Raw genomic sequence first — 46,298 nt, 5'->3', positions numbered from 1 at the left:
GCCCCCACCCGCTCCCCGCGATCTTGCACTTGCGGCCCCGCCGATGTCGGAAATGCCCCGTCTGACCGGGCAGAAAGCGCATGATCACCGCCGCCGACCGGCCCCCCGCCCCACCCGCCCCTCTCCGACGCGTCAGGCCTCCCCACACCCTGAGCGGCCGTGGATCTTGGTGCGAGCGCGCCCTCATGAGGGCGGCTCCGTACCAAGATCCACGTAGCTCGGCCTCCTGACGCCGGTGATCAAGGAGTTTGTGTCCTCGCCGGGGCGGTTTCGGGCCGCAAACTCCTTGATCATCCGGGGGAGAGACGGGAGAAGGGGAGAGGGGCCGGGCTACAGGCGGCGGCCCTGGGCGGTGCGGGCGGTGATGCCGTCCAGGGGGGTTCCCGGGGTGAGGGTCGTCGGGTCGAACCAGAAGATCACCACATCGGGGTCCTCGCTCCAGCGGACCAGCCTCGCCTCGACCTGCCGGCCGTCGACGGTCCCGACGATGCGGGCCGCCGGACCGACGAAGTAGCCGAACGTGGGGATCGACGCGTCGGTGGGCACCCGCTGCTGGTCGTACCCGATCTCGTGGAACCCCGGCCGGCGGTCGCTGCCGGACACGTCGTTGACCAGGAAGTCCGACGTCAGGCGGCCGTCCGGCGCGCGGCGGCCGGCGACCAGGCCGATCGTCACGCGCGGCAGTTGCGGCACGTCGACCGGGACCATGAAGAACACGCGCTCGTCGGCGCCGTACCGGATGCCGCTGTCCACGACCGTCCCGAGCGGTCGCGGTGGCGCCTCGGTCGGAGCCGGCGCGGCGGTCGGCGTGGGCGGGGGAGTGTCGGCGGACGCGGTGGCGACCGGCTCCCCGGCCGGGAGGTCCGGCGGGCCGGGCCGCGTCGCCACGGCGCCGACCCCGACGGCCACCGCGACCGTCGCCACCGCCGCCGCGACCCCCGCGCCGATCCGCCGGCGGCGGCGCAGCCGGCGTCCCCGGCGCATGATGTCCGCGATGTCCAGGCCGTCGGCCCGCTCCGTCGCCCGCATCACCCGGCGCAGCTCGTCCATCTCGGTCACCGGCACGTCTCCTGCGGTCGCGGCGCGGACAGACCGGCGGTACGCAGCTTCTCCAGCGCCCGCGACGAGGTGCTCTTGACGGTGCCGACGGACACGTCGAGTTCGCGGGCCACCTGGGCCTCCGGCAGGTCGAAGTAGTGGCGCAGGACGACGACGGCGCGTTCACGGGCGGTGAGCGTGCCGAGCGCGGTGACCAGCCACCGCCGGGTCGCCACCTCCTCGGCCATGTCGCCGCCGCGCCGTTCCGGCAGGTCGTCGCTCGGGTACTCGCGGATCGGCCGCCGCCAGGTGTCGACGAGGTGGTTCACCAGCACCGACCGGGCGTAGCCGTACGGGTCGCCGTTGCGGATCCGGGACCAGGACGCGTACGTACGCACCAGCGCGGTCTGGGCGGCGTCCTCGGCGTGGTGGTGGTTGCCGGTCATGAGGAACGCGGCATGCGTCAGCCGCGCCGAGGACGCCCGCGCGAACTCGACGAACTCCGCGTCACCCCGGGCCATGCCGGTCCTCTGCACCTCTCACCCCGGTAGGGACGTGCGGGACGCGGAAAAGGTTGAGTCCCCGCCGGACCAACTTCCGCGACGGGTCACCCGTCCTCATCCCCGTGCCCCCGACCGGGTGCCGAGGGGAGACGAGATGACCAGGACCGTGGACCGGACACGCGGCGGCGCCGCCGTGATCGCGCTGGCGGTGTCGCTGGCCGGCTGCACACCGGCCGTGGCCGATCAGCCCGCAGTCGCGCCGTCCGGACCGGCCGGGCCGTCCGCCGCCGTGCCGTCCGCGTCGGCGGCGGCGCCCGTCCGGTCCCGTCCGGCGCGGATCGGCTATCCCGCCGACGGCGGCGACGAGTGGCGGTTCGCCGCCGCCGAGCCGGCCACCCACGGGGGTACGGGCCGGCTGCTGCGCTACCGGGTGGCGGTGGAGCGCGACATCACCGGTCTGCCACCGGCCGATTTCGCGGCGCAGGTCACCGGCATCCTCACCGGCCCGGGTGGCTGGACGACCGACGGACGGATCGCCCTGCGCCGCGTCGGCGCCCGCGGGCCCGCCGACTTCACCCTCTACCTCGCCACTCCCGGTACGCGCGACGACCTGTGCGGGGACGGGCCGGACCGGTACACGTCCTGCCGTAGCGGGGACCGGGTGGTGGTCAACGTGGCCCGCTGGGTGCGCGGCGCGCCCGCCTACGGCAGCGACCTCGCGGCGTACCGCCGGTACGTGGTCAACCACGAGGTCGGCCACCGTCTGGGTCACGGGCACGAGCGCTGCCCGGGGCGGGGACGTCCGGCGCCGGTGATGCAGCAGCAGACGCTCGGCCTGCACGGCTGCACCCCGAACCCGCTGCCGTTCCTGCGCGGGGAGCGGTACGCGGGACGGTCCGGCGCGTACGACGACCGCCTGCCCCCGCCCGAGGGCGGCCGGGAAGGGTGAGCGGGCTGGCGGTGATCCCACCCGGCGCTCAGAACAGCGTGGCCGGGCCGACCGGCTCCGGCTCGGGCAGCGGCGCGAGCCCGGGCACCCGCTCGCGGACCTGGTCGTGGAAGCGGCGGGCCAGCTCGGGCGCGTCGGCGTTGTCTGGCGTGTGCACGAACACGGTCGGCGAGCGGCCCTCCCGCAGCCAGCCGGTCACCACGTCCAGCCACGGCTGCCAGCCCTCGACCGTGCGGGCCGGGTCGTCGCGGCCCAGGTAGCGCACGATCGGCCGGTCGGTCAGCGCCCGGGTACGCAGCGGCAGGCGCGGCTTGCGCGTCCACGCCTCCCGCTCGGCGTCGCTCGTCGGCGGCGTCCGGAAGAACGCTGTGGTGTCGAACGGGATCCACTCCGCGCCGGCCCGGTGCAGCGTCGCCTCCAGCGCACGTACCGCACCGGGCTCGGTGAAGAAGGCGGGGTGGCGGACCTCGACGGCGTACCTGTGGGTGGTGGGCAGCGTGCGCAGGAACCGGTCGAGGTCGGGCACGTCGCCGGGGCCGAACGAGCCGGGCAGCTGGATCCAGAGCGCGTCGGCCCGGGGGCCGAGCGGCTCCATCGCGTGCAGGAACGCCCGCAGTTCGGCCTCGCCGCCGGTGAGCCGGCGCTCGTGGGTGACCACCTTCGGCAGCTTCGGCAGGAAACGGAAGCCCGGCTCGGTCTGGTCGGCCCAGGACGCCACCGTCTCCCGGGCCGGGGTGGCGTAGAACGTGGTGTTGCCCTCCACGGCGTCGCACCACCCGGCGTACGCGCGCAGCCGCTCGTGTGCGGGCAGCGGGTGCGGCAGGAAGCGGCCGGACCAGGACTTGTGCGTCCACATGGCACAGCCCACGTGCAGGCGCATCCCGGTCACCGGCAGGGCCAGCTCGTCGAGGCGCCACGCAGCGCCGCGGCCGCGAACGGACCCGTCTGGGTCAGCAGAGCGAGGCCGAGGAACCCGGCCAGCAGGAACCCGCCCGAGCCGACGAGGATCCACATCGCGACCACGGCGCGGAAGCGCTGCACGAGCGGGTTCACCGGACGCGGTCCATGTCGCGGGCGCCGTCGGTGACCTGCCCGGGGTCGGCGGAGTACGCGCTGTAGTGGCCGCTCCTTCTCCGCCGCATCAGTCCTCCTCGCGCGCCGTACGCCGGCGAGCCGGGCTGCCCGTCCGCCGCGCCCACGGTAGCCGGGGCCCTCACGCGCGGCGGACCGGGCCGTGTCAGGGACGTTCCACCCGTACCGGGTCACCGCGCACGAGCTCGTCGTGGACCCGCCAGCGGGCGTCGACGCCCGCGCGCCGGGCCGCCTCGTCGTCGGCGGCGATCCGCTGCCGCAGCAGCTCGACCGCGATCCGGCGGTTGAGGTGCAGGTGCCGTTCGGTGTCCACCACCACGGTCCGGCCGGACGGGCGGTGCGTGGCCCGGACGGCGGTGCTCGCCTTGTTGCGGTGCTGGCCGCCCGGCCCGCCGGTGCGGCACGGCACGAACTCGACGTCGGCCTCGTGGAACGGCGTGACCACCACGTCGGTCCGGCACGTCCGCGCGGTGACGTACCAGTTCTTCCGGCCGTGGCCCGTCCGGTACGGGCTGGGCGCCTGCCAGCAGAGCGTGCCGGTCCACCCGGCCGCGAACGCCTCCGCCCCGGCGCCGGTGATCCGGACCAGCACCGACCGGTAGGTGCTGGCCCGGTCGCCGGGCACCGTCTCGACCCGTTCGGTACGCAGGCCCCGCCGGACCGCCTCGCCCTCCAGGCGGGACAGCAGCCGGGCCAGCGCCCACGCGCACTCGGCCGGTCCGCGTCCGGCGGACAGCAGCAGCTCGGTCACCGGCGGCCCTTCCGGCGCTCGTCGCGGCGGCCCACGTCCGGCGTCTTGTAGGTGACCAGCGGAACCGTTGTGGTGACCGGTGTGGCGAGGTCGTGCGCCACCAGGTCGCCGATGACCTGCTCGATGCGCTTGTACGCGGTGGGCGCCTCCTCGAACAGCAGTTGCCGGTCGCCGCACACCACGATCGAGCCGACCGGCGTGCGCCGCAGTTCCTCGACGGTGTGCTTGGCCCGGCCCCGGCGCAGCGCGTCGGCGCGGGACATCTTGCGCCCGGCGCCGTGGGCCACCGAGTAGCCGGCGTCCGGCCCGGCGTGCGCCGCCACCAGATAGGAGGGCGTGCCACGGGTGCCGGCGATCAGCACGTCCCGGCCGTCGCCCGGCGCCGCGCCCTTGCGGTGCAGGTAGCGTCCGTCGCGGACCTCGACCAGGTTGTGGCACTGGTCGACGACCGGTTCGGTGGGTTCGGCGCCCAGCGCGTACGCGACCCGCGCGGCCAGCAGCCGCCGGTTGAGCGACCCCCACCGCACTGCCGCGTCGTGCCGGGCCAGGTAGGCGTCCGGGTCGGGCGCGGGACCGGCGCCGTGCGTCTCGGTGTGCTCGCGCAGGATCCGTTCGCCCAGCCCGCGCGACCCGGAGTGCACCACGAGCACCAGGTCACCGGCGTCCAGTCCGAGCCGCGCGGCGTGCTCCGCCGCGAGGATCGGCCCGACGCGGGCCAGTTCGACGAAGTGGTTGCCGCGCCCGACGGTGCCGAGGCCGTCGAGGTGACCGGCCGGCACGTCGCCGTCGAGCACCGACCAGGCCGGGTCGTCGGCGCCCCGGTCCGGGTCGAGCGCCCGGTCCAGGTCGGGGAACCGGGCCGCGAGCCGCTCGGGTACGACCCGGCGCAGCGCGATCGGGAAGACCGCGATGCCGCACCCGATGTCGGAGCCGACGAGGAACGGGTAGAGCACGGTCGAGGACATCGCGGCACCGATCGGCGCGCCCTTGCCGGGGTGCAGGTCGGGCATGGCAGCGACGTGCGCCATGCCGTCCAGGGCGGCGACCTGACGGCACTGGTCGAGCGCGGCGGACTCGATCCAGCTGCCGGGGGAGGAGAAGACGGAGACGGTGGCGGGCACGACGGCCCGCCCGGAGGGGTACGCGGACACAGACGCTCGTTTCTGGAGGAGAACGCGGAGGACGGCGGACGGCAGGCGGCGCGGAGGGCCTGCGGGCGGGGATGCGATCCGTCAGAACGTCATGCCGCTCAGCCTCGCGGAGGCGGCCCCGGGGCGGCAACCGACTTTCGACCCGCCGGAGCGCCCGCGTCGACATCGGGTGACCCGGTCCATAGACTCCGGTCGTTCTGGTACCACGAGTCCAGGGAGGACCACCGTGTCGAGCGAAACCCGAACGCACGCCGCATTACCCCTGCTGGCCCGCCTCGCCGGGGTGAGCGTGGCCGCCGCGACGATCGTCGCCGCCGCAGGTGTCGCCGCGACCGCGGCACCCGCCGCCGACCCGGCGCCCACGAAGGGGCCGTGCGCGTACACGCCCACGCCGGACGAGCCGGCCGCCCGTCCGGTGCCGCTGCCGCCGGACCCGCGCCGTACGCCGGACCGGGGCACCGTGCGGGTCACGCTGCGCACCAACCAGGGGCCGATCGGGCTGACGCTGGACCGCGAGCAGGCGCCGTGCACCGTGCAGAGCTTCCTGCACCTGGTCCGGAAGCGCTTCTACGACCGGACGCCCTGCCACCGGCTCACCGCGTACCCGACGCTCACGGTCCTCCAGTGCGGCGACCCGTCCGGGACGGGCGAGGGCGGCCCGGGCTACCGCTACCGCGACGAGCTGCCCACCGACCTGCCGCCCGCGCCGACCGACCCGACGGGCGTACGCCGCCTGTACGCGCGCGGCACGCTCGCCATGGCCAACGCCGGCCCGGACACCAACGGCAGCCAGTTCTTCCTGGTGCAGGCCGACTCGGCGCTGCGTCCCAACTACACCGTGTTCGGCCAGGTCGACGCGGCCGGGCTGGCCACGCTGGACCGGATCTCGGCCGGCGGCATCGCGCCCACCCCTGAGGATCCGGCTCCGGTCGACGGCGCCCCGGCGGTGCCGGTGGAGATCTGCCGCGCCAAGCAGGGCCGCTGACGCGACGGCCCGGCGGGACGGCCGTCCAGGCCGCCCGCCGGGCCCGTGCCGCCGTCGGTAGCCTGCGGCGATGACGCATGAGCGGGAGATCACCGAGCCGGTCGACCTGTGCCGGCCGGACGGGCGGCTGAACCCGGACGCGGTCGGCTGGAGCCGCCGGCCGCTGCACCGGGCGAACCTGCGCGGCTGGGGCCGGGCCAAGCGGTGGGAGCACTGGGGCGTGGTCACGCCGACGCACATCCTCGGCCTGGTCGCGTCGTCGCTCGACTACGCCGGGGTGCAGAGCCTCTACCTGCTCGACCGGCGTACCGGCCGGGAGACCACGGCGGAGGCGGTGGTGCCGTTCGCCCGGGGCACGGTGCTGCCGCCGGTCAGCGGCACCGGTGCGGTCCGCGCCCGGGGCGGAAAGCTGACCATCGCTGTGGAGCAGGGCCCGGACGGTAGTACGGTGCGGGCGAGCGCGCCAGGTGTCGAGGTGGACCTGACCGTGCCGCTGCCGCCCGGCCACGAGTCTCTCGGCGTGGTGGTGCCGTGGAGCACCCGCCGGTTCCAGTACACGGTCAAGGACATCGGCCGGCCGGTGCACGGCACGATCACAGTGGACGGCACGGCGTACCCGGTGGGGGAGGGGTCGTACGCGGCGCTCGACCACGGCCGCGGCAAGTGGCGGTACGCGGTGCGGTGGAACTGGGCGGCCGGCAGCGGACCGGGCCGGGCGATCCAGCTCGGCGGCAAGTGGACCGACGGCACCGGCTCGACCGAGAACGCGGTCTTCGTCGACGGGCGGCTGCACAAGATCGGCGCCGACCTGACCTGGGCGTACGACCGCACCGACTGGCTGCGGCCGTGGCGGATCACCGGCGACCGGGTGGACGTCACGTTCCACCCGTTCCACGAGCGGGTGGCGCGGACCAACCTGCTCGTGCTGGCCGGGGAGACGCACCAGTGCTTCGGGCACTTCACCGGCTGGGCCGCGACCGACGACGGCGGGCGCGTGGATCTGGACGGCCTGGTCGGCTGGGCCGAGGAGGCCCGTAACCGCTGGTGAGGCCGGTCCCCGCCGGGCCGGGCCGCCCGGCGGGGAAGCCCGATCAGGCCGGCAGCCGCCAGACCTGGTTGGCGCCGCCGAAGCAGTCCCAGATCTGCAGCCGGGTGCCGTTGGCGGAGCTGTTGCCGGTGGCGTCCAGGCACCGGCCCGACGCCGGGTTGCGCAGCGTGCCGTTGCTCTGGGCCTGCCAGGTCTGAGCGCCGGTGCCGTTGCAGTCCCAGAGCTGGATCCTGGTGCCGTTCGCGGTGCCGGCGCTCGTCACGTCCAGGCACTTGCCCAGCGCCCGCAGCGTGCCGTCACCGGCGACGGTCCAGCTCTGCGCGGCGGTGCCGTTGCAGCCGTACAGCTGGATCGCGGTGCCGTTCGCGGTGCTCGCGGCCGCCACGTCCACGCAGGCGCCGCCGATGCCGGTGATCGGCCCGGTACGCCCGGACGGCGGCGGCGTGCCACCGCCGGTGACGGTGTCGTAGATCGCGCTGACCAGCGAGGTCGAACCGGTGGTGTCCTGCGACAGCTCCCAGTTCATCATCCCGCCGGCGTTCGCCATGGCCCACTGCGTCTTGCGCTTCACTGTCGGTACGCCGTTGTAGCACTGCTGGGCGCCGCCGGCTGTGGTGCAGTCCCGGTTGGCGTTGGCCGGGTCCATGCCGACCAGCGCCGAGTAGGTGTAGTAGCCGGGCCGGCTGTAGAAGGGCACGCCGAGCACCGCCTTGGCGGCGGGCAGGCCGCGCGACTTCCACCTGTTGACGCTGGCGATCGACCAGTCGTAGCCGGCGTGCGGGCTGCCGCCGTCGTACGCCATGATGTTCAGCCAGTCCACCGAGCCGAAGACGGCTGTGGGCACCCCGTCGACGTAGTAGCCCTCGGAGACCACGGCGGCGGTGAGCAGCTTGCCCCGGCTGTGCAGGGCGCTGCCGAGCTGCTGCATGAGCAGCGTGTAGTTGTTCGCCGAGGCGCCCGGGTCGGGGTACTCCCAGTCCATGTCGACGCCGTCGAGGTTGTACTGGTTGACGAAGGCGATCAGGTTGTTGACGAACGCGGTGCGCGTGCCGGAGTTGGCGGCGAGCGCCTCGAACGCGGAGTCGTCGCCGTCGTTCCAGCCGCCGACGGCGATGGAGACCTTGACGTTGCTGGCGTGCCCGAGCGACACGAGTGAGGACAGCTTGCCCGGGTTCTCCACCGGGCGCAGGCTGCCGTCGCCGTTGGGGAGCACGAACGCGTAGTTGATGTGGGTGAGCTTGCCGTACTGGATGGTGTTGACGTTGCCGCTCCAGGACGGCATGTAGCCGACGCTCTTGAAGTTGTTCGGGAGGACCACCGCCTCGGCGGCGGTCGGGGCGAGGGTGAGCGCCGCGGCGGTGGTGGCCAGCGCGAGCGCACCGGCGGCGAGGCGCCGCCGGAGGTGAGGTCTGGGCATCGAGGGCCTTCCCGGGGGACGGGGGCGGATGGGGGTCTTCCTCGAGGTGGCCCAAATATTAAAGAGTATTAACTAAGGCGTCAACGACGACCGTCGATGAGTGACGGCCGGTGAGCGGTGGCGTACGCACAGCGTGGGGCGGCCCCGTCCGGGACCGCCCCACGCGCGACTCGGGATCAGGCGACCGAGGCCGGGAACCTCTCCCAGACCCGGTGCGCCGCCATCAGCCGCTGCACCTCGCCGAGCACCTCGGTGCCGGAACCACCGGTCACCACGCCCGGCGTGCCTGTGACACCGGCCTGGTGCAGCACCTCGGCGCCCGCGCCCCAGGCGCCGATCACCTTGGCGTGCCGCCACGCCTCCTCGACCAGCAGCAGCACCCGCGGGTCGACGGTCGGGGAGCCCGGCGCGCCGGCCTTGGCGTCGCGGGCCGGCAGCGCGTCCGGCGCCGGGGCCGGGGCGCCGGCCAGCAGCACCGCGTCGAGCTCGACCGAGCGGCCGGTGGCGAACGTGCGCTGCACCGGCAGCCCGTCGACGGTGCCGCCGTGCGCGGCGATCAGCAGCGGCACCATGCCGGCGGCGAACACCTCCCGGCGTACCTCGTGCACGTCGCCCAGGTCGGCCTGGGCGTCGACCACGATGCCGACCATCCGGCCGTCGGCCGGCCACTCCCGGCCCACCTGGGACAGCGCCGGGCTGGGCTGCACCTCCGCCGGCGGCACCGTGGGCTGCGGCACGGGCAGGCCCAGACCGATCGCCACCTGCTCGCACAGCACCGGGTCGACGTTCGCCAGGCACTGGAGCTGCCGCTCCTTGATCGCCTGGTGGTAGCACTTGCCCAGCTCGAACGTGTACGCCCGGATGATGTGCTCCTTCTCCACCGGCGACATGCTCTGCCAGAACAGGCGTACCTGGCTGTAGTGGTCGTCGAAGGAGGCCGGCGCGGCCCGTACCTTCGGCGCCTCGGCCACAGTCACCGGCGTGTCCACGAACGCGTGCTCGCGGTCGCCGGCCGGGAACGGGTTGCCGCCGTCGAGCGAGTTCGGCCGGTACGGCGCCACGCCCGCGTGCACCGCGTGCTGGTGGAAGCCGTCACGCAGCATGTCGTTGACGTCGGCGTGCGGCCGGTTGATCGGGATCTGGGTGAAGTTCGGCCCGCCGAGGCGGGTGAGCTGCGTGTCCACGTACGAGAAGAGGCGGCCCTGCAACAGCGGGTCGTTCGTCACGTCGATGCCGGGCGGCAGGTGCCCGACGTGGAACGCCACCTGCTCGGTCTCGGCGAAGAAGTTGCGCGGCGTCTTGTTCAGGGTGAGCTTGCCGATCGGCTGCACCGGCGCCAGCTCCTCCGGCACGATCTTCGTCGGGTCGAGCAGGTCGATCCCGGCGAACGTCTCCTCGGGCGTGTCCGGGAAGACCTGGATGCCCAGCTCCCACTCCGGGTACGCGCCGGCCTCGATCGCGTCGTACAGGTCGCGGCGGTGGTAGTCCGGGTCGATACCACCGATGAGCTGCGCCTCCTCCCAGGTCAGCGAGTGCACGCCCAGCTTCGGCTTCCAGTGGAACTTGACCAGCACCGTCGCACCGGCCTCGTCGACCATGCGGAACGTGTGCACGCCGAAGCCCTCCATGGTCCGGTAGGACCGCGGGATGCCCCGGTCGGACATGTTCCAGATGGTGTGGTGCTGCGCCTCGGTGTGCAGCGAGACGAAGTCCCAGAACGTGTCGTGTGCGCTCTGCGCCTGCGGGATCTCCCGGTCCGGGTGCGGCTTGCCGGCGTGGATGACGTCCGGGAACTTGATCGCGTCCTGGATGAAGAACACCGGGATGTTGTTGGCGACCAGGTCGAACGTGCCCTCGTCGGTGTAGAACTTGGTGGCGAAACCGCGGGTGTCGCGGACCGTGTCGGCCGACCCGCGCGAGCCCAGCACCGTGGAGAAGCGGACGAAGACCGGCGTCTCGCGACCCTTCTTCAGGAACCCGGCCCGGGTCACCTCCTCGGCCGTGCCGTACGCGACGAACGTGCCGTGCGCGCCCGCGCCCCGGGCGTGCACCACCCGCTCCGGGATCCGCTCGTGGTCGAAGTGGGTGATCTTCTCCCGCAGGTGGTGGTCCTGGAGCAGGACCGGGCCGCGCGGACCGGCCTTCAGCGAGTGGTCGGTGTCGCGCAGCCGGGCGCCGTTGGCGGTGGTGAGGTACGCGCCCTGCTGCCCCTTGGCGATCTTCGGCACGCCGGTCTCGGCGCCGGTCGGGGTCCGGGTGTCCGGCGCGCCCTGCTCGTCCTTGGGCGGCAGCGGCCCGTGCGGCGTGGTCGGCTCCTCCAGCGGTGGCGGCGCGCTGCCGGGAGCGCCCGGCACGTCCGGAGTCAGCGCGTCGCCGACCTTCTCGACGGCGGCTTCGACGACACCCTTGACGATCTGGGTGGGCTTGCTGGATTCCATCAGGACCTGTCCTCCTACAGCGAAATGTCCAGGCCCCTTCGGCCGTACCCCAGGTCAGGGCGGGCAAACCGGAACAATCGCGGTAACGCCGGTCAGGACCGGCGCGGCACGGCCACGGCGGTGAGCAGCAGCCCGCCGCCGACCAGCCAGCGGCCGTCCAGGACGTCCAGCGGCGGGCCGCCGTCGGTGCGGGTGCCGTCGACCAGGATCCGGGCGGTGAACCGGCCGGCCCGGTCGAACGTCAGCTCCGCCTCCTCGAACCCGAGCCAGCGCCCGGTCAGCGGGTACCACGCCTTGTAGACCGACTCCTTGGCGCTGAACAGCAGCCGGTCCCAGTGCGTCGCCGGGTCGGCGTCACGCAGCGCGGCCAGCCGCTCCGGCTCACCCGCGGTGAGGACGATCCCCGCCACGCCGTCGGGCAGCGGCTCGTGCGGCTCCGCGTCGATGCCGAGCCCGGCCAGCGCCCCGGCCGGGGCCACCGCCGCCGCCCGGTAGCCGGTGCAGTGCGTGATGCTGCCCACCACGCCGTCCGGCCAGACCGGCTCCCGGCGGGGGCCGGGACGGATCGGCGCCGGGGCGTACCCGAGGCGGGCCAGCGCCTCCCGCGCGCAGCGGCGGGCGGTGACGAACTCCTGGCGGCGCGCGGCCACCGCGCGCGCCACCAGGTCCTCCTCGCCCGGGTACGGCGTCTCGTCCGGCACGTCGGCGAACGCCTCGACGGCCAGCGCCCCGGCCGGCAGCAGCGTTCCGATCATCCGAGGATCCGTTTCATGGGCGCCGGCTCGCCGCCGCGGCGCCGCCACTCGCGCGGGTAGCCCAGCGACACCTCCTCGAAGCGCACCCCGTCGTAGTGCGTGGTGCGGGGGATGTGCAGGTGGCCGTAGACCGCGACGGCGGCGCGGTGGCGCACGTGCCAGTCGGCCGTCCGGTCGGTGCCGCACCACTGGGCGAACTCCGGGAACCAGAGCACCTCGGTGGGCTGCCGCACCAGCGGCCAGTGGGTGACCAGCACTGTCGGCAGCGCCGGGTCGGTGGCCTCCAGCCGCCGACGCGTCACCTCCAGCCGCGCCGCGCACCAGGACTCCCGGTCCGGGTACGGGTCGGGGTGCAGCATCATCTCGTCGGTGCACACCACACCGGCGTCGTACGCCGCGCGCAGCGACTCCTCCTTGGTGGTGGTGCCGGGCGCGCGGAACGAGTAGTCGTAGAGCAGGAACAGCGGCGCCACGGTGACCGGCCCGCCTTCGCCCCGCCACACCGGGTAGTCGTCCTCCGGGGTCAGCACGCCCAGCTCGCGGCACATCGCGACCAGCGCGTCGTAACGGGCCACCCCGCGCAGCGTCACCGGGTCGTTGGGGTGGGTCCACAGCTCGTGGTTGCCGGGCGCCCACACCACCCGCGCGAACCGGTCGCGCAGCAGCCGCAGCGTCCGCTCCACGTCGGCGAAGACCTCGCCGACGTCACCGGCCACGATCAGCCAGTCGTCCGCCGTCTCCGGCCGCAGGCCGTCCACCACGGCGCGGTTCTCCGCGTACGACACGTGGAGGTCACTGACCGCGTACAGCGCACCCGTCACCCGGCCGATCTTGCCAGCGGCGCCCCCGGATGACCAGGCTCGCCCGCCGGGCTGTCGGGGGTCCGACCGGCCCGGTCAGCCGACCCTCGCGGTCACCTCGTCGAGCGCGCGCAGCACCTCCCGGGTCACACCCGGCTCGGCGGCGGAGTGCCCGGCGTCCGGCACGATCCGCAGCGTCGCCTCCGGCCACCGGCGGGCCAGGTCGTACGCGGACACCGGCGGGCAGCACAGGTCGTAGCGGCCGTTGACGATCACGGCGGGCAGGTGCCGGATCCGGTCCACGCCGTCGAGCAACTGGCCCTCGGCGAGGAAGCCGCCGTGCACCGCGTAGTGCGACAGGATCCGGGCCACGGGCAGCGCCTGGTCGTCGGCGGTGAAGTGGGCGAGCAGCTCCGGGTCGGGCCGCAGCGACGAGTTGACCGCCTCCCACCGCCCCCAGGCCCGCGCGTACTCCCGGGCCCGCGCCTCGTCCGGGCCGTGCAACCGCCTGTGGTACGCGGCCAGCACGTCGTCGCGTTCGCCGGGCGGGATCGGCGCGACGAACCGCTCCCACTCCTCGGGCTGGAGGTGGCGCAGCCCGCCCTGGTAGAACCAGTCCCGCTCGCTGCGCCGCAGCAGCAGCACGCCGCGCAGGACCAGCCCGGTCACCCGATCCGGGTGCGCCTGCGCGTACGCCAGGCCGAGCGTGGTGCCCCACGACCCGCCGAACACCAGCCACGAGTCGATGCCCAGCCGCTGCCGGATGGTCTCCAGGTCGGCCACCAGATGCCAGGTGGTGTTGGCGCGCACCTCGCCGTGCGGGGTGCTGCGGCCGGCGCCGCGCTGGTCGAACAGCACGGCCCGGTGACGGTCGGGGTCGAAGAACCGGCGGGCCACCGGCACCAGGCCGCCGCCGGGCCCACCGTGCAGGAACACCACGGGTACGCCGTCCGGCCGCCCGACCTCCTCCACGTGCAGGACGTGGCCGTCACCGACCGGGATCCGGTGGGTGGCGTACGGCTCGACGGGCGGGTGCAGGCCGGTCATGCCCTGTCATTCTGCCCGGCGTGGGCGTGCCGGGTGGTCCCGCTCAGCAGGCGACGTTGCCGCCGAGGTTGTCCAGCAGCGCGTCGGCGACCCAGCCGGAGACACCTGTGGTGACGTCCCGCAGGTACGTCCACGTGTAGGTGGTCTTGCCGTTCGCGGTGACCCGGTCACCGCTGGCGAAGCAGTGGAAGTCGACCGTGTGACTGAGCTGCCCGTAGCCCAGGGAGGCGCAGGTGGTGTGCGGGCCGGTGCGGATGTTGACGTTCGTGGCGTTGAACAGCTGGCCGAACTTGCCGTCCACGTTGGAGTGCGAGTGGCTGCACCCGGCGCTCGCCGGTCCGGCCGTACCGGCCACCACGGCGCCCGCCGAGGCGACGGTCAGGACGACGGCGGCACCGATCGAGGAAATCTTCCGCATACCCGTCAACCCCCGAATAAAGATCGAGATGCACCAGCAGATCGATCCAAATATTTGCATATAGCAAGGTCGATGGGCAAGATGCGGCGCCGCCGGCCCGGCCCGGACCGGCGGCGCCGAACGCTCAGGCGGTAGCCGGTACGCCGTTGTCCGTACCCGTGGTCTCCGCCTCGGGCACACCCCGCGGAGCCGGCGTGCGGACCGCGAACGCGTCGAAGCTCGGCCCGTCCAGCCGCTCGACGAACGGCTCCACGACCGGCGGCTCCGACCGGTCCGGCTCGATCGCGTCCGGCTCGATCCGAGCGTCCACGGCCCGGGGCGTCACCTCGGCCGGCACGGTGATCGGCGGGCGCGCCGCCACCTGCGGGTACTCGGCTGTCTCCCCGCCGCCCGCGGCGGCCGCCATGACCGCCGCCGCGGCCAGGTCGGCGACCCGCTTGGCCTCCCGCTGCACCCGGGCCCGGGTCTCCTTGGCGTGCTGCTCGGCCAGGTCCGCGGCGCGCCGCGCCTCGTCCAGCCGCTTGGTCTCCGCGGCCAGCTCCCGGCGTACGCCGACCAGCCGCTCCTCCACCTCCGCGCCGGTCCGCTCGATGGTGGCGATCTCCCGGCGGGTGTCCTCCAGCTGCCGGGAGACGCTCTCCAGCTCCGCCTTGAGCCCGGTCAGCGTCTCCTGCCGCTGCTGGATCTCCCGCTGCACGCCGGCGAGCTGCTCCTGGTGCGCCGCCGTCTCCTCGTCGGCCCGCTCCCGGACCTCGGTGGCGTACTGCTGCGCCTCGGCGACCAGCGAGGCGATGTCCTTCTCCGCGGCGGCGGCCCGGTCGGCCAGCTCCTGCTCGGCGGCGGCCCGCCGCTCGTCCAGTTCCTTGGCCATCGTGGCCTGCCACTGGGCCAGCTCCTGCTGGGCCTTGCTGCGGTTGGCCTGGACCTCCTGCTGGATCTGCGTCCGCGCGGCCTTCACCAGCGCCTCGGACGCCGAGCGCGCCTGCTCGACCTGCTGCACGCTCTGCTCGGTGATCCGCTTCGCCTCCTGCTGGGCCCGGTCGTGCGCGGCCTGACCCTCGACGCGCAGCTTCTCCGCCAGCTCCCGCACCGCGGTCAGCTCCGCCTGCGCGGCGGCCCGCCGCTCCTCGTCCACCCGCTCCTGCTCGGCCCGGCGGGCGGACAGCTCCTCGTCCAGCTCCCGCCGCTCCCGGGCGGCCTGCTCCTGCGCGGCGGCGAGCAGCTTCTCCGCCTGCCCCTGGACCTCCTCCGCGCGCCGGGTGGCCACGTCGGTGATCTGGCCGGCCTGCTTCTCGGCCAGGTCCAGGATCTGGTCGACCATCGGGCCGAGGTCGCGGAAGGACGCCCGGTCCACAGCCGTCGGACGGTCGCGCAGCTCCACCGCCTCGGCCTGCACCCGCTGCACCTGCGCGGTCAGGTCGCGCACCTGCGCGTACGCCCGGTCCCGCGCGGCGGTCAGCGCGCTCACCTCGGCGTCGATCTGCTCGACGTACCGGTCCACCTGACGTTTGTCGTAGCCGCGCAACGCGGGATCGAACCGGGGCCGCCCGGACAGGTCGTCGTGGGGTGCGAACGGCTCGGCACCGTTGGACATTCGCCATCCTCCGTCGGTTCGCCAGCGCCAGGCCGGCGGATGACCGCCCCGCAGGGCACGATGAGGCGCTACGGTACCGCGTCCGCGCGCGAGGCTCGCCCCGCCCCGCCCTCCTGCCCGCCGACCGGCGGCACGGTCAGACCGGGAAGTGCGGGTTCCCCGCCGTCAGGCGGATGGTGAAGCCGGTCGCGTCCCTGTGGTACGTCACGTGGTCGCAACTCTGGTGGCTGATCCACAGGCCCAGACCACCGTCGGAACCGTCGCCCGCCGGCAGCAGCCCGGCGAACGGGTCCTTCGGGCCGGTCCCCCGATCGTGGACGGTCACCACGATCCGGTCCGGCGCGCGCCACAACCGCAGGCACACCGGCGGCTCACCGTGGCGCAGCGCATTGCTCACCACCTCGCTGACCGCGATCACCAGGCCGTCCAGGCCGTCGGGCGGCAGCAGGCCACGGTCGGCGGCGCGCACCTCCGCGCGGGCGCGGGCCGGCGTCGGGTCGACCAGCTCGACCAGCGGCGCGGTCCGCTGCACCGGGTCCGCCGGTGCCGGACGGAACTCGGTCAGGTAACTCGTCGGGTCGGTGTAGAGACCGGCCGTCTCGTGCCCGCCGTCCGTCCGTGCCACCAGCGGGTGGGTACGCGCCACGTCGGCGAGCACGTGCGCGGGCGTGCCCCGCCGGTCGTAGGCGCAGATGCCCCAGAGCGGGAAGTCGTCGTAGGCGTGGTTGATCGCCGACTCGTAGCGCGCCCACCAGTCCCAGGTCGCGCCGAGCAGCACCGGCGGCAGCTCGCCGACCATCCGGATCTGCGCCGCCCCCGCCGCCACGTACGACGCGAGCAGCTCCCGGTAGGAACGCAGCGCGACGCTGGGCCGGGCGTAGACGTCACCGACCGGCAGGAACGTGACCTCGGCGCCGGTGGGCAGCGCCCGGCGCACCAGCTCGGCGTTGCGCTCGTCCAGGTTCACCGCCGTCGGCTCGCCGGCCGCGATCCCGTCCAGCAGGAACGGCAGCGCCACCGCCAGCAGCTCCTCGTCGGAGTCGTAGACGAACGCCTCGTGGAAGTAGCCCACATGGCCGAAGGCCGCGCCGCTCCTCATCGGACGACCTCCACCCGTACCTCCGACAGGCCGAGCAGGTCGACGAGCCGGGCCGGGGCGCGGCTCGGGGTGCGCAGCACCGCGACGGCGTCGTGCCGGCGGGCGTGGTCGCGCAGGTGCAGCAGGCTGCGGTGGTCGACGAAACGCAGCTCGGCGGCGTCGAACACGACCCGGCCCGCCACCGGCCGAGGGTCGGCCCGCTCCAGCGCGGCGGCGAAGTCCCGGTGGTTGGACGGGTCCAGCTCGCCAGCCAGCGCCACCACCGAGTCGCCGTCGCCGGCGTGCAGCCGGAACAGCACGTCCGCGTTCGTCACCGAGTGCAGGCAGGCCAGCTCGGCGATCGCCGCGTCGTCCAGCCGCCGGCGGTCGTAGGCGCAGACCGCCGACATCGGCCGGTGCCGCATCCAGTGGTCGATCCGGTGCTCGTAGCGGGCGAACGCGTCCCGCTGGGCGGGGGTGCGGACCAGGCTCGTCGCCTCGGCCAGCACCCGCAGGCCGGTGTGCCCGGCGGTGAGCGCCTCGGTGGTGGCCCGCACGTACGCCCGGACCTGCCGGTCGGGGTCGACGATCTCGTCGTGCCGGTACGCCTCGCCGACGGGAACCAGCCGTAGCGCGTCCCGCCGGCGCGCGGCGTCGACCCCGGGGACCGAGGCCAGCCAGCCGGTGACTGTGGCGCGATCCTCCGGACAGACCACCCATACCTGCTCACCGGCGGCGAGACCGGCGCTTACCTGCTCGACCGCCAGCGCGCGCAGCGTGGCCGGGTCGTCGTAGGCGAGGCAGCCATGAGTGTAGCCCGGGTACGTCACGCCCCCGCTGGTCACCGACTCCGCCTCATGGACCCAGTCTATGCCCCGCCCACCTGGAGATCGCGCCAGGCCGTGGCCTCGGGCGGCGGGTCGCCCAGCTCGAACTCGGCCCAGTTGTTCCAGTACGCGATCGCGTCGACGTCGTTCTGCTGCCGCAGCCACGTGACGTGCTCGCGGATCGTCCGTGCCCGGCCCGCGCCGGTGGTGTCCGCGGCGGTACGGCTCAGCCCGTACTCGGGCACCAGCAGCCGGATGCCCGGGTACGCGGCGCGCACCTTGCCGAAGGCCACGCCGAACATCCGGGAGGCGGGCCAGTACGCGGCGGTGTCCCGGGAGTAGCAGTCCACGCCGTAGTGGGTCATGCCCGGGTAACCCCAGTCGGCCGGGTTACCGCGCCCCTCGTCCAGCCAGTAGCGGGTCACGATCGGGCCGTGCCCGAGCACCCACCGCCGGTTGCGGTGCGCCGCCAGGATCTGCGTCACCCGGCTCGCCGTCGCCCGGTACGTGGCCGGGGCCACGTCGCCCATCGGCTCGTGGTACCAGGTCAGGTAGATCGGGCGGTTCACGCCGTCGAGCCAGCCGGCCAGCTGTTCGACGTCGTCCTTCCAGCTGACGTGCATGACGGCCGAGGGCGCGTCGGCGAACTTGCCGGCGTTCAGCGGGGGCAGTTCCGGCAGTGCGTCCGCGTCCGGGCCGTCCGTGCCGAAGTCGCGCATGTAGCGGATGCCCGGATAGTCGGCCACCGCGCGCTGGGTCCGGGCGCCCTTCTCGGCGCTCATCCCGACCAGCAGCGGCACGGTCAGCGTGGTGGTGCCCGTGCCGGTGCGGCCGGCGCCGTCACGCGCCGTCGCGGTCAGCGTCACCGTGCCCCGGCCGGCCAGCACGGTGACTGTGAAGCGGCCCGGTTCGGCGCCGCTCGGTGTGACGGTCACCCCCGGCGAGGCGCCGGCGAGCTGGATGGTCAGCGGGACGCTCAGGTCCACCCGGACCGGGCTGTCCCAGGTGACGCCGGTGGGGTCGCTGACCCGGCCGGCGAGCGTCAGCAGGCGCGAGTCGGGGTGATAGGCGTCGACCCGGACGGTGGTCGACTGCCCGGGCAGCAGGACGGTCTGGTCGGCGGTGACGGAACGGACGACGGGTGCGGCCATGGGGCTCTCCTTCGACGTGCTTCGCTGCCGCTCCGGCCGCACGTCTTCGGGTGGCCAGAATGGCTCTGACCTGCGCTTTTACCAGCTTGCGTCGGTTCGGCCCCGATCGTCAGGGTGGCCGCAGATGGCGCGAAACCCGGTCGCCGCCGCGCTGTCCCGCCCGCATCCTGGTCCGGAGCCGGACTACCCGACCCTCCTCCTCGACCTCGCCCCTCGGCAGTGACCCGCCTTCCCTTGGCGTGCCCGGCTCACCGCCCGACCATGATCGACACCAGGTCGGGGAGGTGGCTGCATCGGCGATGGTCTGATGCCCCCACTTCCCCGACCTGGTGTTGATCATGGAGCGGGATGGCACCACTTCGGGGAGGTGGTGTGGATCGAGGGCGCGGGCGGGGGTGGTGGTGCGAGCGGGGTCGTCCTCCGTGCGGAGGGGCCCAAGATCGACACCGGTTCGGCGAGGTGGGGCTGTCGGAGGGGGTCTGATGCGGCCACCTCCCCGAGGTGGCGTGGATCTTGGCGGGGCGGGGCGGGGCGGGGGGGGGGTCAGGGCAGGGGGTGGGAGATGTCGCGGGCGTGGTCGGCCACCGCCGCGCCGACCACCGTCGCGGTCAGCGGCAGCACCTCCAGGCAGCGGCGCACCGCCGCGCCCATCAGCGGGTTCGGCACCCGCATGGACAGCGTGCAGTGCGGCACCCAGCGGCCCGGCTGGTAGTGCTCGACCACCTCGACGCCGGCCCGCGCCAGCCGTTCGTGCACCGCGGCGTGGTGCGCCAGCAGCTCGGGCGTCGGCGCCGGCCCGAGCCAGAGCACCCGCCCGAGGAACTGGCCGGCGTGCTGGAACTCCAGCCGCAGTGGCGCCGCCACCACGGTTCCGGACAGCGCCTCGGCGACGCGGTGCGGGTCCAGGCGGGGCGCGACAGCCAGCGAGAGGTGCGGGCGGTGCCGCTGCGCCAGCAGGGAACGCATGCTCGGCACCCCGTCGGACTCCAGCAGGTCCCACAGCACCCGGATCCGCCGGGTGGCGTCGGTGTCCAGATACAGCTCCAGCGCCGCGACCACGCGATCACCCTAGAGGCGGGGCCCGCGCCGAGGCTTGCCGGGCACGCTGGGCGGTACTGCCCGAGGGTACGCACGACAGGACAGGGGAGTGAGGCGCGTGGACGTGACGGACGTGCTGACCGAGGCGTACGGGCGGTTGCCGGATCTGGTCGCCGGGGCGCTCGACGGGCTCGACGCGGCCCAGCTGCGGCAGGCGCCGGCCGACGGGGCGAACCCGGTCGGCTGGCTGGTCTGGCACCTGACGCGGATCCAGGACGACCATGTCGCCGACGTGATGGGGGAGCCGCAGCTCTGGGCCACCGGCGACTGGGCGGGGCGGTGCGGCCTGCCGCCGGACCCCGCCGACACCGGCTTCGGGCACGGCCCGGAGCAGATCGCCGCGGTACGCCCCGAGAACGGCGGCGTGCTGCTGGACTACCACCGGGCGGTGGTGGACCGGAGCCTGGCGTACCTGCGCGGGCTGAGCGCGGCCGACCTGGACCGGGTGGTGGACGAGAACTGGGATCCGCCTGTGACGCTCGGGGTGCGGCTGGTGAGCGTGCTCGACGACGACTTCCAGCACGCCGGTCAGGCCGCGTACGTGCGGGGGCTCATCCTGCGCTGAGCGCCGCACTCGCCCGGCGCAGTGCGGCGTGCCCGAGCAGGTGACACGCCTGCGCCTCGGGTGAGGTGCCGGGGCGCTCGAAGTCCGGCGCCCCGCTGACGCCCGTCACCCGGCCGTACGCGTCGATCCGCCGGGCGGCGGCCGCGAGCAGGTCCGCGCCCGCCTCGAACCACGACCGGGCCAGCCACCCGTCGGCCACTCCGGTGAGGGCCGCGTACCCGAGCAGCTGGGCGGTGTTGGCCTCGCGGAACGCGTCCGGCTCGTCCAGTACGTCGGGGAAGAGGCCGTCCGCGCCCCGGTACGCCAGGCAGGCGGTCAGCACCTCCTCCACGTGCCCGGCCAGCTCGGCGCGGAGGGTGCCCGGCCACTCCGGCGCGAGCCGCAGCGCGCGGGCGATCCCGGCGACCACCCAGCCGTTGCCGGTGCCCCAGGGCCCGGGCCGGTCCGGTTCGCCGCGGTCCTCGTCCCAGCGGGCGGCGTACAGGCCGGTGCGCGCGTCGTACAGCCGTCGCCGGTGCCCCGCGACCTGGGCGGCGGCCGCCTCGGTCCGGCCGGTGAGCGCCAGCAGCGGCACCACCATGTAGATCGTGTCCGCCCACACCTGGCGGCCGTCGAGCAGGTGGAACAGCGTGCCGTCGGCGGCCCTCGGTGCCCGGCGGGTCAGCCAGTCGAGCTGGGCGTCCAGCGCCACGCCGTACCGCCGGTCGCCGGTGCGGCGCGAGGCGTGCCGGACCACCTCACCGCACGCGGCGCCGTTCACCGCGCCCACCGAGCCGGCCGGCTCCCCGAGCCGCCCGTCCGGCCGCTGCCGGGTCACCGCGGCGTCGGCGACCAGCACCGCGGCCTCGTCCAGGCCCAAGTCGAGCAGCGCCTGACCGAGGATCCCCTGCTCCCAGGACTCACGCTGCATGGTCAGCAGCGCGAGCAGCACCCGGTCGGCGGTGGCGTCCCCGGTTGTCGGCATGGGCCCAGGGATACCCGCCGCTCCGCCGCGCCTCACCCGGACCGGGTGAGTTCGCCTCACCCGCGACGCGGGGACGCTGCGGGACGAGCGGCGCCGGCAGGCGGGCGCCCGCGACCACCGACGAGGAGGCCCGATGAGCGTCTCGGCCGTGGAACATCTGACCCGGGGGACCGCCGGCCGGCACCCGGAGCTGCCCGAGACCACCTCCGGCACCATCCGCCTGGATCTGCGCGTCGAGGGCTGCACCGAGCACTGGTACCTGACCATCGACCGGCAGGACGTCCGGGTGGACCGCCTGGCCGAGGAGGCGGACCTGGTGGTCGGCGCGAACCGGGAGGTGTTCGACCGGATCGCGGCGGGGCGCCTGCACCCGGCCGCCGCGCTGCTGCGCAACGACCTCGCCGCGCGCGGCGAGCTGAAGCTGCTGATGACGCTGCGCCGGATCTTCCCCGGCCCGCCGGACGCCCGGGATCCCCGCGACGTGGCCGGTGAGCGGGCGGCGGCCCGATGAGGGAGGAACTGGTCCACGTCCTCGCGGGCAACGCGTTCGCGTTGAGCGACGCGCAGGGCGACATGGAACGCGACCCGTGCGCCCCGATCGGCCTGTTCTCCTTCGACACCCGGTTCCTGTCCCACTGGGTGCTCACGATCGACGGCGAGCGGCTGCACGCGCTGTCCCGCGACGACCTGACCTACTTCGAGACCCGCTTCGTGCTGGTGCCGGGCGCGGCCAGCCACTACGTGGACGCCGACGTCTCGGTGATCCGGCACCGCTCGATCGACGAGGCGTACCACGAGAGCCTCACGGTGCTGAACCACTCGGCCGAACCCGCCGAGTACACGGTGCGGATGGAGATGGCCGGCGACTTCGCCGACACCTCCGAGATCCTGCGTCCCGGCCCGCGTCACCCGACCGTCATCCCCGAACCGGAGCAGCAGCGGCTGCGGATCCGGTACGAGCGCGGGCGGTTCACCCGGGAGACGTGCGTCTCCAGCACCGTCCCGGGCGAGGTGGACGCGCGCGGGATGACCTTCCGGATCCGCGTCGAGCCGCAGGGCGAGTGGCACGTCGACCTGCACGTCGCCATGATCATCCAAGGCGCGGGCGGACGGGACCTGCGGGCCGACATCGAGTCCCACAGGCAGCACGTCCGCCAGGACATGCGGGACGGCCTCGAACGGTGGTTCGACCGGGCGCCGCAACTGGTCTCCGACCGGTCCGCGCTGACCGCCGTGTACCGGCAGGCCCTGACCGACCTGGCCGCCCTGCGGTACATGCCGCTGGCCTACACCGACCGGGTGCCGGTCGGCGGGATGCCCTGGGCGATGGCGCTGTACGGGCGGGACGCGCTGATCACCTGCCTCCAGACGCTGCCGTTCACGCCCGAGCTGACCCCGGGCACGCTGCACATGCTGGCGATGGTGCAGGGCGGCCGGCTCGACGACTACCACGAGGAGGAGCCCGGCAAGATCGTCGCTGAGTTGCGATACGGCGAGGCGGCCGCGTTCGAGGAGCAGCCCACCGCGATCTACTACGGGGCGGCCGACACCACGCCGCTGTTCGTGATCCTGCTCGACGAGTACGAGCGCTGGACCGGTGACACCGACCTGGTCAACGAGTTGCGGCACCCGGCCCGGATGGCGCTGGACTGGCTGACCCGGTACGGCGACCAGTGCGGCGACGGCTACCTGCGCTACCGGCCACGCAACACGGTGAACGGGGTGGCCAACCAGACCTGGCGGAACACACCTGCGGCGATCGTCGACCGGGACGGGGTGGAGCCGCCGTACCCGCGCGCCACGTGCGAGCTCCAGGGGTACGCGTACGACGCGCGGATCCGGGGCGCCCGCCTGGCCCGGGAGTTCTGGGACGACCCGGGCTACGCCGAGCGCCTGGAGGCCGACGCGGCGCGTCTGCGGGAGCGGTTCAACAATGACTTCTGGCTGCCGCAGCGGGGCTACTACGCGCTGGCGCTCACGCCGGACGGCGAGCCGGTCGACGCGCTCACCTCGCACCTGGGGCACCTGCTGTGGAGCGGCATCGTGGAGCCGGACCGGGCCGACGCGCTGGCCGGGCACCTGCGCGGGCCGGACCTGTTCTCCGGCTGGGGCGTGCGCACCTACGCGCAGGGGCAGATGCCGTACAACCCGGTCGGCCCGCACCTCGGCGCGGTCTGGCCCTGGGACAACGCGATCGTCGCGGCGGGCCTGCGGCGGTACGGCTTCGACGAGGAGGCGGCCGACATCGCCGCGGGCGTGTTCGCGATGGCGGAGACGCTCGGCGGCTCGGTCCCGGAGACGATCGCCGGCTACCCCCGCGCGCTGACCAAGTACCCGGTCCAGTTGCCGGAGGCCGGGCGACCGCAGTCGTGGGCCTCCGGTGGGCTGCTGATGCTGCTGGCGACGATGCTGGGGTTGCGTCCGTGCGGGGAGAACCTGCTGGTGAACCCGGCCGTCCCGAGCGGGTTCGGGCGGATCGAGCTGCTCGACGTGCCGGGCCGGTGGGGAAGAGCCGACTCGTACGGCCGGGAACGCGGCTCGGGCCGGCGGATGCGCGCCGGCCGCCCGGCCCACCGGGCCGCCTGACCGGGCCGCCTGACCGGCCGCCGCTCAGGCCGAGCCGGTGGTCTCCCGCTGGGCTGCCGTCGAGGCGCCCGGCTCGGCTGCCGTCGTCGGCTCCACCGGCCCGGCCGCGGGTGGCTTCTCCGCCGCATCGGCACGCCCGGCCCGGGCGAGCAGCCGGTCCACGCCCACGAACAGCAGGCCCAGCAGCCAGAACACCGCGGCGAACCCGACCGCGCTGACCGCCACCCCGTCGTAGCCCAGCTCGCCCGCGTCGATGAACGGGTACGGGTACCTCTCCACGATCAGGCCGCGTACCAGCGCGAACCCGAGGTATCCGAGCGGGAACACCAGCCACCAGGCGGCGTACCGGGGGCGCAGCCGGCCGCGCCTGTCGAACAGCGCCCAGTCGGCGACCGCCAGCAGCGGCACCACAGTGTGCAGGAACTGGTTGCCCCACCACTCGCCCGGTTGCCGGTCCGGCTGGGCCATCGCGAACGGGCTGGCCGGGTTGGCCAGCACCAGGTGGTAGACCGTGCCGGTGATGGTGATGTAGAGGGTCACAGCCCCCTTGAGGACGCTCGGTGGCTCCGGCCGGTCGCGCAGCGCGCACCAGGCGGCGTACCCGGCGAGGACGCCGACCGCCACGTTGCTCTGGATGGTGAAGTACGGCAGCAGTCCGGTCACCGTGGCCGGGCCGAGCGCGGTGAGGACGATGCCGGCCAGCACGGCGAGCACCACTGCGAGGCGGAGGAGGATCGCCGGTAGGCGACGCCGGGGGGTCACGGGGGGCAAGTTACCAGCCGGTCGTCAGCCGGGACGCCGCCCGGGCGGGGTGCCGGACGGCCGGCCGACGTGCCCGGGCGGGAGGTCGTCCACGCCCGGCGGCCCGCCGGACGGGTGGACCGGGTGCGCGGACCTGCCGCCGCCTCGCCCGCCGGCCTTCCCCGGCGGATCGTCGCCCAGCAGCCCGGCGCAGTAGTCCGGCACGCGGTCGTGACCCCCGGCGGCGGCGACGAGGCCGCTGAAGGCGGGTGTGGCCAGGGCCCGTCCCCGCTCCGGCTCGGCGACGGCCCGGTACGCGACGCACAGGCCGGGCGGCGAGGACGGGTGTGGTGTCCGGGGCGCCGGTGAGCCGGCCGGCGGGCTCGGCCGGGCCGACGGCGCAGGGGGCGCGGTGACGACCGGCGGCGCTGCCGGACGTGCGGCGCGCGGCAGGTTCCCGGTCGCGGCGAGCGCGACGCCGCCGGTGAGGGACGCGGCCAGTGCGGCCACTGCCACCCGTACGCCGAACCGGGCACCGCGGCGACGGCGCATCCACCGGGCGGCCCGGAACGCCGCTACCGCTGCCGCCTCGCCGTCGAGCTCGCCCGTGCCGGGCGCGGCGCGGACCGCGTCCAGCACGGCGGCCAGTCCCGGCGGAGCGGTCGGCGTGTCGCCGGAGCGGCCGACGAGCAGCCGCTCGACGGTTTCCTGGTCCAGGCCGGATGCGTCCATCTCGTCACCCTCAGCGCCGCCACCCGGCCGGGCGTCACACTCCGGCGCGCCGAGGAGCCGGTGAGGTCGGTCACCCGGCGCCGGTCACGGCCCCGGGGCATCTCCGGTTGCCGATGTCCCGCACTCGCGGTGAACTGAATTACATGGGTGTCATCAAGGTGGGCACGTCCTCCTGGGCCGACCAGATGCTGGTCCGCTCCGGCTGGTATCCGCGCGGGGTCAACACCCCCGCCGGCCGGCTCGGCTGGTACGCCGAGCGGTTCGGACTGGTCGAGGTGGACACGTCGTACTACGCCGTGCCGGCGCCGGAGACGACGGCGGGCTGGGCGGCCGCCACCCCGGACGGGTTCACCTTCGACGTCAAGGCGTTCCGGCTGTTCACCGGCCACCACACGCCGGTCGACGCGCTGCCCCGCGACCTGCGTCCGGCCGGCGGCCCGAACCGGATCCGCTGGCGTGACCTGCCCGCCGGGGCGTACGACGAGTTGTGGGACCGGTTCCACGCGGCGCTGGCGCCGCTCGCGGCGGCCGACCGGCTCGGTGCCGTGCTGTTGCAGTTCCCGCCGTGGCTGGCCCGCGGCGAGGCGGCCCGGCGGCGGATCCTGGACGCCGCGCGGCGCTGCCGCCCCTGGCCGGTCACCGTCGAGCTGCGGCACTCGTCCTGGTTCGACGGGGACGCGATGGCCGACACCGTCACGTTCCTGCGTGAACACGACCTCGGGTACGCCTGTGTGGACATGCCGCAGGGGCACGTCTCCTCGGTGCCGCCGATCCTGGTCGCCACCACCGACCTGGCCGTGATCAGGTTCCACGGGCACAGCACCGCCTGGGAGAGCGGCGACAAGCAGGAGCGGTTCCGCTACGCCTACGGCGAGCGGGAGTTGCGGCACTGGTCGGTGCTGCTGCGCGAGCTGGCCGACCAGTGCGCCGAGCTGCACGTGCTGATGAACAACTGCTGTGGTGACCAGGCCCAGCGCGACGCCGCCCGCCTGGCCGGCCTGCTCGGCGTCGCGCCCGCCGCCGCGCGCGCATGACGTTTCCTCAGCCGTCGTCCGGGTACCGCCGGGGCATGGACGACAGCGAAGGGGGATCGGTGGAGAAGCGGCGCGGCGAGGACGAGCGAGACCCGCGAGCGACCCGGGAGGCAGAGGAGGCGCACGGCGGCAGCATGGCGCCGGGCCTGGTCGACGACACCGGGCACCCGGTGGCCGAGTCACCGGTGCCTGACAACGAGCCGTCGGCGCCGGGTGGTCCGGGCGAGGACGGCACCGGCTCCTGACGGCCTAGGGACGCGTCTCCGGGCGCATCCCGGTCGCCTCCTCCAGCGCGTTGTCGCCGAGGTCGCCGTCCGCCCTGTCGTCCGGGAACGTCCGTCCCGACGGCGCCGGATCCGGCGGCGCGCCCGGCCCGGCCTCGGGCGTCCGGGTCGGCTCGACGGATCCGAACCCGTGCCGGCCCGCCTTCGGTCCGCCCGGCCCGGCGCCGGCCGCCCGGCGCTCGCCGAGCCGCCCCTCGGGTACGGCGGTCTCCTCGCTGCCCTCGTCCATCGGGTCTCTGTCACCGGCGCCCCACGGCGGGTCGGCGTCGAAGCCGTCGGTGGTGCCCCACGGCGCGGCCGACTCCGGTCCGCGCCCGTCACCCGTACCCGGCCGGTCCCTACTGGTCATGGTCACCTCGCCTGGCTGCTGATGTCCGTGCCGCCCGTCGACGGACGGTCTGGTCCCGGGGCACCGCGCGGCCGGTGACCCACCCCGATGTGGGTCGCCGGCCGCGCGGTGGTCAACGGGCCGCCCCGACCAGATGACGTCCGGCCGCGCCCACGGCGGCCACCTTGCCGATGTTCTTCGGCGCGGACATCAGCCCGCCCGCGCGGTCGAGCATGCCCCGGAACACCTGGCCCGGTTTCTGCTGCTCGCCCATGTACGCCGACACCACGACGAGCGCGCCGGTCAGCGCCGGGACAGCCCACTGGAGCAGCTTCATCTGCCGCTGGCTGGCCGCGACGTTCGCCGGGGTGTGGTGGTTGGGTTCGGTGGTCCCCTCGACCGGCGGGCCGCCGGCCTTCTCCAGCCGCATGCCGACCAGCCGGCTGTAGCCGGTCACCGCCAGCGCGCCGACTGTCAGCGCGGTCTTCACCGCGCTCATCTTCCCCACGCCCGCCTGGCGGGCCATCCGCGGGCTCTCGGTGACCAGTTCACCGACCGCGCCGGCCAGGTGCGCGCCGATCGCCGCCGCGTTGACCGGTGTCCACCGCGCCCACCCGGCCGAGGCCACCGGCAGCCGCTCGGTCGTGTCGTTGATCCGTGCCGCCGCGCCGTTGACGCCGAGCGCCCCCATCAGGGAACCGCCGAACCAGGCCGCCAGGCCCAGGTCGTGCATCGAGCGCAGCGTGGTGTGCCGTTCTGACATCAGATCCCCCTCCGCCGTGTTCGGGCGGTGCGGCATACCCACGATCGGGCGACTCACGCCCGGCGTGGCGGGGAGGAGGAGGGCTCAGCGGCGGGGGAGCGTGCCGGCGAACGCGGCGATCCGGTCGGCCAGGGGCGCCGACGCGCGTACCCAGGTGAAGTGGTCGAGCGGCGCGCCCGCCTCGGCGACCGTGTAGCGGTGCCGCGTCACCGGCGCCGCGGTCAGCTTCTCGCAGAGGTGGTCGAGCGTCTCGTGCGGCGTGTACTGGTCGTCGTCGACGCTCACCGCCAGCACAGGTGTGCGGATCCGCCGCACGGCGGCCTCCGTGTCCACCCCGTCCAGTGCGGGGAAGCGGCCGGTGCGGGCCGTGTGCGCCCAGTCCCGGATGACGCCGGCGGCCTGCCGGCCGCCGAAGCCCCAGCCCGGCCAGACGCCGAGCAGCCGGGCCGTGGCCGCGATCGCCTGGGTGTACGGCAGCACGCCCCACCCGCGCAGGCCCGGGTACCGCCGCCACCACGGCAGCCCCACCGCCACCAGGGCCAGCCCGTCCACCCGGTCGTCGTCGTGCAGCGCCTGGTGCAGCACCGCCACCTGACCGCCGAGGGAGTGCCCGAGCAGCAGCCGGGTACGGCCGTCCAGCCGGGGCTTGAGCGCGTCGAGCACGGCGCCGACGTCGGTGGCCATCTCCTGGTAGCCGTAGCGGCAGGCGCGCGACGGCGCAGGGGTGCTCTCGCCGGTGCCGCGCAGGTCGGCCACGATCACCGCGAGCCCGGCGTCGCGCAGCGCGGCGGCGAACGGCCGGTAGTAGCGGGCGCGTACGCCCATGGCCGGCCAGATCAGCACCACCGGCGCGCCGGGCGGACCGGCCGGCTCCGGGTAGACCTGCACGCCGATGCGCGCGCCGTCGACGTCCACGAACTCCTGGGTGTAGTCCCCGCTCACCCGGATCAGGGTACGGCCCGAACCTACCGGTGGGTAGCAAGGGGTGGCCGGACCCGTTCGCCCCGCGCCCCTGCCCTCGGGTTCCGCCCCCACCCAGGAGATCGCCGACTTCTCCGCGGACCCGTCGCCTCCGCCGTGGAGGCTCCGGGCGCTGGACGGGCGCCCTCGTGCCGGAGAATCGGGTCTGCGGAGGTCCTGTCTCGCGGCGGGGCGTCAGCCCGGCAGCATCCCGGGACCGAACACCTCGTAGGCGATCCGCTCGGCCGGCACACCACGGCGCAGCAGGTTGCCCCGGACCAGGTTCATGAACGCGATCGGACCGCACAGGTGCGCGGCCGCCCCGGCGGGCAGCGGGAGCCGGTCCGGGTCGATCAGCCCGGCGGACACCTCAGCCTTCAGGCCGGGCAGGTCGGCCCCGGCGGCGTCGAGATACCAGAGGTGGACGGCCAGGTTCGGCAGCCGCTGCTGGAGCACGGGGAGTTCCGCGCGCAGCGCGTGTGCCTCGGCGTCCCGGTCGGCGTGCGCCAGCGTCACCTGGCGTCCGGGGTTCCGGTCGGCCAGGTGGGCCAGCGCCGCCATCGCCGGGGTGAGCCCGATGCCGGCGCTGATCAGCAGCAGCGGCCCGTCGCCGCCGGTGGCGTCGACCTCGCCGAACGCGGGGCTCAGCCGTAGCGTGTCGCCGACCGCGACCCGGTCGTGCAGGTGGCCGGAAACCATGCCGTCGGGCGCGCCGCCCTCGCCGCGTACGCGCTTCACCGTGATCCGCCACGTGTCGGCGCCCGGGCGGCCGGAGAGGCTGTACTGGCGGATCTGCTGTCCCCGGCCGCCGTCCAGGTCGACGGCGACCGAGACGTACCGGCCGGGGGTGAAGCCGGGCGCGGCGCCGCCGGCGGCCGGCGCGAGGGTGAGCGAGACGACGTCGGCGCTCTCCCGGGCCCGGCCGGTCACCCGCCAGTCCTGCCACACCGGACCGCCCTCGGGCACGCCGGCGCCGGCGTAGAGCCGCGCCTCGCGGGCGATCAACTCGCAGGCCAGCAGCCAGTAGACCTCGTCCCAGGCGGCGGCCACCTCCGGCGTGACCGCGTCGCCGAGCACCTCGCCGACCGCGGCGAGCAGGTGCCGGCCGACGATCGGGTACTGGGTGGCGGTGATGCCGAGCGAGGCGTGCTTGTGCGCGATCCGGTCCAGGACCGGTCCCCACGGCATGCCGGTGTCGCCGGTCAGGTGCGCCGCGTACGCGACCACCGCCGAGGCGAGCGCCGCCTTCTGCGCTCCGGTGGCCTGGTTGCCCCGGTTGAACAGGTCCAGCAGGTCCGGGTGGGCGTCGAACATCCGCTGGTAGAAGCGGCCGGTGATGGCCTCGCCGTGCGCCTGCACGACGGGCAGGGTGGCGGTCACGACCGCAGCTGAGGATTCCGAGAGCACGACCGAATCTCCTTCCGGGGTTCGAACAGGTCGATCTCCACGAAACAGGAATCCATGATTCCTCTTTCAGGGCCGAAGGTCCCGGTGCCGGGGTGGCAAGGGTCACCGTGAATCTGCTGGTGTCCCGGACGGCGCCGAGTGGCTAGGGTCGGTGCGTGAGGCTGAACCGGTCGACCGACATGGCGTTGCGGATCGCCATGCTGACCGCCGCGTCCCCGGTCCGGGCCACAGTCGACGAACTCGCCACCCGGCTCGAACTGCCCCGCAGCCACGTCGCCAAGGTGGTGCAGCGGCTGCAACGCATCGGCGTCCTGGTGACCATCCGGGGCCGCTCCGGCGGCGTGGCCTTCGCCGAACACGCCGGGGACATCACCGTCGGGCGGGTGGTCCGCGCCTTCGAGGGCGACGGCGAGGTGGTCGACTGCGCGCAACCGGTCTGCCCGCTGGTCGCGGAGTGCCGGCTGCGCGGTGAGCTGCGCCGCGCGCAGGCCGCCTTCCTCGCCGTGCTCGACGGAGTACGCCTCGGCGACCTGGTCGACGGATCCGCCGGCCCGCTCCTGCTCAGCCTCGGCGCGCCACCGGCAGGCCGCTGATGGCCGTCTCCCATCCGATCTTCTCCCGGCTCTTCGCCCGCGCCAGCGTCGCAATGGACCAGGCCGGGATGGCCGAGCACCGCGCCCGCCTGGTCGCCGGGCTGCGCGGCCGGGTGGTCGAGGTCGGCGCGGGCAACGGGCGCAACCTCGCGCACTACCCACCGGGGGTGACCGGCGTGGTCGCCGTCGAGCCGGAGCCACGCCTGCGTGCCCTGGCCCGCGCCGCCGCACCCGGAGCCCGGGTACCTGTGACAGTCGTCGCCGGTCTCGCCGAGGCGCTGCCGGTCGCCGACGGCGCCGCCGACGCGGTGGTGCTGTCGCTCGTGCTCTGCTCGGTGCCGGACCAGGCGGTCGCGCTGGGCGAGGCACGCCGGGTGCTGCGGCCCGGCGGCGAACTGCGCTTCTACGAACACGTGGTGGCGCAGACGCCCGGCCTGCGCAGGGCCCAGCGCCTGGCCGACGCCACGCTCTGGCCGCTGTTCTGCGCCGGCTGCCACACCGCCCGGGACACGGTGGCCGCGATCCGGGCCGCCGGGTTCGAGGTGACCGCGCTGGACCGCTTCCGCTTCCCGCCGACCGGGCTGCCGGCGCCGGCCTCGCCGCACGTGCTCGGCACCGCGATCCGGGCCTGACGCCGGACCGGGCCGGTTCTTCCGGCCCGGTCCGGCGCGCTCAGCTCACGCTCACCGTGCCGTCCGGGGCGCGGACGCAGGAGACGGTACGGGCGCCGGTCGCCGCCGCCCCGGCCAGGCACCGGCCGAGCACCTTGTGTCCGGCGGCGTTCGGGTGCCACGACTCCTGGCAGGTCTGGAAGTACGTGCCGCAGGCGTTGGCGATCCGCTGGATGTCGAGCTTGTCGTATCCGGAGAGGCTGGTGACGAACGTGCCGCTCGGGCCGTCCATCAGCCGGATCGGCGTGGCCAGGGCATTGCCCGGGCTGCCAGTCGACTCGCAGAGCCGGGCGCCGTCGAACGCGCGCTGCACGTTCAGGTAGACCAGGTCGTCCTGCGGGAACTCGCCGGCGAGCGTGCCGCGTACCGAGCTGACGAGCGTGCCGAGCCCCTGCGAGAAGCGGTGGCCGGGCGCCAGGCTGGCCCGGTGGATCGGGCAGCCGGCCGCGTACCGCTCGGCGCCCAGCGCGCGGAACTTGTCCCGGGTGTCGTCGCGGCTGTCCTCGGTCCAGTAGGTCTGGTTCAGCTCGAACGGCAGCGGGTTGGTGTAGTCCTGGAACACCACCCGGTGCTGCCCGTCGGCGTCGATCTGGTCCAGCGTGGTGAGCAGTTGCCGCAGCGCCGTTGTGGTCTCCGCGGTGGCGGCGGCGAACTGCGCGGCCGTGCCCAGGTCGGCGTCGGTGCACGGCTTCTGCTCCACCGGCCCGCCCAGGTACGCCCAGAACTCCCACCAGCCGGTCCACGCGTCGGCGATGAACCGGTTGGCGCACTTCTCCGCCACGCTGCCGAAGGTGAACGAGCTGTTGTTCGAGCCGAGGCCGACGAGCACCAGATCGATGTCGTGGGTCCGCGCCACCGACCGGAGCTGGTCGAGCTGGGCGGCCACCTGCCGCCCCTTGGTCCGGGTGGCCGAGGCGCTGGCGATGTCGTACGGCTGGCCGCCCGAGCAGGCCAGGTTGAACCGCGCGGAGATACCGGGCAGGTCGGCCTGGAACAGCGAGGCGTTCGGGGAGCGGTGGCAGAAGTAGGCGTTGGCGTTGGCGGCGGACCAGCCGGGGAAGCCCTGGGCCACCCCGTTGACGTCCACGACCGGCGCGTACGCCCCGGCGCCCTCACCGCTGATGAAGCTGTCTCCCAGCGCCACCGCGGCGGTGGGCAGTGCGGCGGCTGCGGGCCGGGCGGGCGCCGCGGCGGCGGGTAACGCCACCGTGGCGAGCGCCAACGCCGCCGCGAGCACGGAACGACGGAACACGGACATGCCCGACCTCCCAAGACATCGAAATGTGAAAGATTCTTCAGGGGGGCGATCAGATCACGCACGTGTGACGGACGTCAATGGTTCGACATCAGTGGCCCCGCATCGGGGAAGACATCCGGTACCCGGGTCGTTGTGCCGCCTGGAGCCCCGGCCCGTCCCGCCGGCCGCCGTACGCGGCCGCGGCGCGGACCCGGCCGGCAGGCCGATCGCGCAACGCACCGCCCCGGTGCCGCCGACCTGTCGGGGCACCCGGCTAGGCTCGCTCCGGCGCGCCGCGCCCGGCGATCACCGTGGGGGGATCACACGGTGAACGGCACCACACCGCCGAGACCTGGGAGTACGACCAGTTGACCGCACAGCCTGAGACCCTCTACGGGGCCGACGACCTGACGCATCTGGAGGGCCTCGACGCCGTCCGCAAGCGCCCGGGCATGTACATCGGCTCGACCGACAGCCGTGGCGTGGGTCACCTCGTCAACGAGATCCTCGACAACTCGACCGACGAGGGTGTCGCCGGTCACGCCACCAAGGTCGACGTGATCCTGCACGCCGACGGCTCGGTCCAGGTCGACGACGACGGCCGGGGCATCCCCACCGACGTGCACGCGAAGTCCGGCATCTCCGGCGTCGAGCTGGTGCTGACCCGCCTGCACGCGGGCGGCAAGTTCGGCGGCTCCGGCTACAAGACCTCCGGCGGCCTGCACGGCGTCGGCGCGTCAGCGGTCAACGCGCTGTCCCGCCGCTTCGACGTCACCGTCCGGCGCGGCGGCAAGGTCCACGCCATGTCGTTCCGCCACGGCGTACCGGGCGTCTTCGACGGCGACGGGCCGGACGCGCCGTTCACCCCCGGCCCCGGCCTCCAGATCGTCGGCGCGATGAAGCGCGGCCAGCGCACCGGCACCTCGATCCGCTGGTGGCACGACCCCCGCTACTTCGAGACCGGCGCCGCGCTCGACACCGAGACGGTCCGGCTCAAGCTGCGCAACACCGCGTTCCTCGTCCCCGGCGTCGCCTACCGGCTGCGCGACGAGACCGGCGAGCAGAGCGTCGAGGAGAGCTTCCACTTCCCCAACGGCCTCACCGACATGGTGGAGTTCCTCGCCCCGGCCGGCGACCGGCCGGTCTCCGGCACGCTGCTGGTCACCGGCGAGGGCACCTACCGGGAGAACGCCGCCGACGCCAACGGCGTCATGCAGTCCAACGTGCAGCGCCGCGCCGAGGTCGAGGTGGCGTTCCGCTGGGGCACCGGCTACGAGCGCACCGTCGAGTGCTTCACCAACACCATCCGCAACGCCCACGGTGGCACCCACCGCAAGGGCTTCGAGCGGGCGCTCGCCCGTACCCTCGCCGACGCCGCCCGCAACGCCCGCGGCCTGCTCAAGCCCAAGGAGGACGCGCCCACCCTGGACGACGTCCTGGAGGGCATGACCGCCGTGGTGCACGTGCGCATCCCCGAACCGCAGTTCACCTCGCAGACCAAGGACGAGCTGTCCACCGCCGGCATCACCAAGGTGCTCCAGGGTCTGGTCGAGGCGCACCTCAAGAGCTGGCTGGAGGACCGCCGGACCAAGGCCGAGGCCCGTACGGTGCTTCAGAAGATCGTCGACGCGGCCCGCGTCCGGCTCACCCAGAAGCAGCAGAAGGACGCCGCCCGCCGCAAGACCGCGCTGGAGGGCGCGGCCATGCCGGCCAAGCTCGTCGACTGCCGCGCCACCGGCGTGGAGCGCAGCGAGCTGTTCATCGTGGAGGGCGACAGCGCGCTCGGGACGAGCCGCATGGCCCGCTCCTCCGAATACCAGGCGCTGCTGCCGATCCGCGGCAAGATCCTCAACGTGCAGAAGGCCAACCTCCAGCAGGTGCTGGACAACGCCGAGTGCGCGGCGATCGTGCAGGTGCTCGGCGCCGGCTCCGGCCGCACGTTCGACCTGTCCGCCCTGCGGTACGGCCGGGTGCTCATCATGGCCGACGCGGACGTCGACGGCGCGCACATCCGTACCCTGCTGATCACGCTGTTCGCCCGCTACATGCGGCCGCTGATCGAGGCCGGTCGGCTCTACGCGGCGATGCCGCCCCTGCACAAGATCACCACGAAGGGGCGCAACCCGCAGACCGTCTACACCTACACCCAGGCCGAGATGGAGGCGACGGTCCGCAAGCTGGAGAAGGCCGGCAAGCAGATCGTCACGCCCATCCCGCGCTTCAAGGGCCTCGGTGAGATGGACGCCGACGAGCTGTGGGAGACAACCATGAACCCGGCCACCCGGGCGGTCCGCCGGATCACGCTCGACGACGTCGAGGCCGCCGAGCGGATCCTCGAACTGCTGATGGGGGAGAAGGTCGAGCCCCGCCGCAACTGGCTGATCGACTCCGCCGACCGGGTCGACCGCGACGCCATCGACGCCTGACCAACGGGTTCGTCTCGGAAGGAAACCGCACCATGGCACGCCGCAAGGACGACCGCGCGAAGGCGGACCTGGCCGCCTTCGACCAGGCCGGCGCCCGCGTCTTCGACAACCCGCTGGTCACCGAGGTCTCGGACTCCTACCTGGAGTACGCGTTCTCGGTCATCCACTCCCGCGCCCTGCCCGACGCGCGCGACGGGCTCAAGCCGGTGCACCGGCGCATCCTCTGGTCGATGCACGAGCAGGGCCACCGGCCGGACCGCGGCCACGTCAAGAGCGCCCGGATCGTCGGCGACGTGATGGGTAAATACCACCCCCACGGCGACACCGCTATCTACGACGCGATGGTGCGGCTGGCGCAGGACTTCTCCCTCAACGTCCCGCTCATCGACGGGCACGGCAACTTCGGCAGCCCGGACGACGGCCCGGCCGCGGCCCGCTACACCGAGGCCCGGATGTCCCGGGAGGCGATGCTGCTCACCGGCGAGCTGGGTGAGGACACCGTCGACGTCGAGCCGAACTACGACGGCTCGCTGACCCAGCCCACGGTGCTGCCGGCCGCGTTCCCGAACCTGCTGGTCAACGGCGCGTCCGGCATCGCGGTCGGCATGGCGACGAACATGATCCCGCACAACCTCGGCGAGGTGGTCCAGGCCGCCCGGTGGCTGATCAACCACCCGGACGCCACACTCGACAAGCTCATGGAGTTCGTGCCCGGCCCCGACCTGCCGACCGGCGGGCTGCTGCTCGGCCTGGACGAGGTGCGCCGCGCGTACGAGACCGGGCGCGGCGTGGTGCGCATGCGCGGCCGGGTGGAGATCGGCCCGCTGGAGGGCAGCCGCGGCCGGCAGGCCATCACCGTGACCGAACTGCCGTACGGCGTCGGCGCCGAGAAGGTCATCGCGGCCATCACCAACGAGGTGAACAAGACCAAGCGGCTGACCGGGATCGCCGACGTCAAGGACCTCACCGACCGGGAGAACGGCACCCGCCTGGTGGTGGAGTGCAAGGTCGGCGTCAACCCGCAGGCGCTGCTGGCCGACCTCTACCGGCTCACCCCGCTGGAGCAGTCCTTCGGCGTGAACAACCTGGTGCTCGTCGACGGCCAGCCGCGCACGCTCGGGCTCAAGGAACTGCTCGACGTGTTCCTGGCCCACCGCTACGAGGTGGTGACCCGGCGCAGCTCGTACCGCAAGCGCAAGCGGGAGGAGCGCCTGCACCTGGTCGACGGCCTGCTGATCGCCCTGCTCGACATCGACCGGGTGGTCAAGCTGATCCGTGCCAGCGAGGACGCCCAGGCCGCCAAGGACGGCCTGATGCAGCGGTTCAAGCTCTCCGAGATCCAGGCGACCTACATCCTGGACACTCCGCTGCGCCGGCTGACCAAGTACGACCGGCTGGAACTGGAGGCCGAGCAGGAGAAGCTGCGCGGCGAGATCGCCGAGCTGTCGAAGATCCTGGACGACGAGAAGGTGCTTCGGAAGGTGGTCTCCGACGAGCTGGCCGCCGTGGTCAAGCAGTTCGGCGCGCCGCGACGCACCACGCTCGTCGACGGCGACCTCAAGGAGGTGCTGGCCGCCTCGGTGCCCGCCGGTCCGCTGGAGGTCGCCGACGACCCGTGCCAGGTGATCCTCTCCGCCACCGGGCTGGTGGCGCGGACCGCGGCCGAGTCGGAGGAGGCCGCCGAGGCGCGCCGGCGCAGCGGCCGGGTCAAGCACGACGCGGTACGCGCGATCGTGCACTCCACCGCCCGCGGGCGGGTGCTGCTGGTGACCAGCGCCGGCCGCGCGTTCAAGATCGACGTGTTGCCGTTGCCGGTGCTGCCGGAGCAGTCCGGCACGGTGTCGCTGCGCGGCGGCATGTCGGCGGCGGAAGTGGTGCCGCTGGAGCCGGGCGAGACGGTGGTCGGGCTCGCGCCGCTGGGCCCGTCCGCGCAGGGGTCGCCCGGCCTGGCGCTCGGCACCCGGGCGGGCGTGGTGAAGGTGTGCGCCCCGGACTGGCCGGTCCGCTCCGACGAGTTCGAGGTGATCTCGCTGCGTGACGGCGACGAGGTCATCGGCGCGACCTGGCTGACCGACGGCGCCGAGACGCTGGCGTTCGTCTCGTCGGAGGCGTGCGCGGGCGGTCTTCTTCGGCGCGATCCGCACGGACGACTCGAAGCACGGTGAGCCGATGGTGGTCACGTCGACCGGAGCCACGGTGAAGGTGACGCCGTTCAAGGCGTACCCGGCGAAGGGAAGGGCGGCGTCACCTTCACCGTGGCTCCGGTCGACGTGACCACCATCGGCTCACCGTGCTTCGAGTCGTCCGTGCGGATCGCGCCGAAGAAGACCGCCCGCGCCTGGGGGGGTGGGGGGGGGCGCCCCGCCCCCCCCGCCCCAACCGCTCAGTCGCCGCCGCTCGTCCCCTGCCTCCGCCCGCACCCGGCCCGGCGGCGTGGCCCTGGCCGCCCCAGCCCTCCGGCCACCCGACCCGTCCTCCCCGCTGCGCCCCTCCCGGCCCCACCCAACCCGGTTGATCAAGGAGTTAGCGGCCTCTTCACGCCCCGCGCCGACCACAAACTCCTTGATCACCGCAGCGGGCGCTCCTGCCGCACTGGGCGCCCTGGGCGGCTGGCGAGTTCCGGGCGTCTGGGCACTCGCCCCCACTCTGCACGGTCGATCATGAGGTTAGCGGCGACAAAACGGACACCGAGTGCCGCTAACCTCATGATCGACGCGGTCGGGCCCTCCGGGTGACCTGATCGCCCCCCACCGCCTGTTGACCATGAAGTTGGCGGGCGTGAATCGGGCAAACTGTGCCGCCAACTTCATGATCGACGGGGCGAGGGTCGGGGCGGCGGTGGGGCGGGTCAGAGTTCGGGTTCGGGGGACTGGCGGGACTCGGGGGTCGTGCCGCGCAGGCGGGCGATCAGGCGCATGCCGTGGTAGATGACCAGGGCGGCGGCAGTGCCCAACGCGATGCCGTTGAACGACAGATCACCGGCCGTCAGCGTGTAGTTGGCGGCGCCGATGATCACCGCCACGGCGGCGGTGAACAGGTTGATCGGGTCGTGGAAGTCGACCCGGCTCTCGATCCAGATCCGGGCGCCCAGAATGGCGATCAGGCCGTACAGCGCGGTGGTGGCGCCACCGAGCACGCCGGCCGGGACGGTGAGGATCAGCGCGCCGAACTTCGGGCAGAGCCCGAGCAGGATCGCCGTGCCGCCGGCGATCCAGTACGCGGCGGTGGAGTAGACACGGGTCGCCGCCATCACGCCGATGTTCTCCGCGTACGTGGTGGTGCCGGAACCGCCACCGGACCCGGCCAGCACCGTGGCGACACCGTCGCCGAGCAGCGCCCGGCCCATGTCGCGGTCCAGGTTGCGGCCGGTCATCGCGGCTACCGCCTTGACGTGCCCGGCGTTCTCCGCGATCAGCACCAGGATCACCGGGATGACCAGCACGACGGCACGCGCGTCGAAGCTCGGCGTGTGGAACTCGGGGAAACCGACCCAGGCCGCCTGGCGCAGGCTGCTGACCGCCTGCTGGTCGAGGTTGCCGGTGAGCGCGGCGAGCACCCAGCCGACCACCACGCCGACGAGGATCGACAGCCGCGCCACGAAGCCGCGGAACAGCACAGTGGTGAGCAGGATCGCGACGAGCGTGACCATGGCGATCAGCGGCTGCGCCTTCACGCCGGTGCCGGACCCGCCGCCGTCCCACGCGACCGGCGCGAGGTTGAGGCCGATCAGCATGACGATCGCGCCGGTGACCACAGGCGGCATCAGCGCGTCGATCCAGCGGGATCCGGCCACCTGCACCACCACGCCGACGATCGCCAGCGCGACGCCCGCGACCACGATGCCGCCGAGGGCCGCGCCGATGCCGCCGTCGGTCTTCGCCGCCAGGACCGGCGCGATGAACGCGAACGACGACCCGAGGTACGAGGGCAGCCGGTTGCCGGTGATCAGCAGGAACAGCAGCGTGCCGAGCCCGGAGAACAGCAGCGTGGTGGCGGGCGGGAAGCCGGTGATCAGCGGGACGGTGAAGGTGGCGCCGAACATGGCGACCACGTGCTGCACGCCCACGCCGATGGTGCGCGGCCAGGAGAGCCGTTCGTCGGGTGCGACCACGTCGCCGGGGCGTACCTGGCGGCCGTCGCCGTGCAGGGTCCACGGGGACCAGCGGGAGGTGGGGGACTGGGTCATCGGTCGCCCTTCGCGTCATCGGGTGACGGGGGCGTGATCGACCCTGGGAGTTGTTTCTAGCACGTGCCCTGGCGGGACGTGGTCCCGCCCCGGCTCAGGCGACGCCGGTGGGACGGAACTGGACGCTGACCCGGGGGCCGACCGGCCGGGTGGTCTTCGGCACCGCGTGTTCCCAGGTGCGCTGGCAGGAGCCGCCCATGACCACGAGGTCGCCGTGGCCGAGCGGGAACCGCAGGCTGCCGCCGCCTCCGCCGCGCGGGCGCAGCAGCAGCGCGCGCGGGGAGCCGAACGAGACGATCGCCACCATGGTGTCGGTGTGCGCGGAGCGGCCCAGGGTGTCGCCGTGCCAGGCCACGCTGTCGCGCCCGTCGCGGTAGAGGCACATGCCGGCGGTGACGAACGGCTCGCCCAGTTCGGGCGCGTAGTGCCGGGTGAGCGCGTCCCGGGCCTCGGTGAGCACCGGGTGCGGCAGCGGCCGGCCGGCGGCGTACCAGCAGAGCAGCCGGGGCACGTCGACCTCGGTGTCGTACATGGTCCGGCGTTCGGCCCGCCAGGGCACGTCGTGGCGCAGCGTGTCGAGCACCTCGTCGGAGCCGCGCACCCAGCCGGGCAGGTGATCGACCCAGGCGCCCCGGCTCAGTTCGTGCCGGCGCAGCGCCCCGGCGAGCGGGCCCAGGGTCGGGCCCTGCTCGGCCAGGTCGAGCATCGAGGGCTGGTACGCGTCGGACACGCAGCCGATCGTACCCCGCTCTCGAACAGGCGTACGACGATCAGCGCCGCAGCATCCGGCGGACCTTGCCCGGGACGGCCTGCTTGATCCGCTCCCGGAGCTGCTGCGAGCGCAGCGCGTCGATGGTGGCGGTGAGCGTGGCGTTCTCGTCGCGCAGCCGTTCGATGCGGGTCAGCAGTTCGGCCGGCGTGGTGGCGGCGGCGGGCCGGACGGCCGGCGGGAACACCGTCTCGCCGACCTGCCTGTCGAAGCGCGCGGCGCTGTCGCCGTCGGCGAACGAGGTGCCGAGGTCGTGCTTGCGCAGGAACGCGGTGATGGTCTCGAAGCGGGCCTTGTGGCCGTCGTTGAGCGCTGTGTAGTCGGCCTCCGCGTAGAGGTCGGCGGCGTCGACGTCGGCCGGCACGTCCCGCATGATCCGGTGCGGGATGCCGAAGTAGCGGGCCAGTTCCAGGGTGCGCGAGTCGTGCGCGAACAGGTAGCCGGGCGTGCCCGCCACGAGCGCGGTGATGGTGCCGTGGATGCGGGTGCCGAACGCGAAGTCGTACCCGGACAGGTGCGACATCCAGGTCCACGGGTCGACGAACATGCGCACCTTGTCCTCGGCGAACAGCGGGTGCGAGGTGTGCAGCGGGATGTCGCTGCTCTGGCCCCGGTGCTCGGGCGCGTCGCCGTAGAGCAGGGTGCCGAGCGTGCGCAGGTCCTGCGGCACGTAGCAGAGGTTCGGGTAGCGCTCCTGGTGGTGGCGGACCACCGAGGCCATCGAGCGGACGTACGGGGAGATGGTGAGCGCGACCTTCGAGTCGGCGGTCAGCTCCGGGCGGCTCTTCTCCAGCTGGAACGTGTCGCCGTGCAGGAACATCGACGGGCAGCCGATCTGCTCCACGGCGGAGAAGCCCAGCGCGTTGAGGTAGCTCTCGGTCACCTCGCCGCGTACGCCGATGCTGTGCGACCGGTCCAGCACGGCCTTGCAGAACGCGCGGACCGGCTCGTCGATCGGCCGCAGGTACTCGCGGTCGCCGTCGACGTTCGTCTGCACGCCGACGCCGAGCACCACCACCGGGATCTTCAGCCGTTCGATCAGCCGGGTCAGCGGCGTCAGGCGGTGCACGAAGCTGCGGCGGAACGCGTTCGCCAGCGGTACGACGAACACGTCGTGCCGCTCGTTGATCTCGTCGGCGAGACGCGGGTCGGCCGGGGTGCGTGTCGGTGTGATCTCGGCCGTGGAGGTGGCGAGCAGCTTGTGCGCGGCGTGGCTGAAGACCAGGTTGCCGCTGTTGTCCCCGATCCAGTTGCCGGCGAACGTCTCCTCGGGCGTGAGGACGTCGAACGGGCCCTTGCGGGCGCGGAGCAGGATCCGCTGGTGCATCCGGTTCGCTCACCTTCCGTACGGCACGGCGTGCGGGCGGGAGCCGGGTGGGTGCCCGCGCGTGCAGAACGGAAATCCTATCCGCCGCCCGAGCGGAGCCGAGCGGACGTCGGCTCGCCGGGAACGTCCCGGTTCCCCGGGGTAGGGTGCCCGGAATGACCAGCGCGCCGACCGTCACCCGTGCCCCGCGACTGCCGTCGCTGACCGGATTGCGGTGGGTGGCCGCGCTGCTGGTCTTCGGCTTCCACGCCGGGACCATGGGGATCATCGCCGAGCCGCACCTGAAGCCCCTGGTCGACAAGGCGTTCAGCCTGGGCCTGTCCGGCGTCGAGTTCTTCTTCATCCTCAGCGGGTTCGTGCTGGTCTGGTCGTACCGGGACGGGGAGCGCGCGTGGACGTTCCTGCGCCGCCGGTTCGCCAAGATCTACCCGAACCACGTGGTGACGTTCGTCGCGGCGCTGGCCGTAGCGGCCTGGTTCGCCGACCCGGTCGTGCCGTGGGCCGCGATCGCCAACTTCTTCCTGGTCCAGGCGTGGATCCCGCTGGGCGGCTACTTCTACAGCGTCAACAACGTGAGCTGGTCGCTCTCCTGCGAGCTGGCCTTCTACCTGTGCCTGCCGCTCGTGGTGCCGTGGCTGCGCCGGGCCCGTACCGGCGTGCTGCGGACCGTGCTGGTCGCGGCACCACTGCTCATCCTGGCGCTGTGGCCCGGCCAGCAGCTCGTGCCGGAGGAGCAGCGGTGGTGGTTCACCCAGATCTTCCCGGTGACCCGGTCGCTGGAGTTCTGGATGGGCGTGGCCGCCGCCGAGCTGATGCGCCGGCACCGCTGGCGCGGACCGAACCTCGCCGCCGCCACCGGGCTCTTCGTCGCCACCTGGGTGATCGCCGCGCTGTGGATCCCGGCCGAGTTCTGGGCGGCGCTGCTCGCTGTCGCGTACCTGCTGGTCATCGCCGCCGCGGCGGACGCCGACGTGCGCGGCCGCCCCACCCCCTGGCGGTCCCGGGCGATGGTCTGGCTCGGTGAGGTCTCGTTCGCCTTCTACCTGGTGCACGTGCTCGTCATGGTCACAGTGCTGCGGCTGACCGGGCACTGGGGGACCGGGCTGCCCGGCTGGCGCGGCCCGGTCGCGGTGCTCGGCTTCCTGGTGGTCACGCTCGCGCTGGCCGCCGCGCTGCACCGCTGGGTGGAGACACCGATGATGCGCCTGCTCGGCCCGTCCCGCCGGGTCCGCGCGGCGTCGCGCGCACCGGCCGTGCCGGCTCCGCGCGAGCCCGCCGAGCCCGCCACCAGCCCGGCCGCCGACGGCGGCGCGAGGCCCGTCACCGGTCCGGCCGAGGACATCGAGTACGCCGGGCGGCGTCGCCCGGACTGACACGCGCACACGTCCGCCGGTCGATCCGCGACACGCCGTGCGGCGGTGCGTTCGTGGGGGATCGGCGGTAATTTGTACCCGTGCTTCCGATCGCGCTCACCTGCCCCGTGTGGTGGGTGGCGCGCTGGACCGCCCGGATGCTCGCCAGTCTCGCCGTGGTCGTCGCCTGTTCGTTCGGCGCCGCCACGCTGCCGGCCGGTGTCGCCGCTGCCGCCCCGGCTCCGGCGGTCGCCGCCTCGACGTACACGGTCACCGGCGCCTCGACCGCGACGCGGCCGGAGGCCGACCGCGTGGCCGAGCGGCAGGCCGCTCCCGCCGGGGTTCCGGCGCCCGCACCCCGGGCGGCCGCCCCGGCCGTCGTGGAGCCGGTCCCGGCCGGACGGGCCGTCGCACCGGCCGGCCCGCGGGCACCGCCCGCCCGCTGACCCGCTCACGGGCCGCGCCCGTTCTCCGCACCCACCGCACGTCATCCCCGCACCCGCCCCGGCGGCCCTCCACCGGCCCGCCCCGGCGAGGTCGTGCGGGTCCTCCCGCCAGGTCCTTCCCGTGAGGTGCCGACCATGTCGCAGACCGCTCTGTACCACTTCCTCACCTCCGTGCCCGAGGCCGCCGCCATCTGGTCCTTCCTCCTGCTGCTCGCGCTGGGCCTGCTCGCCGCGCTCGTCGCCCGGCCCGAACGCGACCCCGCGCCGGAGACCGCCCCCGAGCCGGCCGACGCCGACGCCGCCCGCCGCGACGACCTGATCCGGTACGCCGAGGAGGTGGCGGTGGCCGCCGCCGGGGCCGCCCAGACGGCCCGTCGCCGCCGGGAGCGGTGGCTGGCCGCGCAGGACGAGGCGGACCGGGCCTGGACCGCGTACGACGAGGCGGACGCCGCCGCCCGCCGCCTCGCCGGCGCCGCCGCGCTGGCCGCGCCGCGCACGCCACGAACCCCTGCGGAGTACGCGGCCCGGGAGCGCTGGCTGCGCCACGCCGCCATGACGGCGCACTGGCGGGGCGACCTCACCGCCCGTCAGCTCGCCGACGTGCTGGCGCGCCGCAACGGGTGGGATCCGCGCCGGCACCCGGCCGAGCAGGAGATCGTGCTGGCCCGCACCGTCAGGGACGGGCGCCGGGCCGGATGGGAGAGCGCCGCCGCGCGGGAGCGGGCAGCCTGGCGGGACGCGGAACTGGCCGCCGAGGCCGCCCGGACGCTCGCCGCCGAGGCGTACGCGGCCACCGTGGCGCTGCGGCCCGTCCCGGCGTACCGGAGCGCGACGGCGAGCACCTCGCCGGTGCCCGCGTCGGTCCGGAACGCGCGGTGGCGCCCGGCCCGGGTCGGCTGAGACGGCCGTCTCGACCGAATCGTTACCCGGAACGTGGTGAGCCCGGTCACCCGGTTCACCGAAACGGGCGCCGGGCGCAGAACGGGTCATCGAGTATCGCGATTGCGGGCCGGGTGGTCGCCGTCTGTCCGCTTTCCGCCGCCGGGCGCCGTCGAAACTGCTTGTCCCATTGAGTGAAGTCAGTAACCGGGTGTTCCGAAATCCGTTACCACGGATCACGTTTACGCAGGTGGGAGCGCTTGGCAGGGGACATACCCACCGGTAGTGTCGGCGCGTCCGATGCGGTAATCGATCGCCGACGGCGACGCCGCACCGACCCGCCTAATCGTGTTCCACGAACCGGGGACCCATGAGCACCATCGGGGTGAATCCGCGAGCCCACGGCCCGCGGTAGGGCGTACTTCCCGCCCGAATCCGTCAGCTAACCCGGTCGGCGGCCACGGAAGGAGTACCCCGCGTGCCCACCCCTCGATCGTCCCCCCGCCTCCACGGCGAAGCGGTGCCCGCGCGCGCCTGACGCGCGACCGGCAACCGCCCCCTGGGCGCCCGGCATCACGGGCGTTCCCGATCCCCCGGCCATCCGGCCCCGCCAGCACGTGTGAGTTCCTCCGCGTGCCGGGCCGGCGTGTGCCGCTCACGCCCCGTGGAGGATTTCGTGAAGCACCACCTGAAGCGTCAGCTGCGACGGATCGTCACCGAACGCCCGTACCAGATCATCGCCGGATCGGCCGCCGCGCTCGTGCTGGCCGCCGGCGCCGGCACCGTCGCCACCGCGGGTGACGACGCCCCGGTCCAGGAGAACACCGCCGCGGTCGCCGACCTCGGCGCCGCCCGCCTCGGCGAGCAGCCCGCCAGCCGCAGCGAGGCCCGCATCGCCGTACCGCAGGCGTCGCCCAGCGCCTCCGCCTCGCCCAGCACGTCGCCGAGCGCCTCCCCGTCCGCGAAGGCCGCTGCCGACCCGGACACCACGCCCAAGGCCAAGCCGAAGCCGCCGTCGAGCAAGTCGCTCGACTACGACTACCAGGCCCAGATCAACTACTTCTACTGCGGCCCGGCCGCCGTGCGCAACGCGCTCAGCGCCGCCGGCGTCGAGCGCAGCCAGGACGCGCTCGCCGGCCCCCTCGGCACCACCGAGATGGGCACCAACTCGGCCGAGGACACCACTCGGGTGCTCAACCAGCAGGTCAAGGGCAACCCGTACCGGACCCGCATGATTCCCGGCTCGGCCACCCCGGCGCAGATGGACCGCCTCCAGGCCGACGTGGTCGAGGCGATCAGCAACGGCCGCGGGGTCGTCGCGAACGTCGCCGGTACGGCCACCGACACCAACGGCGGCTGGCACTCGTTCCCTGGTGGCCACTACGTCGCGGTGGTCGGCTACAAGGACGACGGCCGGACCGTACGGATCGCCGACTCGGCCGACCCGTCGCTGCCCTCGTACTGGATCACCACGATCGACCTGGCGCACTGGATCGCCAGCCGCGGCTACTCCGCCTGACCGTCCCGCACGCCCGAAGGCCGGCACCCCACCCGGGGTGCCGGCCTTCCCCGTCCCGCCCTCCCTCGCCCCCGTCCGTCACCGCCCAGGTCGGCGCCGTCGACTTCGTGGCGCTGGTGGCCCCGCAGGTGGCCCGGCGGCTGGTCCGCGCTCGCCCCTCGCCCTCGCCCCGCCCGGCCCTGGCGCGGCCCTCATGCGGCCTTGGCGCGCCGATCTTGGACTTGTGGCGCCCAGTTTGTCCGGCTCACCCGCTATGGAAGGTGCCACAACTCCAAGATCGACGGCGAGGGCGGAGTGTGGGCGGCCGGAGCCGGGGCGAGGGCGGCGCGCGGGGGCGAGGACGGGGCGGGGGCGAGGACGGGGCGGGGGCGAGGGCGAGCGGCGTGGGG

43 protein-coding genes, 1 pseudogene and 1 riboswitch are annotated in these 46,298 nt (G+C 74.0%); of the genes and pseudogenes, 16 read left to right on the top strand and 28 right to left on the bottom strand.

Annotated features, from left to right (window positions below; genetic code table 11):
* Nucleotides 1-330 precede the first annotated feature (330 nt).
* Both IF06_RS0129095 and IF06_RS0129090 read right to left on the bottom strand, forming a co-directional pair.
* The gene (locus IF06_RS0129095) at nt 331-1,050 is read right to left on the bottom strand and encodes a hypothetical protein (RefSeq protein ID WP_232236789.1); all 720 of its coding nucleotides are present in this window, start codon (nt 1,048-1,050) and stop codon (nt 331-333) included.
* A 5-nt stretch (nt 1,051-1,055) separates the two neighbouring features.
* Nucleotides 1,056-1,559 (bottom strand): SigE family RNA polymerase sigma factor, encoded by a 504-nt coding sequence (locus IF06_RS0129090; RefSeq protein WP_013285212.1) that lies wholly within the window; start codon nt 1,557-1,559, stop codon nt 1,056-1,058.
* A 136-nt stretch (nt 1,560-1,695) separates the two neighbouring features.
* Between IF06_RS0129090 and IF06_RS0129085 the strand changes: the two genes are divergently transcribed.
* Nucleotides 1,696-2,490 (top strand): DUF3152 domain-containing protein, encoded by a 795-nt coding sequence (locus tag IF06_RS0129085; protein ID WP_030274838.1) that lies wholly within the window; start codon nt 1,696-1,698, stop codon nt 2,488-2,490.
* 28 nt (nt 2,491-2,518) lie between these two features.
* On the opposite strand, the gene IF06_RS0129080 is transcribed toward IF06_RS0129085, so the two are convergent.
* The 4 genes from IF06_RS0129080 to IF06_RS0129060 all read right to left on the bottom strand — a co-directional run bounded on the left by IF06_RS0129080 (nt 2,519) and on the right by IF06_RS0129060 (nt 5,484).
* The gene (locus tag IF06_RS0129080; protein ID WP_198039697.1) at nt 2,519-3,346 is read right to left on the bottom strand and encodes a DUF72 domain-containing protein; all 828 of its coding nucleotides are present in this window, start codon (nt 3,344-3,346) and stop codon (nt 2,519-2,521) included.
* Nucleotides 3,347-3,375: 29 nt separating this feature from the next.
* Nucleotides 3,376-3,543 carry a hypothetical protein gene (locus tag IF06_RS34060; RefSeq protein ID WP_013474695.1) on the bottom strand — a complete coding sequence of 56 codons (168 nt, stop codon included), beginning with the start codon at nt 3,541-3,543 and terminating at the stop codon, nt 3,376-3,378.
* 184 nt (nt 3,544-3,727) lie between these two features.
* Entirely contained in the window at nt 3,728-4,333 is a 606-nt protein-coding gene (gene prfH / locus IF06_RS0129065) for a peptide chain release factor H (protein ID WP_030274834.1), read from the bottom strand.
* Nucleotides 4,330-5,484, bottom strand: a complete 1,155-nt coding sequence (locus tag IF06_RS0129060; protein WP_030274831.1) for an RNA ligase RtcB family protein — start codon at nt 5,482-5,484, stop codon at nt 4,330-4,332. The genes prfH and IF06_RS0129060 overlap by 4 nt, the downstream gene beginning before the upstream one ends.
* A 226-nt stretch (nt 5,485-5,710) precedes the next feature.
* Between IF06_RS0129060 and IF06_RS0129055 the strand changes: the two genes are divergently transcribed.
* Both IF06_RS0129055 and IF06_RS0129050 read left to right on the top strand, forming a co-directional pair.
* Entirely contained in the window at nt 5,711-6,469 is a 759-nt protein-coding gene (locus IF06_RS0129055) for a peptidylprolyl isomerase (RefSeq protein WP_013474698.1), read from the top strand.
* 70 nt (nt 6,470-6,539) lie between these two features.
* Nucleotides 6,540-7,517 (top strand): DUF2804 domain-containing protein, encoded by a 978-nt coding sequence (locus IF06_RS0129050; protein WP_030274828.1) that lies wholly within the window; start codon nt 6,540-6,542, stop codon nt 7,515-7,517.
* 43 nt (nt 7,518-7,560) lie between these two features.
* On the opposite strand, the gene IF06_RS0129045 is transcribed toward IF06_RS0129050, so the two are convergent.
* The 11 genes from IF06_RS0129045 to IF06_RS0128995 all read right to left on the bottom strand — a co-directional run bounded on the left by IF06_RS0129045 (nt 7,561) and on the right by IF06_RS0128995 (nt 20,101).
* Nucleotides 7,561-8,934: a glycosyl hydrolase family 18 protein gene (locus tag IF06_RS0129045; protein WP_030274826.1), complete on the bottom strand. Its 1,374-nt coding sequence runs from the start codon at nt 8,932-8,934 to the stop codon at nt 7,561-7,563.
* A gap of 176 nt (nt 8,935-9,110) precedes the next feature.
* Entirely contained in the window at nt 9,111-11,372 is a 2,262-nt protein-coding gene (locus tag IF06_RS0129040; protein ID WP_013285222.1) for a catalase, read from the bottom strand.
* A 92-nt stretch (nt 11,373-11,464) separates the two neighbouring features.
* Entirely contained in the window at nt 11,465-12,127 is a 663-nt protein-coding gene (locus tag IF06_RS0129035) for a 4'-phosphopantetheinyl transferase family protein (protein ID WP_013285223.1), read from the bottom strand.
* Entirely contained in the window at nt 12,124-12,948 is an 825-nt protein-coding gene (locus IF06_RS0129030; protein WP_013285224.1) for a metallophosphoesterase family protein, read from the bottom strand. Before IF06_RS0129030 ends, IF06_RS0129035 begins: the two co-directional genes overlap by 4 nt.
* A gap of 75 nt (nt 12,949-13,023) precedes the next feature.
* Nucleotides 13,024-13,974: a prolyl aminopeptidase gene (gene pip / locus IF06_RS0129025; RefSeq protein WP_013285225.1), complete on the bottom strand. Its 951-nt coding sequence runs from the start codon at nt 13,972-13,974 to the stop codon at nt 13,024-13,026.
* 43 nt (nt 13,975-14,017) lie between these two features.
* Nucleotides 14,018-14,392 (bottom strand): hypothetical protein, encoded by a 375-nt coding sequence (locus IF06_RS0129020; protein WP_013285226.1) that lies wholly within the window; start codon nt 14,390-14,392, stop codon nt 14,018-14,020.
* A gap of 124 nt (nt 14,393-14,516) precedes the next feature.
* A complete protein-coding gene (locus IF06_RS0129015) occupies nt 14,517-15,986 on the bottom strand; it encodes a hypothetical protein (protein WP_013285227.1) in 1,470 nt (489 codons plus the stop codon).
* Nucleotides 15,987-16,122: 136 nt separating this feature from the next.
* Nucleotides 16,123-17,085 (bottom strand): anti-sigma factor RsbA family regulatory protein, encoded by a 963-nt coding sequence (locus IF06_RS0129010; protein WP_030274823.1) that lies wholly within the window; start codon nt 17,083-17,085, stop codon nt 16,123-16,125.
* Nucleotides 17,082-17,909, bottom strand: coding sequence for an MEDS domain-containing protein (locus IF06_RS0129005; RefSeq protein WP_013285229.1), 828 nt, complete (start codon nt 17,907-17,909; stop codon nt 17,082-17,084). The genes IF06_RS0129010 and IF06_RS0129005 overlap by 4 nt, the downstream gene beginning before the upstream one ends.
* Nucleotides 17,910-17,932: 23 nt before the next feature.
* A complete protein-coding gene (locus IF06_RS0129000; protein WP_030274821.1) occupies nt 17,933-19,042 on the bottom strand; it encodes a hypothetical protein in 1,110 nt (369 codons plus the stop codon).
* A 543-nt stretch (nt 19,043-19,585) separates the two neighbouring features.
* The gene (locus IF06_RS0128995; RefSeq protein ID WP_030274818.1) at nt 19,586-20,101 is read right to left on the bottom strand and encodes a 2'-5' RNA ligase family protein; all 516 of its coding nucleotides are present in this window, start codon (nt 20,099-20,101) and stop codon (nt 19,586-19,588) included.
* A 97-nt stretch (nt 20,102-20,198) separates the two neighbouring features.
* Between IF06_RS0128995 and IF06_RS0128990 the strand changes: the two genes are divergently transcribed.
* The gene (locus IF06_RS0128990) at nt 20,199-20,705 is read left to right on the top strand and encodes a mycothiol transferase (RefSeq protein ID WP_030274816.1); all 507 of its coding nucleotides are present in this window, start codon (nt 20,199-20,201) and stop codon (nt 20,703-20,705) included.
* Here the strand turns inward: IF06_RS0128990 and IF06_RS0128985 are convergent.
* Nucleotides 20,692-21,669 (bottom strand): glycoside hydrolase family 88 protein, encoded by a 978-nt coding sequence (locus IF06_RS0128985; RefSeq protein ID WP_030274813.1) that lies wholly within the window; start codon nt 21,667-21,669, stop codon nt 20,692-20,694. The genes IF06_RS0128990 and IF06_RS0128985 overlap by 14 nt on opposite strands.
* Nucleotides 21,670-21,802: 133 nt before the next feature.
* On the opposite strand from IF06_RS0128985, the gene IF06_RS0128980 reads away from it, so the two are divergent.
* Both IF06_RS0128980 and IF06_RS0128975 read left to right on the top strand, forming a co-directional pair.
* Nucleotides 21,803-22,180 carry an SCP2 sterol-binding domain-containing protein gene (locus IF06_RS0128980; protein WP_013285235.1) on the top strand — a complete coding sequence of 126 codons (378 nt, stop codon included), beginning with the start codon at nt 21,803-21,805 and terminating at the stop codon, nt 22,178-22,180.
* Nucleotides 22,177-24,255 (top strand): glycogen debranching N-terminal domain-containing protein, encoded by a 2,079-nt coding sequence (locus IF06_RS0128975; protein ID WP_030274811.1) that lies wholly within the window; start codon nt 22,177-22,179, stop codon nt 24,253-24,255. Before IF06_RS0128980 ends, IF06_RS0128975 begins: the two co-directional genes overlap by 4 nt.
* A 24-nt stretch (nt 24,256-24,279) precedes the next feature.
* Here the strand turns inward: IF06_RS0128975 and IF06_RS0128970 are convergent, their stop codons facing one another.
* Together IF06_RS0128970 and IF06_RS0128965 are read right to left on the bottom strand one after the other, a co-directional pair.
* Nucleotides 24,280-25,017: a Pr6Pr family membrane protein gene (locus IF06_RS0128970; protein WP_030274809.1), complete on the bottom strand. Its 738-nt coding sequence runs from the start codon at nt 25,015-25,017 to the stop codon at nt 24,280-24,282.
* Nucleotides 25,018-25,041: 24 nt separating this feature from the next.
* Entirely contained in the window at nt 25,042-25,728 is a 687-nt protein-coding gene (locus IF06_RS0128965) for a hypothetical protein (protein WP_030274807.1), read from the bottom strand.
* A gap of 143 nt (nt 25,729-25,871) precedes the next feature.
* Here IF06_RS0128965 and IF06_RS0128960 point away from each other — a divergent pair, with 143 nt between their 5' ends.
* Entirely contained in the window at nt 25,872-26,762 is an 891-nt protein-coding gene (locus IF06_RS0128960; RefSeq protein ID WP_013285239.1) for a DUF72 domain-containing protein, read from the top strand.
* 35 nt (nt 26,763-26,797) lie between these two features.
* Nucleotides 26,798-27,007: a hypothetical protein gene (locus IF06_RS0128955; protein ID WP_013285240.1), complete on the top strand. Its 210-nt coding sequence runs from the start codon at nt 26,798-26,800 to the stop codon at nt 27,005-27,007.
* Nucleotides 27,008-27,011: 4 nt separating this feature from the next.
* Here the strand turns inward: IF06_RS0128955 and IF06_RS0128950 are convergent, their stop codons facing one another.
* The 4 genes from IF06_RS0128950 to IF06_RS0128935 all read right to left on the bottom strand — a co-directional run bounded on the left by IF06_RS0128950 (nt 27,012) and on the right by IF06_RS0128935 (nt 30,504).
* Complete coding sequence (locus IF06_RS0128950; RefSeq protein ID WP_030274805.1) at nt 27,012-27,395, bottom strand: hypothetical protein; 384 nt, start codon at nt 27,393-27,395, stop codon at nt 27,012-27,014.
* A gap of 112 nt (nt 27,396-27,507) precedes the next feature.
* Entirely contained in the window at nt 27,508-28,137 is a 630-nt protein-coding gene (locus tag IF06_RS0128945) for a hypothetical protein (RefSeq protein ID WP_013285242.1), read from the bottom strand.
* An 84-nt stretch (nt 28,138-28,221) separates the two neighbouring features.
* On the bottom strand, nt 28,222-29,079 hold the full coding sequence (locus tag IF06_RS0128940; protein ID WP_013285243.1) for an alpha/beta fold hydrolase: 858 nt from the start codon (nt 29,077-29,079) through the stop codon (nt 28,222-28,224).
* Between the two features lie 213 nt (nt 29,080-29,292).
* The gene (locus tag IF06_RS0128935) at nt 29,293-30,504 is read right to left on the bottom strand and encodes a globin domain-containing protein (protein ID WP_030274803.1); all 1,212 of its coding nucleotides are present in this window, start codon (nt 30,502-30,504) and stop codon (nt 29,293-29,295) included.
* Nucleotides 30,505-30,659: 155 nt separating this feature from the next.
* Between IF06_RS0128935 and IF06_RS0128930 the strand changes: the two genes are divergently transcribed.
* Both IF06_RS0128930 and IF06_RS0128925 read left to right on the top strand, forming a co-directional pair.
* A complete protein-coding gene (locus tag IF06_RS0128930; protein ID WP_013474717.1) occupies nt 30,660-31,097 on the top strand; it encodes an RrF2 family transcriptional regulator in 438 nt (145 codons plus the stop codon).
* Nucleotides 31,097-31,729: a class I SAM-dependent methyltransferase gene (locus tag IF06_RS0128925; protein ID WP_030274801.1), complete on the top strand. Its 633-nt coding sequence runs from the start codon at nt 31,097-31,099 to the stop codon at nt 31,727-31,729. Before IF06_RS0128930 ends, IF06_RS0128925 begins: the two co-directional genes overlap by 1 nt.
* A gap of 40 nt (nt 31,730-31,769) precedes the next feature.
* Here IF06_RS0128925 and IF06_RS0128920 read toward each other — a convergent pair whose 3' ends face one another.
* Nucleotides 31,770-33,026, bottom strand: coding sequence for a hypothetical protein (locus IF06_RS0128920; protein WP_013285247.1), 1,257 nt, complete (start codon nt 33,024-33,026; stop codon nt 31,770-31,772).
* 347 nt (nt 33,027-33,373) lie between these two features.
* On the opposite strand from IF06_RS0128920, the gene IF06_RS0128915 reads away from it, so the two are divergent.
* Nucleotides 33,374-35,431, top strand: a complete 2,058-nt coding sequence (locus tag IF06_RS0128915) for a DNA topoisomerase IV subunit B (protein WP_036311762.1) — start codon at nt 33,374-33,376, stop codon at nt 35,429-35,431.
* A gap of 32 nt (nt 35,432-35,463) precedes the next feature.
* A pseudogene (locus IF06_RS32375) lies at nt 35,464-37,672 on the top strand (DNA topoisomerase IV subunit A); the annotation flags it as partial.
* Between the two features lie 607 nt (nt 37,673-38,279).
* Here IF06_RS32375 and IF06_RS0128905 read toward each other — a convergent pair.
* From IF06_RS0128905 to IF06_RS0128895, 3 genes are all read right to left on the bottom strand, one after another.
* Entirely contained in the window at nt 38,280-39,617 is a 1,338-nt protein-coding gene (locus tag IF06_RS0128905; protein WP_030274798.1) for a uracil-xanthine permease family protein, read from the bottom strand.
* A 94-nt stretch (nt 39,618-39,711) separates the two neighbouring features.
* On the bottom strand, nt 39,712-40,347 hold the full coding sequence (locus IF06_RS0128900; protein ID WP_013474723.1) for an alpha-ketoglutarate-dependent dioxygenase AlkB: 636 nt from the start codon (nt 40,345-40,347) through the stop codon (nt 39,712-39,714).
* 40 nt (nt 40,348-40,387) lie between these two features.
* Nucleotides 40,388-41,713, bottom strand: a complete 1,326-nt coding sequence (locus IF06_RS0128895; RefSeq protein WP_030274796.1) for a polysaccharide pyruvyl transferase family protein — start codon at nt 41,711-41,713, stop codon at nt 40,388-40,390.
* A 155-nt stretch (nt 41,714-41,868) separates the two neighbouring features.
* Here IF06_RS0128895 and IF06_RS0128890 point away from each other — a divergent pair, with 155 nt between their 5' ends.
* The 4 genes from IF06_RS0128890 (at nt 41,869) to IF06_RS0128875 (ending at nt 45,909) form a co-directional block, all read left to right on the top strand.
* The gene (locus tag IF06_RS0128890) at nt 41,869-43,086 is read left to right on the top strand and encodes an acyltransferase family protein (protein WP_030274795.1); all 1,218 of its coding nucleotides are present in this window, start codon (nt 41,869-41,871) and stop codon (nt 43,084-43,086) included.
* Between the two features lie 80 nt (nt 43,087-43,166).
* Nucleotides 43,167-43,511, top strand: coding sequence for a hypothetical protein (locus IF06_RS0128885; protein WP_013285254.1), 345 nt, complete (start codon nt 43,167-43,169; stop codon nt 43,509-43,511).
* Between the two features lie 135 nt (nt 43,512-43,646).
* Nucleotides 43,647-44,411 carry a hypothetical protein gene (locus tag IF06_RS0128880; RefSeq protein WP_030274793.1) on the top strand — a complete coding sequence of 255 codons (765 nt, stop codon included), beginning with the start codon at nt 43,647-43,649 and terminating at the stop codon, nt 44,409-44,411.
* Nucleotides 44,412-44,719: 308 nt separating this feature from the next.
* A riboswitch (cyclic di-AMP (ydaO/yuaA leader) is annotated at nt 44,720-44,862 on the top strand.
* Nucleotides 44,863-45,066: 204 nt separating this feature from the next.
* Entirely contained in the window at nt 45,067-45,909 is an 843-nt protein-coding gene (locus IF06_RS0128875) for a C39 family peptidase (RefSeq protein WP_036311761.1), read from the top strand.
* The last annotated feature ends 389 nt before the right edge of the window (nt 45,910-46,298 follow it).

It is taken from the genome of Micromonospora globosa, from assembly GCF_000717585.1.
In the GTDB taxonomy this organism is placed as follows: domain Bacteria; phylum Actinomycetota; class Actinomycetes; order Mycobacteriales; family Micromonosporaceae; genus Micromonospora; species Micromonospora aurantiaca.
This window is presented reverse-complemented; position numbering and strand designations above follow the sequence as displayed.

Bases quoted from the DNA above. Each gene is read 5' to 3' on its own strand.
- pip (WP_013285225.1), bottom strand. From the start codon at position 13,974: ATGACCGGCCTGCACCCGCCCGTCGAGCCGTACGCCACCCACCGGATC.
- IF06_RS0128955 (WP_013285240.1), top strand. From the start codon at position 26,798: ATGGACGACAGCGAAGGGGGATCGGTGGAGAAGCGGCGCGGCGAGGAC.
- IF06_RS0129045 (WP_030274826.1), bottom strand. From the start codon at position 8,934: ATGCCCAGACCTCACCTCCGGCGGCGCCTCGCCGCCGGTGCGCTCGCG.
- IF06_RS0129095 (WP_232236789.1), bottom strand. From the start codon at position 1,050: ATGGACGAGCTGCGCCGGGTGATGCGGGCGACGGAGCGGGCCGACGGC.
- IF06_RS0128980 (WP_013285235.1), top strand. From the start codon at position 21,803: ATGAGCGTCTCGGCCGTGGAACATCTGACCCGGGGGACCGCCGGCCGG.
- IF06_RS0129080 (WP_198039697.1), bottom strand. From the start codon at position 3,346: ATGTGGACGCACAAGTCCTGGTCCGGCCGCTTCCTGCCGCACCCGCTG.
- IF06_RS0128925 (WP_030274801.1), top strand. From the start codon at position 31,097: ATGGCCGTCTCCCATCCGATCTTCTCCCGGCTCTTCGCCCGCGCCAGC.
- IF06_RS0128905 (WP_030274798.1), bottom strand. From the start codon at position 39,617: ATGACCCAGTCCCCCACCTCCCGCTGGTCCCCGTGGACCCTGCACGGC.
- IF06_RS0128880 (WP_030274793.1), top strand. From the start codon at position 43,647: ATGTCGCAGACCGCTCTGTACCACTTCCTCACCTCCGTGCCCGAGGCC.
- IF06_RS0128975 (WP_030274811.1), top strand. From the start codon at position 22,177: ATGAGGGAGGAACTGGTCCACGTCCTCGCGGGCAACGCGTTCGCGTTG.
- IF06_RS0129040 (WP_013285222.1), bottom strand. From the start codon at position 11,372: ATGGAATCCAGCAAGCCCACCCAGATCGTCAAGGGTGTCGTCGAAGCC.
- IF06_RS0129015 (WP_013285227.1), bottom strand. From the start codon at position 15,986: ATGTCCAACGGTGCCGAGCCGTTCGCACCCCACGACGACCTGTCCGGG.
- IF06_RS0128965 (WP_030274807.1), bottom strand. From the start codon at position 25,728: ATGGACGCATCCGGCCTGGACCAGGAAACCGTCGAGCGGCTGCTCGTC.
- IF06_RS0129020 (WP_013285226.1), bottom strand. From the start codon at position 14,392: ATGCGGAAGATTTCCTCGATCGGTGCCGCCGTCGTCCTGACCGTCGCC.
- IF06_RS0128945 (WP_013285242.1), bottom strand. From the start codon at position 28,137: ATGTCAGAACGGCACACCACGCTGCGCTCGATGCACGACCTGGGCCTG.
- IF06_RS0129000 (WP_030274821.1), bottom strand. From the start codon at position 19,042: ATGGCCGCACCCGTCGTCCGTTCCGTCACCGCCGACCAGACCGTCCTG.
- IF06_RS0129010 (WP_030274823.1), bottom strand. From the start codon at position 17,085: ATGAGGAGCGGCGCGGCCTTCGGCCATGTGGGCTACTTCCACGAGGCG.
- IF06_RS0129090 (WP_013285212.1), bottom strand. From the start codon at position 1,559: ATGGCCCGGGGTGACGCGGAGTTCGTCGAGTTCGCGCGGGCGTCCTCG.
- IF06_RS0128950 (WP_030274805.1), bottom strand. From the start codon at position 27,395: ATGACCAGTAGGGACCGGCCGGGTACGGGTGACGGGCGCGGACCGGAG.
- IF06_RS0129085 (WP_030274838.1), top strand. From the start codon at position 1,696: ATGACCAGGACCGTGGACCGGACACGCGGCGGCGCCGCCGTGATCGCG.
- IF06_RS0129050 (WP_030274828.1), top strand. From the start codon at position 6,540: ATGACGCATGAGCGGGAGATCACCGAGCCGGTCGACCTGTGCCGGCCG.
- IF06_RS0129035 (WP_013285223.1), bottom strand. From the start codon at position 12,127: ATGATCGGAACGCTGCTGCCGGCCGGGGCGCTGGCCGTCGAGGCGTTC.
- IF06_RS0128895 (WP_030274796.1), bottom strand. From the start codon at position 41,713: ATGCACCAGCGGATCCTGCTCCGCGCCCGCAAGGGCCCGTTCGACGTC.
- IF06_RS0128890 (WP_030274795.1), top strand. From the start codon at position 41,869: ATGACCAGCGCGCCGACCGTCACCCGTGCCCCGCGACTGCCGTCGCTG.
- IF06_RS0128960 (WP_013285239.1), top strand. From the start codon at position 25,872: ATGGGTGTCATCAAGGTGGGCACGTCCTCCTGGGCCGACCAGATGCTG.
- IF06_RS0128985 (WP_030274813.1), bottom strand. From the start codon at position 21,669: ATGCCGACAACCGGGGACGCCACCGCCGACCGGGTGCTGCTCGCGCTG.
- IF06_RS0128920 (WP_013285247.1), bottom strand. From the start codon at position 33,026: ATGTCCGTGTTCCGTCGTTCCGTGCTCGCGGCGGCGTTGGCGCTCGCC.